At 38.2% G+C, this 57,671-nt stretch carries 58 protein-coding genes and 1 pseudogene (1 of these 59 running past the window's edge); 45 read left to right on the top strand and 14 right to left on the bottom strand.

Annotated features, from left to right (window positions below):
• The 4 genes from EUBDOL_RS03275 to EUBDOL_RS03265 form a co-directional block, all read left to right on the top strand.
• Positions 1 to 1,931: the 3' portion of an ABC transporter ATP-binding protein/permease gene (locus tag EUBDOL_RS03275; protein ID WP_004798465.1), read on the top strand. 1,291 nt of this gene lie to the left of the window's left edge; the window shows 1,931 of its 3,222 coding nt (coding positions 1,292-3,222); its start codon lies beyond the left edge, outside the window; its stop codon occupies positions 1,929 to 1,931.
• Positions 1,932 to 2,209: 278 nt separating this feature from the next.
• Positions 2,210 to 2,377 (top strand): type III toxin-antitoxin system ToxN/AbiQ family toxin, encoded by a 168-nt coding sequence (locus EUBDOL_RS11915; RefSeq protein ID WP_177254214.1) that lies wholly within the window; start codon positions 2,210 to 2,212, stop codon positions 2,375 to 2,377.
• A 214-nt stretch (positions 2,378 to 2,591) separates the two neighbouring features.
• Positions 2,592 to 3,800: an aminoacyltransferase gene (locus tag EUBDOL_RS03270; RefSeq protein WP_040463007.1), complete on the top strand. Its 1,209-nt coding sequence runs from the start codon at positions 2,592 to 2,594 to the stop codon at positions 3,798 to 3,800.
• 49 nt (positions 3,801 to 3,849) lie between these two features.
• Complete coding sequence (locus tag EUBDOL_RS03265; RefSeq protein ID WP_004798461.1) at positions 3,850 to 5,268, top strand: DEAD/DEAH box helicase; 1,419 nt, start codon at positions 3,850 to 3,852, stop codon at positions 5,266 to 5,268.
• Positions 5,269 to 5,305: 37 nt separating this feature from the next.
• Here EUBDOL_RS03265 and EUBDOL_RS03260 read toward each other — a convergent pair whose 3' ends face one another.
• Positions 5,306 to 5,671 (bottom strand): DUF6483 family protein, encoded by a 366-nt coding sequence (locus EUBDOL_RS03260; protein ID WP_004798459.1) that lies wholly within the window; start codon positions 5,669 to 5,671, stop codon positions 5,306 to 5,308.
• The gene (locus EUBDOL_RS03255) at positions 5,668 to 6,648 is read right to left on the bottom strand and encodes a Gfo/Idh/MocA family protein (protein ID WP_004798458.1); all 981 of its coding nucleotides are present in this window, start codon (positions 6,646 to 6,648) and stop codon (positions 5,668 to 5,670) included. The genes EUBDOL_RS03260 and EUBDOL_RS03255 overlap by 4 nt, the downstream gene beginning before the upstream one ends.
• Before the next feature lie 115 nt (positions 6,649 to 6,763).
• Here EUBDOL_RS03255 and EUBDOL_RS03250 point away from each other — a divergent pair, with 115 nt between their 5' ends.
• From EUBDOL_RS03250 to EUBDOL_RS03165, 18 genes are all read left to right on the top strand, one after another.
• Complete coding sequence (locus EUBDOL_RS03250; RefSeq protein ID WP_040463006.1) at positions 6,764 to 7,171, top strand: (deoxy)nucleoside triphosphate pyrophosphohydrolase; 408 nt, start codon at positions 6,764 to 6,766, stop codon at positions 7,169 to 7,171.
• A 24-nt stretch (positions 7,172 to 7,195) separates the two neighbouring features.
• Positions 7,196 to 8,440, top strand: a complete 1,245-nt coding sequence (locus tag EUBDOL_RS03245; RefSeq protein ID WP_004798451.1) for an HD domain-containing protein — start codon at positions 7,196 to 7,198, stop codon at positions 8,438 to 8,440.
• Complete coding sequence (locus EUBDOL_RS03240) at positions 8,437 to 8,751, top strand: PTS lactose/cellobiose transporter subunit IIA (protein ID WP_004798449.1); 315 nt, start codon at positions 8,437 to 8,439, stop codon at positions 8,749 to 8,751. Before EUBDOL_RS03245 ends, EUBDOL_RS03240 begins: the two co-directional genes overlap by 4 nt.
• A 63-nt stretch (positions 8,752 to 8,814) precedes the next feature.
• On the top strand, positions 8,815 to 9,279 hold the full coding sequence (locus tag EUBDOL_RS03235; protein ID WP_004798448.1) for a hypothetical protein: 465 nt from the start codon (positions 8,815 to 8,817) through the stop codon (positions 9,277 to 9,279).
• A gap of 32 nt (positions 9,280 to 9,311) precedes the next feature.
• Positions 9,312 to 9,875 (top strand): DUF6560 family protein, encoded by a 564-nt coding sequence (locus EUBDOL_RS03230; protein ID WP_004798446.1) that lies wholly within the window; start codon positions 9,312 to 9,314, stop codon positions 9,873 to 9,875.
• A gap of 4 nt (positions 9,876 to 9,879) precedes the next feature.
• Positions 9,880 to 10,101: a hypothetical protein gene (locus EUBDOL_RS03225; RefSeq protein WP_004798444.1), complete on the top strand. Its 222-nt coding sequence runs from the start codon at positions 9,880 to 9,882 to the stop codon at positions 10,099 to 10,101.
• A 36-nt stretch (positions 10,102 to 10,137) separates the two neighbouring features.
• Positions 10,138 to 11,079 carry a hypothetical protein gene (locus tag EUBDOL_RS03220; protein ID WP_040463003.1) on the top strand — a complete coding sequence of 314 codons (942 nt, stop codon included), beginning with the start codon at positions 10,138 to 10,140 and terminating at the stop codon, positions 11,077 to 11,079.
• A gap of 346 nt (positions 11,080 to 11,425) precedes the next feature.
• Positions 11,426 to 11,890 carry a PTS sugar transporter subunit IIA gene (locus EUBDOL_RS03215; RefSeq protein ID WP_004798440.1) on the top strand — a complete coding sequence of 155 codons (465 nt, stop codon included), beginning with the start codon at positions 11,426 to 11,428 and terminating at the stop codon, positions 11,888 to 11,890.
• Complete coding sequence (locus tag EUBDOL_RS03210; RefSeq protein WP_004798439.1) at positions 11,890 to 12,174, top strand: PTS sugar transporter subunit IIB; 285 nt, start codon at positions 11,890 to 11,892, stop codon at positions 12,172 to 12,174. Before EUBDOL_RS03215 ends, EUBDOL_RS03210 begins: the two co-directional genes overlap by 1 nt.
• 13 nt (positions 12,175 to 12,187) lie before the next feature.
• Positions 12,188 to 12,472, top strand: coding sequence for a PTS sugar transporter subunit IIB (locus EUBDOL_RS03205; RefSeq protein WP_004798437.1), 285 nt, complete (start codon positions 12,188 to 12,190; stop codon positions 12,470 to 12,472).
• A 32-nt stretch (positions 12,473 to 12,504) separates the two neighbouring features.
• Positions 12,505 to 13,881, top strand: a complete 1,377-nt coding sequence (locus EUBDOL_RS03200) for a PTS galactitol transporter subunit IIC (RefSeq protein WP_004798435.1) — start codon at positions 12,505 to 12,507, stop codon at positions 13,879 to 13,881.
• Positions 13,878 to 14,519, top strand: a complete 642-nt coding sequence (gene dhaL / locus EUBDOL_RS03195) for a dihydroxyacetone kinase subunit DhaL (protein ID WP_004798433.1) — start codon at positions 13,878 to 13,880, stop codon at positions 14,517 to 14,519. Before EUBDOL_RS03200 ends, dhaL begins: the two co-directional genes overlap by 4 nt.
• A gap of 18 nt (positions 14,520 to 14,537) precedes the next feature.
• Positions 14,538 to 15,536 (top strand): dihydroxyacetone kinase subunit DhaK, encoded by a 999-nt coding sequence (locus EUBDOL_RS03190; protein ID WP_004798431.1) that lies wholly within the window; start codon positions 14,538 to 14,540, stop codon positions 15,534 to 15,536.
• 17 nt (positions 15,537 to 15,553) lie between these two features.
• The gene (locus EUBDOL_RS03185; protein WP_004798428.1) at positions 15,554 to 17,623 is read left to right on the top strand and encodes a BglG family transcription antiterminator; all 2,070 of its coding nucleotides are present in this window, start codon (positions 15,554 to 15,556) and stop codon (positions 17,621 to 17,623) included.
• Positions 17,624 to 17,625: 2 nt separating this feature from the next.
• Complete coding sequence (locus EUBDOL_RS03180) at positions 17,626 to 18,297, top strand: class II aldolase/adducin family protein (RefSeq protein ID WP_004798425.1); 672 nt, start codon at positions 17,626 to 17,628, stop codon at positions 18,295 to 18,297.
• Positions 18,298 to 18,307: 10 nt separating this feature from the next.
• Positions 18,308 to 18,940, top strand: coding sequence for a histidine phosphatase family protein (locus EUBDOL_RS03175; RefSeq protein WP_004798423.1), 633 nt, complete (start codon positions 18,308 to 18,310; stop codon positions 18,938 to 18,940).
• Complete coding sequence (locus EUBDOL_RS03170; RefSeq protein ID WP_004798421.1) at positions 18,921 to 19,931, top strand: dihydroxyacetone kinase subunit DhaK; 1,011 nt, start codon at positions 18,921 to 18,923, stop codon at positions 19,929 to 19,931. The genes EUBDOL_RS03175 and EUBDOL_RS03170 overlap by 20 nt, the downstream gene beginning before the upstream one ends.
• An 11-nt stretch (positions 19,932 to 19,942) precedes the next feature.
• Positions 19,943 to 20,563 (top strand): dihydroxyacetone kinase family protein, encoded by a 621-nt coding sequence (locus EUBDOL_RS03165; RefSeq protein WP_004798419.1) that lies wholly within the window; start codon positions 19,943 to 19,945, stop codon positions 20,561 to 20,563.
• A 140-nt stretch (positions 20,564 to 20,703) separates the two neighbouring features.
• Here EUBDOL_RS03165 and EUBDOL_RS03160 read toward each other — a convergent pair whose 3' ends face one another.
• Positions 20,704 to 21,357, bottom strand: a complete 654-nt coding sequence (locus EUBDOL_RS03160) for a transaldolase family protein (RefSeq protein WP_040462998.1) — start codon at positions 21,355 to 21,357, stop codon at positions 20,704 to 20,706.
• A gap of 219 nt (positions 21,358 to 21,576) precedes the next feature.
• Here EUBDOL_RS03160 and EUBDOL_RS03155 point away from each other — a divergent pair, with 219 nt between their 5' ends.
• The 3 genes from EUBDOL_RS03155 (at position 21,577) to EUBDOL_RS03145 (ending at position 24,637) form a co-directional block, all read left to right on the top strand.
• Entirely contained in the window at positions 21,577 to 22,698 is a 1,122-nt protein-coding gene (locus EUBDOL_RS03155) for an iron-containing alcohol dehydrogenase (RefSeq protein WP_004798417.1), read from the top strand.
• Positions 22,691 to 23,503, top strand: coding sequence for an HAD family hydrolase (locus EUBDOL_RS03150; protein WP_004798415.1), 813 nt, complete (start codon positions 22,691 to 22,693; stop codon positions 23,501 to 23,503). Before EUBDOL_RS03155 ends, EUBDOL_RS03150 begins: the two co-directional genes overlap by 8 nt.
• 144 nt (positions 23,504 to 23,647) lie before the next feature.
• A complete protein-coding gene (locus EUBDOL_RS03145; RefSeq protein ID WP_004798413.1) occupies positions 23,648 to 24,637 on the top strand; it encodes an Rpn family recombination-promoting nuclease/putative transposase in 990 nt (329 codons plus the stop codon).
• Between the two features lie 187 nt (positions 24,638 to 24,824).
• On the opposite strand, the gene EUBDOL_RS03140 is transcribed toward EUBDOL_RS03145, so the two are convergent.
• Positions 24,825 to 25,457, bottom strand: coding sequence for a YitT family protein (locus EUBDOL_RS03140; protein ID WP_022420888.1), 633 nt, complete (start codon positions 25,455 to 25,457; stop codon positions 24,825 to 24,827).
• A gap of 48 nt (positions 25,458 to 25,505) precedes the next feature.
• Positions 25,506 to 26,222 (bottom strand): ribulose-phosphate 3-epimerase, encoded by a 717-nt coding sequence (locus tag EUBDOL_RS03135; protein ID WP_004798406.1) that lies wholly within the window; start codon positions 26,220 to 26,222, stop codon positions 25,506 to 25,508.
• A 225-nt stretch (positions 26,223 to 26,447) separates the two neighbouring features.
• On the opposite strand from EUBDOL_RS03135, the gene EUBDOL_RS03130 reads away from it, so the two are divergent.
• The gene (locus tag EUBDOL_RS03130) at positions 26,448 to 26,924 is read left to right on the top strand and encodes a PTS sugar transporter subunit IIA (RefSeq protein WP_004798405.1); all 477 of its coding nucleotides are present in this window, start codon (positions 26,448 to 26,450) and stop codon (positions 26,922 to 26,924) included.
• A 64-nt stretch (positions 26,925 to 26,988) separates the two neighbouring features.
• On the opposite strand, the gene EUBDOL_RS03125 is transcribed toward EUBDOL_RS03130, so the two are convergent.
• Positions 26,989 to 28,536 (bottom strand): BglG family transcription antiterminator, encoded by a 1,548-nt coding sequence (locus EUBDOL_RS03125; protein ID WP_004798403.1) that lies wholly within the window; start codon positions 28,534 to 28,536, stop codon positions 26,989 to 26,991.
• 73 nt (positions 28,537 to 28,609) lie between these two features.
• Between EUBDOL_RS03125 and EUBDOL_RS03120 the strand changes: the two genes are divergently transcribed.
• From EUBDOL_RS03120 to EUBDOL_RS03110, 3 genes are all read left to right on the top strand, one after another.
• Complete coding sequence (locus EUBDOL_RS03120) at positions 28,610 to 29,998, top strand: Sapep family Mn(2+)-dependent dipeptidase (RefSeq protein WP_004798402.1); 1,389 nt, start codon at positions 28,610 to 28,612, stop codon at positions 29,996 to 29,998.
• A 151-nt stretch (positions 29,999 to 30,149) separates the two neighbouring features.
• The gene (locus EUBDOL_RS03115) at positions 30,150 to 31,757 is read left to right on the top strand and encodes a PTS transporter subunit EIIC (RefSeq protein ID WP_004798400.1); all 1,608 of its coding nucleotides are present in this window, start codon (positions 30,150 to 30,152) and stop codon (positions 31,755 to 31,757) included.
• A gap of 62 nt (positions 31,758 to 31,819) precedes the next feature.
• The gene (locus tag EUBDOL_RS03110; protein WP_004798398.1) at positions 31,820 to 32,338 is read left to right on the top strand and encodes a hypothetical protein; all 519 of its coding nucleotides are present in this window, start codon (positions 31,820 to 31,822) and stop codon (positions 32,336 to 32,338) included.
• Between the two features lie 363 nt (positions 32,339 to 32,701).
• On the opposite strand, the gene EUBDOL_RS03105 is transcribed toward EUBDOL_RS03110, so the two are convergent.
• The 4 genes from EUBDOL_RS03105 to EUBDOL_RS03095 form a co-directional block, all read right to left on the bottom strand.
• Complete coding sequence (locus EUBDOL_RS03105) at positions 32,702 to 33,679, bottom strand: reverse transcriptase domain-containing protein (protein ID WP_268869315.1); 978 nt, start codon at positions 33,677 to 33,679, stop codon at positions 32,702 to 32,704.
• Between the two features lie 15 nt (positions 33,680 to 33,694).
• Positions 33,695 to 33,961, bottom strand: a complete 267-nt coding sequence (locus EUBDOL_RS11705) for a hypothetical protein (protein WP_235713687.1) — start codon at positions 33,959 to 33,961, stop codon at positions 33,695 to 33,697.
• An 83-nt stretch (positions 33,962 to 34,044) separates the two neighbouring features.
• Positions 34,045 to 34,473, bottom strand: coding sequence for a hypothetical protein (locus EUBDOL_RS11355; protein ID WP_004798392.1), 429 nt, complete (start codon positions 34,471 to 34,473; stop codon positions 34,045 to 34,047).
• Positions 34,474 to 34,546: 73 nt separating this feature from the next.
• Positions 34,547 to 35,035, bottom strand: a complete 489-nt coding sequence (locus EUBDOL_RS03095) for a PTS sugar transporter subunit IIA (protein WP_004798388.1) — start codon at positions 35,033 to 35,035, stop codon at positions 34,547 to 34,549.
• A gap of 211 nt (positions 35,036 to 35,246) precedes the next feature.
• On the opposite strand from EUBDOL_RS03095, the gene purD reads away from it, so the two are divergent.
• Both purD and EUBDOL_RS03085 read left to right on the top strand, forming a co-directional pair.
• Positions 35,247 to 36,479 (top strand): phosphoribosylamine--glycine ligase, encoded by a 1,233-nt coding sequence (purD, locus tag EUBDOL_RS03090; RefSeq protein ID WP_004798386.1) that lies wholly within the window; start codon positions 35,247 to 35,249, stop codon positions 36,477 to 36,479.
• Between the two features lie 9 nt (positions 36,480 to 36,488).
• On the top strand, positions 36,489 to 38,159 hold the full coding sequence (locus EUBDOL_RS03085; protein ID WP_004798383.1) for a formate--tetrahydrofolate ligase: 1,671 nt from the start codon (positions 36,489 to 36,491) through the stop codon (positions 38,157 to 38,159).
• Positions 38,160 to 38,246: 87 nt separating this feature from the next.
• Here the strand turns inward: EUBDOL_RS03085 and EUBDOL_RS03080 are convergent, their stop codons facing one another.
• Complete coding sequence (locus EUBDOL_RS03080) at positions 38,247 to 39,731, bottom strand: DUF1846 domain-containing protein (RefSeq protein WP_004798381.1); 1,485 nt, start codon at positions 39,729 to 39,731, stop codon at positions 38,247 to 38,249.
• A gap of 277 nt (positions 39,732 to 40,008) precedes the next feature.
• Between EUBDOL_RS03080 and EUBDOL_RS03075 the strand changes: the two genes are divergently transcribed.
• A complete protein-coding gene (locus EUBDOL_RS03075) occupies positions 40,009 to 41,271 on the top strand; it encodes a UDP-N-acetylglucosamine 1-carboxyvinyltransferase (protein WP_004798377.1) in 1,263 nt (420 codons plus the stop codon).
• A gap of 541 nt (positions 41,272 to 41,812) precedes the next feature.
• Here the strand turns inward: EUBDOL_RS03075 and EUBDOL_RS03070 are convergent.
• Together EUBDOL_RS03070 and EUBDOL_RS03065 are read right to left on the bottom strand one after the other, a co-directional pair.
• On the bottom strand, positions 41,813 to 42,940 hold the full coding sequence (locus tag EUBDOL_RS03070) for an NlpC/P60 family protein (RefSeq protein WP_040462993.1): 1,128 nt from the start codon (positions 42,938 to 42,940) through the stop codon (positions 41,813 to 41,815).
• Positions 42,941 to 43,175: 235 nt separating this feature from the next.
• Positions 43,176 to 45,038 carry a transglycosylase domain-containing protein gene (locus EUBDOL_RS03065; protein WP_040462991.1) on the bottom strand — a complete coding sequence of 621 codons (1,863 nt, stop codon included), beginning with the start codon at positions 45,036 to 45,038 and terminating at the stop codon, positions 43,176 to 43,178.
• A 642-nt stretch (positions 45,039 to 45,680) separates the two neighbouring features.
• Here EUBDOL_RS03065 and EUBDOL_RS03060 point away from each other — a divergent pair.
• The 13 genes from EUBDOL_RS03060 (at position 45,681) to EUBDOL_RS03000 (ending at position 57,195) form a co-directional block, all read left to right on the top strand.
• Entirely contained in the window at positions 45,681 to 46,073 is a 393-nt protein-coding gene (locus tag EUBDOL_RS03060; RefSeq protein WP_040462989.1) for a DUF1934 family protein, read from the top strand.
• On the top strand, positions 46,070 to 47,713 hold the full coding sequence (argS, locus tag EUBDOL_RS03055) for an arginine--tRNA ligase (RefSeq protein WP_004798364.1): 1,644 nt from the start codon (positions 46,070 to 46,072) through the stop codon (positions 47,711 to 47,713). Before EUBDOL_RS03060 ends, argS begins: the two co-directional genes overlap by 4 nt.
• Before the next feature lie 13 nt (positions 47,714 to 47,726).
• Positions 47,727 to 48,059 carry a DNA-directed RNA polymerase subunit delta gene (gene rpoE, locus EUBDOL_RS03050; protein ID WP_004798362.1) on the top strand — a complete coding sequence of 111 codons (333 nt, stop codon included), beginning with the start codon at positions 47,727 to 47,729 and terminating at the stop codon, positions 48,057 to 48,059.
• A gap of 132 nt (positions 48,060 to 48,191) precedes the next feature.
• Complete coding sequence (fba, locus tag EUBDOL_RS03045) at positions 48,192 to 49,058, top strand: class II fructose-1,6-bisphosphate aldolase (RefSeq protein ID WP_004798360.1); 867 nt, start codon at positions 48,192 to 48,194, stop codon at positions 49,056 to 49,058.
• Positions 49,059 to 49,294: 236 nt separating this feature from the next.
• A complete protein-coding gene (locus EUBDOL_RS03040) occupies positions 49,295 to 49,957 on the top strand; it encodes a site-2 protease family protein (protein ID WP_004798358.1) in 663 nt (220 codons plus the stop codon).
• 269 nt (positions 49,958 to 50,226) lie between these two features.
• Positions 50,227 to 51,399 (top strand): ABC transporter substrate-binding protein, encoded by a 1,173-nt coding sequence (locus EUBDOL_RS03035; protein WP_040462987.1) that lies wholly within the window; start codon positions 50,227 to 50,229, stop codon positions 51,397 to 51,399.
• Between the two features lie 84 nt (positions 51,400 to 51,483).
• Positions 51,484 to 52,362, top strand: a complete 879-nt coding sequence (locus EUBDOL_RS03030) for a branched-chain amino acid ABC transporter permease (protein ID WP_040462985.1) — start codon at positions 51,484 to 51,486, stop codon at positions 52,360 to 52,362.
• A gap of 3 nt (positions 52,363 to 52,365) precedes the next feature.
• Positions 52,366 to 53,325: a branched-chain amino acid ABC transporter permease gene (locus tag EUBDOL_RS03025; RefSeq protein WP_004798352.1), complete on the top strand. Its 960-nt coding sequence runs from the start codon at positions 52,366 to 52,368 to the stop codon at positions 53,323 to 53,325.
• 1 nt (position 53,326) lies between these two features.
• Positions 53,327 to 54,103, top strand: a complete 777-nt coding sequence (locus EUBDOL_RS03020) for an ABC transporter ATP-binding protein (protein ID WP_004798351.1) — start codon at positions 53,327 to 53,329, stop codon at positions 54,101 to 54,103.
• A 1-nt stretch (position 54,104) separates the two neighbouring features.
• Positions 54,105 to 54,809 (top strand): ABC transporter ATP-binding protein, encoded by a 705-nt coding sequence (locus tag EUBDOL_RS03015; protein ID WP_004798349.1) that lies wholly within the window; start codon positions 54,105 to 54,107, stop codon positions 54,807 to 54,809.
• A gap of 4 nt (positions 54,810 to 54,813) precedes the next feature.
• Entirely contained in the window at positions 54,814 to 55,461 is a 648-nt protein-coding gene (locus tag EUBDOL_RS03010) for a CBS and ACT domain-containing protein (protein WP_004798348.1), read from the top strand.
• 101 nt (positions 55,462 to 55,562) lie between these two features.
• Positions 55,563 to 55,982: a peptide deformylase gene (locus EUBDOL_RS03005; protein ID WP_004798346.1), complete on the top strand. Its 420-nt coding sequence runs from the start codon at positions 55,563 to 55,565 to the stop codon at positions 55,980 to 55,982.
• A gap of 52 nt (positions 55,983 to 56,034) precedes the next feature.
• On the top strand, positions 56,035 to 57,195 hold the full coding sequence (locus EUBDOL_RS03000; protein WP_004798344.1) for an iron-containing alcohol dehydrogenase: 1,161 nt from the start codon (positions 56,035 to 56,037) through the stop codon (positions 57,193 to 57,195).
• A gap of 140 nt (positions 57,196 to 57,335) precedes the next feature.
• Here the strand turns inward: EUBDOL_RS03000 and EUBDOL_RS02995 are convergent.
• Positions 57,336 to 57,671, bottom strand: a pseudogene (locus EUBDOL_RS02995) (hypothetical protein); the annotation flags it as partial.

The raw sequence follows: 57,671 nt of genomic DNA, 5'->3' as shown, positions 1-57,671 counted from the left end.
TGTATAAGAATCAATATGATGTAAAGGCAGGACATTGGCCAACAAATGCTAACGAGTGTGTGCTTGTTTTAAGTGGGCGAGGAAGTGTTACGGATTTTCTGTTATACACCTTAGGACTTCGTGATGCCAAAGAGCTGGATCAAATGGTGGAGCAGTTTGCTCGCAATGAGGAGGTCATCGTGCCCAAAGCCGATGATGCCTACGATTATGAGGATATTCTAGGAATTACCTTCAAACGTGTAAATGCTGCCGATTATTATGCTTATGATGCAACCTATCATGTATGGAAGGATAAAACCAAGGATCGTGCGTATATGCAAGAGCTTGTACAGAAGGGTGAGGATTTGAAGCTTGTTGGAATCGTTCAACCAAAGGAAGATGCAACCGCAACGATGCTGATGTCAGGTATTTATTATACCGATGCTTTGGTAAAGGACGTAATCAAAGACGCAAGCAGCAGTGCTATCGTTAAGGCACAGCAAAAACAGCCAAATATCAATGTATTTACCGGAAAAGCCTTTGATGCGAAAGGTGATACTGCGAGCCTAGATATGAAATCCTTATTTACGATTGATGAAGCGAAAATGAGAGAGGCTATACAATTCGATACATCGAAGCTCAAGCCTGATATGCAAAATCTTAATGGAATCATGGCAGGAATCGAGCTTCCGCCAATGGATCTAAATGCGATTTTAACACAGCTGGATATATCTATACAGCCACAGCAGCTACAAGCCCTTGTGGAAAAACTGATGAAGGGGTTTGAGGAATATATAAAAACCAATCCATTCGCTGATTACCAAACGCATTTACAAGAGTATTTGAAAAGTCCACAGGTAGCCGGAGTACTTCATCAAACGATACAAGAAGCAATTAAGGAAAATAAAGAAATAAGCATCAGCAAGGAACAGATGGAGAAAAGCTTACGAACGGTTTTAGCAGGATATGATGCTTATGCAAAAGAGCATAATTTAGCAGATATGCAGGATATAGGAAAATACTTCATGGAATATTTGAAAAGTGAGGAAGCACAGGTAATCCTTCACTCATTCTTACAGGAAACAATACAGTCCAATGATCTGCAAGCGCAGCTGCAACAAATCATGCAAACGTATATGCAAGATGTCGAAAGTGTCATGGCACAGGCGATACAGAGTAAATTACAGTCAAGCTTAATGGACTTACAGACTTCCATGAGTGATGCATTTTCCTTTGATGCCAATGCCTTTGCACAAGCTATTACGATGAATATGAATGAGCAGGAGCTTGGCGAACTGATGATTTCCTTGATGTCCAAGGAACGCTATACTTATGAGAATAACTTAAAGCAGCTTGGCTATGCGGATTTCGACAGTCCATCACAAATCAACATATATCCCAAAGATTTTGAAAGTAAAGAGGAAATTTTAAATATCTTAAACAACTATAATGAACGTATGGAGCAGCAGGGTGCTGAAGATAAGGTAATCACATATACGGATATGGTCGGTACGCTGATGTCCTCAGTCAGTGATATCATCAATGTCATTAGCTATGTTCTTATTGCCTTTGTAGCTATTTCACTCATTGTTTCTTCTATCATGATTGGAGTTATTACGTATATCAGCGTGCTGGAGCGAAAGAAAGAAATCGGAATCTTACGTGCCATCGGTGCTAGTAAGCGTAATATTTCCGAGGTCTTTAATGCGGAAACCTTTATTATCGGATTGTTGGCGGGAATCATCGGAATCGTAATTACATTGCTGTTGTTGCTTCCGGCAAATCAAATTATTCATTCGATTGCGGGAAATAATCAAATCAATGCGTCTTTACCACCACTTGCGGCAGTCATTCTGATTGTATTAAGCACCTTATTGACCTTGTTGGGTGGTATCATTCCATCACGTAAGGCAGCTAAAGAGGATCCGGTAACAGCACTTAGAACAGAATAGCTATAAGAAAATAAGTATTCGAGTAGATTGTTACGGCTATATCCTTTGACAGTCAAAAGTTCATGTGTTTGAGAGATACGTATCGACTATCTTTGTTTTTGCATAAAGGAAAGTGCAGCATTTGGAAACATTAAATACCTATACAAATGGAAAAATGCTATAATATAGGTGTATTAAAAAGCGGTGATCCCTACCAGTTAAAGAAATGGGAGCGAAAAAAGATTGGGCTAACTACGATGTAGTAGCCCATATTTTATAATTGGAGAATATATAAAACATTGTTACAAAATCAATTACGATGGTTAAATCGTGATGGCGAGAAGCTTAGAGATATTACTTACAACCTATACATAAACAGAAGCAATAATACTTTGCCTTTTCGAGTTCAAAAAAGATGTTGTGATTTTCGATTCTTAGAAGAAAAATGCAATGAATATAAAAAATGACTTTATCAATCTTTTCAAGCGTCAGAGTATGATGGAATAAGTATGAAGTTTGCTTTTTGATAGTATCCATGAACAAAGACAGCTAGGAAAATGCGTATCCGTATTTTTGACTGTGTTTGTTTTTTCGTAAAGGAAAATGATGGCGAAATCATGGGGATATGATATAATCATAAGGAATTCAATGGGTAAAATAATGATATACGGAGGTAGTGCGATGTATCAGTTTAACATAAATATTCCTAAGCAGGAGCATGATGCTTTTGTATCACAGCATGCGTTAAGCAATCTTTTGCAATCTGCGGCGTGGGCAAGTGTTAAGGATAATTGGAAGCATGAAATTGTTGGTGTCTATGATGATGAGAAGTTGGTCGCCTCTGCTTCAATTCTTATTAAATCATTGCCTTTGGGCTTTACGATGATGTATATTCCAAGAGGACCGATTATGGATTATCAAGATAAAGATTTGGTGATATATTTTTTTCAAGCTTTGCGTAAATGGGCGAAGAAAAAAAGATGTTTATTTGTAAAGGTCGATCCGGGTATTGTCTATAAGCAGTTTTTCTTAGATGATGAACAGCGACAAGCTTTAACAAGTGCTAAAACGGCAATAGCGAATTTACAGGCAGCCGGTTGTATTCATAGTGGTTTTTCAACGACAATGGACGCTACTGTGCAGCCGCGCTTTCATGCATCGGTAAAAAAGTGTGAAGATTATATAGAACAGCTTCCTAAGAGAGCGAAGCGCAATATTCATACCGCCAAAAAAAAGAAGCTTCAAATAGAAACCTGTGGTGTTGAAAAAGTAGCGGAATTCGCTCATCTCATGAAGCTGACAGAGGAACGTAAACAAATCAATCTGCGGGATAAAGAATATTTCCGAAAACTGATGGAGATTTATGGTGAACATGCCCTTCTTCAAATGGCGTATATTGATTTAGAACAGGAATACAACGAGGTAATAAAGCGTTATACTGCCTGCTTACATGAATTGGAGATTTGTCCGGAAAATGCCAAGAAGAAACGCTTTACTTTAGAGGAACAGCAGGTTTCTTTAGAGCGTCAAAAAAAGATGTTGAAGGAAGAATTGGACCTACATGGAAAGAAGGTATATATCTGTGGAACATTAAGTGTAATGTTTGGAAATACCGCAGAGGTTTTGTATGCAGGTATGGACGATGCCTTTAAGCGCTACATGGCACCTTATCTTACTTGGTATCATACGATTCAAGCATGTTTCGATAGAGGCTTTGAATGGTGCAACATGGGAGGTATTGAAGGAAGCTTAGATGGTGGTTTAACAAAATTCAAAAGCAACTTCCACCCAACCATTTTAGAATATGTCGGAGAGTTTGACTTTCCGGTAAATAAGCTGTTGTTTAAAGCTAGTCAAATAGCCTTTAAGCTACGTAAAAAAATGCATTGATACTCCTTATCGAAGGAGTATTTTCATAACAGAAGGGAGCAGGTAAAGCATGGAATTTAAGGATTTCGGATTAGAACAGGGGATCATGGAAGCATTGGATATTTTAGGTTATCATAAGCCGTTTGCAGTGCAGGAGGCAGTTATTCCACATTTGCTTGCCAAGCAAGATGTTATCGTACAAGCCAAGACCGGAAGTGGAAAAACCGCAAGTTTTGCGATTCCGATCTTACAGCAGCTTATTTGGAATGAAAAGCTGCCACAATCCTTGATTCTGGCTCCGACACGTGAGCTGGCGATGCAGATACAAACGGAATTTGATCAAATCGGGGCTAAAAAACGCATCAAAAGCCTGGCAATTTACGGTAAGTTTCCTTTTCGTTTTCAAAAGCAGGACTTACAACAGCGAACCCATGTTATATGTGCCACTCCCGGAAGAATCTTAGACCATTTACGTGAGCATACCTTCGATGCCTCAAGCATTCGTTATGTAGTCATTGATGAAGCCGATATTATGTTGGATATGGGCTTTCTCGATGAGGTAGAGGCAGTGCTTGATTATTTGCCGAAAAAGCGAACAACTGCCTTATTCTCCGCTACGATGCCAAAGGAAATCATACAGCTGGCAAATCGCTTTTTGCACGATCCACTAAGCATTGCGATGGAAGCTAAGCAAGATGTGCATCAAAATATCGAGCATTATGTATATAAGCTTAATCAACAGGATAAAGAAACGGCATTGTTACATCTGTTAGGTAAGGAAACAGTTGAAAGTGCGATACTTTTCGTACGTACACAAGAAAGAGTCGAAAACATTTATCAAGTATTAAAGGCGCATCATATCCGTGTAACTAAGCTGCATGGGGGCTTGTTGCAGGAGGAGCGTTTGGCAAATTTAAAAGCTTTTCGAAGTGGGGAAAAGCGTATTTTAGTTGCTAGTGATGTTGCGGCACGTGGTATTGATATTGCCGATATCAGTCATGTTATTAACGTTGATTTTCCCGATAAAAAGGAAACCTATATCCATCGTTTAGGACGAACGGCACGTAAGGATACAAGTGGGAAAGCAATCTCTTTTGTAACTGCAAGAGATCAAGAGAAGCTTATGCAATTAGAGGATTATTTAGGATATTCATTGTCCATGCGTGATGCCTCTACAGAACTTTTAACACAAGATTATGATCTAAGCTATTTATCGCAGTCAAGTGAAAGAAAGGAAGATAAGGGGGCTGCTTTGCGTAAAGATGTATTGCGCATCTATATCGGTGCGGGAAAAGCCAAGAAGCTTCGTGCCGGTGATATTGCCGGCGCACTGTGTCAGCTTGAAGGCATTTGTTTTGATGATGTTGGTGTTATTCAGGTGCAGGAGCATCATTCGTATGTCGATATTTTGCATGGCAAGGGAGAAGTGGCTTTAAAATCCTTGAAGCGTATCAAAGGGAAGGAAGTACGTGTGGAGATTGCAAAGTAATAGCCTATAAAAAAGCAACCATGGTGGATTGCTTTTTTTATAATCGTATTCCATATTGTTCACTGATAAAGGATAAATCATTATACAATTCATTGCGAGAATAGCCTGCTTTGGCTAATTCATTTTCCTCATGGGCATTGATAGCATCAAAGCAATAGAGCGCAATCGTAAGATATTCCATACTTCCCTGTTGAAAAGCGTCTTTTAATTCTGCCACTGCTTCCCTATATTGTTGCTCCTCCAGCTTTTTCTTTAGCTGTCTTAAAAGCTTGCGATATTCCTCATCTTGAAGATCTTGTTCCTCGATTTCTTCACTTTCCTTGCGGTGTAAAAAGACATTGCCAAGCAGCTTGGTCATATCTTTGATTTCACGCATCAAAAAATCATTTTCAAAAATACTCATTGCTGATCCACCTCGAAGAAAATACCGGCATCTTTGCGTAGCTTTTCGTAGCATTCCATAACCAAACGGCTGTGAGCTAGCTGCTTTTGACAGCGTTCATGATCTTGTGCTTCGAAGATCTTTTTAAATTCTTTTACTTCATGATATAAGGAAATCGGATTGCTAGGTTGGGTAAGCTCTTGTTCTTCACCCTTGACAACAAGCTTTAAGCTAGAACAGCGACTCGTTTGTGATTCCATCAGTAAATATCCCTTTTCTCCTTGCAGCTGAGAAATATTCTTGCTAGTTGAATCCTTAGCGCAGGAACAGGTGGCAATAAAACCATCATATTCCAAAATAGCAACTCCGCTGGTATCAATACCACAGGCATGCATATTCGGATAATAGCGCATTGCTTTCGGTTTACCGAATAGACCGATTACATAATGCAGATTATAAATGCCGATATCTGCTAAGGCACCGCCGGAAAAAGCCGGATTAAAAACATTGGTAATCTTGCCTTCTAATAAGGCGTCATAGCGGCTGGAGTATTGAGAAAAGTTGCATTGTACTAAGTGCAAAGGACCAAGCTTTGCTAGGTTTTCTTTGATTAGCGCATAGTTTGGCATATACAGCGTAACGATTGCTTCAAAGAGAAATAAATGATGGTTTGTGGCATAAGAAAGCAAATCGTCAAATTCTGCCAGCGTAGAGGTAAACGGCTTTTCACAAATTACATGTTTACCATAACGTAAGGCTTTTTTTGCTTGTGAATAGTGTAGGCTGTTTGGAGAGGCAATATAAATAAAATCAATATCCTCTCTGGCAAGCATGGCATCTAAATCGGTATAAATGCTTTCAACTTGATACTTTTCAGCTAATGCTTTCGCATGATCCTTTACTCTGGAATACATGGCAAGGCAGGAAATATCGTTTTGTTTGCAGGCTTCTAAAAAGTTTTCCACAATTCCGCCGGTGCCGATGGTTGCGACATTCATAAATACACACCCCTTCTTTGTTTACTTGCTTTTATTATAGCATGTTATATTCTCATTTACATAGTGAATGTGCATGCGTTATAATGGGATTACAGAAAGCACAAGGGTGGATATTATGGAAGTAGTTTGCGGTATCATCGAAGAAAATCAAACCTATTTGATTGCGAAAAGGGGAAAAGGTGTTCATGAAAATATATGGGAATTTCCCGGTGGCAAGATCGAGCACAATGAAACAAGAGAGGAAGCCGTTGTGCGGGAAATCAAAGAAGAATTGCATTTAGATGTCGAAGTGCTGGAGCATGTCTTATCTGTTGTCGATCATCGAGAAGCGATGGATATTCACGTACATGCCTATCGCTGTCGAAAAATCGGCGGAAGCTTAGAGCTGCATGCTCATCATGAGGTACGTTATGTATCCTATCAAGAATTGTACGATTATACTTTTGAGCCAAGCGATTATGCGATCCTTGATGCCTTAGGAAAGCATAAGGCTTCGCTTGCGACGAATAAAGACTTTTCATAATCGAATATCGGAGGTGGTGGCAGTATGTTTAAAAAAACCGATGAAACAAAGGTTATGCGTGATCCGATCCATGGCTATATCCACGTTGATAAGCAAATTGTTTGGGATTGTATCAATGCCAAGGAAATGCAGCGTTTGCGTCGTATTCATCAGCTAGGCGGTGATTTTCAGGTGTATCATACTGCCGAGCATTCACGCTTCTCACATTCGCTTGGAGTATATGAAATCGTTCGCCGTATGGTATATGAGATTGATAGCTTACGAACAGCACTAAGTGAATATGAAAAAGTGTGTGTCATGCTTGCAGGGCTTTTGCATGATATCGGACATGGACCGTTTTCTCATGCATTTGAGGATATCAGCGTCTTTCCACATGAGGAATATACGGTCAAGATACTTATGGGAGATAGTGAGATTCATCATTTACTAGCAAGCTGTAAGGCTACACTGCCAAACGATGTAGCGAATATCATTGCACATAAACATGAACGCTCTTGTTTGAATCAAATCATTAGCGGGCAGCTTGATGCCGATCGCATGGATTATTTATTACGTGATGCGTATTTTACCGGTACCAGTTATGGTAAGTTTGATTTGGAACGATGCTTGCGAACGATTCGTTTACAGGACGATACGATCGTTGTTAAACAAAGTGGGATTCACAGCATCGAGGATTATATCATGGCACGCTATCACATGTATTGGCAAGTGTATCTTCACCCGGTCGCTAGAAGCTATGAAGCCATGCTGTCGATTTTGTTTAAACGCTTAAAAGACGTGTATCGCACAAATCCAAAAAGTTTGGATAGGGTAGGTATGTTTCATGCGTTTTTAAACGGACAGCCGACCATTGAGGATTTGTTTGTGATGGACGAGGCGGCATGTTTATATGGCTTTACGCTTTTGCAGGATTGTGAAGATGAAATTTTACGAGATTTGAGCTATCGCTTATTAAATCGTTATTTATTTGAATATGTAGAATATCATAGTGAAAAAGATATTGAACGCATACAGGCCAAGGTTAGGGCAATGGGATTTGATCCTATGTATTATGTATATCATGACAGCGTATCTCAGCTACCCTATTCTCCTTATAAAGAAAGTGAAAAGGGTGTCAATATATGGGTGGTTGATGAAGCAGGAGAAATTATTGAATTATCACAGGTAAGTGAGATTGTTGCGGCAATGACACGTGCCGATCTTAAGCAAGATGAAAAAATTTATTATCCCAATGATCAAGTGGCAAGAGCAGGGAGGAAAAAACAATGAAAGAGATGGATATCTTGGAAATTATCACCAAAGCAGGAGAAGCGAAAAACGGTTATTTACAAGCAATTCAAGAAGCAAAGGCAGGGAATTATGAGGCTTGTAATGAATATGTACGCAATGGGAACGAAGCGTATGCAAAGGCACATCGTATCCACATGGAAATGGTTCAGCAGGAAGCCGGTGGGAATAGGGTGGAGCTGAGCATCTTGTTTACCCATGCCCAAGATCAGCTGATGAATGCGGAAATCTTAAAGACCTTATGTGATGAATTTATTGATCTGTATCGCAGATTAGAAGAAATGCAGGCATAGGATTGCGTGTATCCATCGTATAAAATGATGTTGATTGATAAGGCTTAGAAGGGAAAATTGGAGATGGAAGAGGTTATTGTAAAGCTGTATGCTGAGGTTTTATTAGCTGTTTTGTTTACAATCGGCTATCTTGTTTTACTGGTTCAAAAAAGACAATGGATACATTTGGGGAAGGTTGCGCCAAGCAAACGTCAATCGCTTAGAAAAATCGAAAAAAGAGTTGATTGTGTAGTGAAAGTTGTCGGTGGTATATGTGTAATCGTCATGGTTGTATGGCGAGTGATTCCGGGAATCTTGGATTTTCCTAACGCTATGGCAGGAAACTATGAATATACAACCGGTGAGGTTGTTGTTTGGGATTATAGCAGAGAAACCAGAAAACAAGCAAGAAGCATTGAAGTGCTTGATTCACATACCAATGAAAAAGTACATGTGATCGTATATAGTACAGGAGTTCACAAAGAAGAGCATCTGAAGATTACCTATTTGAAAAACAGCCGCTTCGGTATCATAGAGGAACGATGGTAAAACTTACTATATGAGCTGTTAAGGAGGATATCATGGAATTTCTTACGTTTTTGATGTATTTTAAATTTTTTATTGTTGCATTTCTTGTTTGTATCGTTTTGGATCTCTTAACGGCACGCTCATCAAAGAAGAAGTCATCATCATTGGATAGTTTTGTGGTACGTGCTCCGATTGATTTTGCGATCCTCGGTGGTATTGCCATGGCATTTTTCTTAGGTGTCTTTTCGATTTGTGAGGATATTGGGGAAATCGAAACCTATTCCCCGCTCTTTACTTGGATCGTAGGCGGTATGTTTGCTTTGTGTTTGCTGCTGATGGCAGCACCGATACAAGGGGTGTGGGATATCATGGTAGAAAATGATGATATAACGGTTATCAAAGGCTTTCTATATCGGCGACATTGGAAATTTTCAACGATATGCTATGCCAAAGCAGGACGTGGAGGATTGAAGGTGTATGTTCAAGGCAGAAAGAGAAGGGCCTTTTTCGTAGATACCATGCTGCCGGCAAGTCAAAACTTCATTAAGCGAATGGAGAAAGAGGGAAAGCCGATTGTTTATCAGCATAAAGATCAAGCTGAGCAAATAAAGGAATAGATGTATGGATATAAATGGAGGAATACAAATGTATCTGGCAATGCTTTTGATAGGTGGTTTTATGTTTCTTTCCTTTCCGTTTCTTGTTTTTGAAAAAATCAAAAAAATGAAACAAGAAAATACAAAGGAGGCAAAGAAAAAATTAAATGTATTTCTGATTTGTACAATGCCTGTTCCGATTATTGCGATTGTGCTTATCTTGATCGGATTGAAGGCATTGATGTAGAAAGCGTTTCATCTGGTATATATGGTGAGGTATGCTATGGATAATAAGAAGCTTATTCAGCTTTATTTGGAAAATGTAGAGAAAATGTTCGGATATGCCAATATGGAGGCATATATGGACAGACGATTGCAAATATGGAAAAAATATTGTCAGAAGAAAACAAAGAAAGAGAGCATAGAAATTTTTTTAACGCTATTAGGTGGAAACTATGGGAAAAAGACAATCTATTTGGGAGTGTACTTGGCATTAGAAGAAAATGATATGCGATATTTGCATAATGCGTTAAGCTCCGCAGTTGTATGGGGACAGCTTACCATACTGAGCGGTGGTGTTGATCACTCGCTTTATGCTTGGAATATTTTGCCTTATCTCTTTTGTGCCAATCGTTTCCATGATATTAAAAGCATATTTCCTAAAGCAAACGGACTTAGTAAAAATGGTTTAAAGTCAGCTTGCTGTATTACAAATTTAGTGATGTATTTGTATTATCAAGAGCCGGCATGGAAACAATATATTACAGAGGAAGGAAAAAGCTTTTTACAAGCAAAGCGTACAGCGGAAGAAAAAATGGTTGTGCAAGGCTTGCTTGCCCTAGTTGAAAAAAATTGGGAATCGTTTTCTTTGGCATTGAATCATCTTTGTAAAGCTCATCGAAGGGTAAAGGGCTTTGGTGAAAATGCGTTTACAAGGGCAATTTCTTTTTTTGCATTTGGACTGTATAGCTTTGCAAGATATTTGTATAAAGAGGAAATAAGCAATGTTATGCTTCCTAAAAATGAGTTTTTGTTTGAGGATTTTAGAAGCTATCAGGAAAGCAATGATTATCGAATAGGACAGCCGTTTTGTGTTTTTAAGGAGCCATTGCTGCTGTTGAATGATTTTGAAAGGATTGATTTGCCGATTATGCATCTAAGTGAGGATAAAAAAAGAACATTGGATATTAAAGGCTATCAACGAGAAGTGATAGAAAGAATTTAAGCATTGCGAAATTCTGAGTAAGACTTTTACGGTTTTGCAAGCTAAAGAACAGTGAAATAAAAAGATTAGGTAGGATCTTCATGAAGGGTTTGTATTCACGAGGACTAGCTAATCTTTTTTTTATTCGAATCCAAGCTTATTTTATAGATTTCAAAATAATGAAACGGTGTAGTAGTTGTTCTTTATTTTGTTATATTTTGCACATCATTGTGATGTCCAAAATGATTGGCAAATTTAGTACCAAACAAAGATTGAGAAAACATTTTTAGTAAAGTAAAATTAGGTTTGTAAGAAGAATATCAAGCGCTTATATTATTTTTCTTTTAGATAGTTAGGAGGTGCAAATATGGACGCTTCGTTAATTTGCGATGAACTTTGTGAATTAGATTTAGATGTTCAAAGTACAGATGAGTTTTTTGAGAAAATGAGTGTTAAAGCTCAAACATTAGGATATGTAACGGCAAACTTTCTGCAGGCAATAAAAGAAAGGGAATTTAACTATCCAACAGCATTACCGGTAGAGCCCTATCCAGTTGCAATACCTCATTCAGATCCAGTAAATATTATTAAGCAATTTATCGCTCCTGTGCGTTTGAAGCATGAAATAGATTGGTGCGAAATGGCAAATAACGACAATATCTTGAAAGTTAGAGTAGTATTCCTATTAGGTTTTAAACGTGAAGAGGGACATGTAGAACTATTACAATTACTAATTGAGAATTTCCAAGATAAGGAGATCATGGATCAACTTCTTGCAGCTGAAACAAAAGAAAAATTTCTTGATATTGTAAAACATTTGAAAGGGTTTTGATGAAACGTATTATTGTTGCATGTGGTAATGGAGTTGCGACAAGTCAGGCAGTTGCATTCCGTATCAATCGAATGCTTGAAAAGAATCATTTATACGATGTAAAGGTAGAGGCAGTAAATATTCGAGAACTACATCGTGAACTAAAGGGAGCAGTTGCATATGTTGAAGTTATGAAAACTGATGAAAAATGCGATATTCCTAAAATTGATGGATTAGTATTTCTTTACGGAAATGCTAATCAAAAAGAAGAAGAATTTCAAAGATTATTGGATATTTTAAAATAAGGAGTGAATCAATATGAAAAAAGTTATTGTTGCATGTGGTAGTGGAGTTGCGACATCTCAAACGGTAGCATCAAAAGTAAATCGACTATTGAAAGAAAAGGGTGTTGATGCAGTAGTAGAAGCTGTAGATCTAAAATCTGTTGATCGTCATTTAGTAGATGCTTGTGCGTATATTACAATTACCAAGGTATCTAAAGAATATGATGTTCCTGTAATTAACGGAATAGCATTCTTAACTGGTATGAATCAAAATAAAGAGCTAGAACGTTTGATTGAAGCAATTAATCAAGCAAAATAATTATTTATATGAAAGAAAGAAGGTAGAAATATATGGAATTATTATCAACTGTTGTACAGTCGTTATTGGATTTAGGGGCAGCGATTTTCGTACCAATAATTATTATTCTTGCAGGATTAATTGTTAAAATGAAGTTAAAAGATGCAATTTCTGCCGGTTTAACACTTGGGGTTGCTTTTACCGGTATGACAATGCTGATAAATTTCATGACCGGCGCAATTACTCCGGCAGCAGAGGCAATGTTGAAAAATGTAGGTATTTCATTACCGATTATTGATGGTGGTTGGACAACGATGTCAACGATTTCGTGGTCTTGGCCATACGCTTTTTTGATGTTTCCATTGATGATTTTAATTAATATTGTTATGTTAGTTTTAAAGAAAACAAACACATTTAATGCTGATTTATGGAATGTTTGGGGGAAAATCTTTACTGCAGTAGGTGTAGTTGCAATTACAGGAAGTGTCCCTTTAGCATTTTTAGTTGCCGCAATTCAAATTATATTTGAATTAAAAACAGCCGATGTTCATCAAAAGCGTATAGAGGAATTATCTGGAATCCCAGGAGTAACATGTACGCATAAAATGGTTTTATTTGGAGCTTTAATGTATCCTGTAGATGTTTTATTAAGAAAAATTCCTGTTTTCAATAAAAAATTTGATGCAGCGGCATTGAAAGACAAAGTAGGTATTTTCGCTGAAAATCATGTGCTAGGCTTTATTTTAGGTATTGTATTTGGGTTAATGGCCGGTTATGATGTTTCCAAAACATTGACATTAGCGATTCAATGTGCGACAGCATTGACATTATTCCCAGTTATTACGAAATATTTTATGCAAGCATTATCACCAATTAGTGAAGCAGTTAGTGATTATATGAACAAACGCTTTGAAGGAAGAACATTGCTTGTAGGTTTAGATTGGCCTTTCTTAGGTGGATCTAATGAGATTTGGTTAGCTGTTATTTGGGCAGTTCCTGTAACATTACTTTGCGCATTGTTCCTACCTGGTAATGAGATCTTGCCATTTGCCGGTATCATCAACCTTGCATTAGCTGTTCCTGCATACTTGGTAACAAAGGGTAATTTGCCAAGAATGTTAATTTTATGTACGCTAGGTGTTCCTGCTTTCTTATGGGTAGGTACGGCATTTGCTCCATTCATTACTGATTTAGCTAATGCGACGGGTGCTGTTGCATTACAAGCAGGAGAAATGATTTCTAATTCATCTATTGATGCTCCGGTATTTACTTATGCTATCTCACAAGTTTTCGATATTATCAATGGAAATTGGATTCCTTTGGTAGTCTTAGTTGTATGGGGAGTATGCTACGTATTCTATTATAGAGAATTGAAAAAAGAGAATCAGCAAGCAGAAGCTGAAACAGTACAGAATAATTTAGGTGAATGATTGTGGAATTTACAAATAAAGATGGAAAGCAAATAGTAGTAGCTATTATTGAAGCAATTCAAAAAAACAAAGATTATCTAAGTGAAGTAGACGGTGCTATTGGTGATGGAGATCATGGGATTAACATGAATAAGGGAGTTACACTTGCTTTAGAGGAAATTAATAACACTGAAAATTTATATGCAAGCTTAGGTGTGTTAGCTAAAGTATTGATGAATAAAATCGGAGGTTCCATGGGTCCTTTATATGGCTCAATTTTTATGGGAATGCAGATGGCATGCAAAGATAAAGAAATAATTGATGGTAGTGTCATTGGAAGTATGTTAACTCAAGCTTATGAAAATATTAAAATGATTTCTAATGCAAAACCTAATGATAAAACCTTAGTTGATGTATTAGATCCAAGTGTTGCTGCTTATCAAAATGTATATGCGCAATCAAAAGATGTTAAGAAAGCGTTACTTGCGTGTAAAAAAGCAGCACATGGAGGAATGCTCGCTACAATACCAATGCAAGCAAAATTAGGAAGAGCATCTCGATTAGGGGAAAAATCTATTGGGCATCAAGATGCAGGAGCTACTTCCTGTGCCATTATGATTGAAACATTGTGCGAAACAGCTATATCATTAATGGCATAAAAGAAAGGATTGACTTTTATGCAAAGATTTATGAATCAAGGGGATATGATTGTTGATGATATGTTAAAGGGTTATGCAAAAGCGCATAAAGATCAAATTCATATCAGTTCAGAGAATAATCATGTGGTTGTAAAGAATACTTTAAAAAAAGGAAAAGTAGGAATTGTCAGTGGTGGCGGAAGTGGGCATGAGCCATGCTTTCTAGGCTATGTTGGCGAAAATATGCTAGATGCAGTTGCGGTTGGAGAAGTCTTTTCTTCTCCGCCTGCAACTACTTTTCATCAAGCATTTTTAGAAGCGGATAGCGGTGCGGGAGTAGCTTGCTTGTTTGGAAATTATGCAGGCGATAATATGAATGTGAAAATGGCTATCCAAATGGCAGCTATGGACGGAATAGAAGTAAAATATGTTACGGCAAATGATGATTTGGCAAGTGCTCCGAAAACAGAAAAAGAAAAACGACATGGTATTGCCGGAAGTTTATTTATGTGGAAAATTGCTTGCGCAAAGGCAAATCTAGGCGCTAGCTTAGATGAAGTTATTGATATTGCGCAAAGAACGGTTGACCAAACACGTAGTATATGTGTTGGTTTAACTTCTTGTTCCATTCCGGCAGTTGGTCATGCAAATTTTGAAATTAAAGAAGGCACGATGGAGTACGGTATCGGTCATCATGGAGAGCCGGGCATGACTGTTAAAGAATTGAAACCGGCAAATGAAATTGGCAAGGAATTATCAGAATATATTTTAAATGATTTAGAATTAGTAGATGGAGAAGAAATTGCGGTTATCGTTTCAGGATTAGGCGGTACGCCATTGATGGAATTGTATGTGCTGTATGATGCCATCGAGGATTATTTCGCATCTCGTAATATCAAAGTTTATAAGTCTTATGTTGGTGATTATGTAACTTCATTAGAGATGCGAGGAGCTGCGTTAACGGTATTAAGATTAAATGATGAATTTAAACAACTGTTAGAAGTTCCGGTAGATTGTGTTGGTGTTAAACAAAAATAATAGGAGGAGAGCAAAGTATGTCGCTGGATAAAAGAGGGTTTCAAATATTAATGATGCTGGTTAATCATCCTGCGATTAGCGGCGCTCAATTGGAAAAAGAATTAAATCTATCAAGGAAACAGATCAGTTATTCATTGCAGAAAATCAATTACTATTTAAATGAGAATGGATTTGAAGAAATTAAACGCTTAAAAACAGGAAAATTTGTTATTAGTAAAGATATCATCGCAAATTATAAAGTAAGTGAAAATACATATAATGAAAAAGAATATGTATTTGAAGAAAATGAGCGTTTAAAATTTATCATTATGATATTGTTAGCTCATAAAGAGGAATTAAGCATTCAACATTTTACGAATATTTTGAAAATCAGCAAAAATACAGTTATCAATGATATGAAGAAATTGCAAATGAATATTTTGGATTCATACGATTTAAAGCTGTTATATGATCGCAGTAAAGGGTATTATATTGTAGGAAAAGAATATGAGAAGCGCAATTTAATTATTTATTTGGTCCGTTCGATTTTAAAATCGTTAAATGGCAAATCAATGTTAGTTTCAGTATTAGAAATTAATGAAGATGTTTTGAACGGATTTAAATCCGATGTGGAAAAAGTAGAGTCGCTTTTAAAAGTACAATATACAGATGAAAGAATCCGTGAAATTCCATATATTTTGTATTTTCTATATTTACGAATAAAGGCTGGAAAACATTTAGATGTTTTACCGGAGGATTATCAGCATATTGTAGGAACAAAAGAATATGGAATTATTTTGAAGGTTTTTGAAAAATATCGTATAGAAAATGCAATGGATAAAATATTCATTGTTACACAATTTCAAATATCTAGTATAAATTATGCAGATGGTTATGATACTAGCTTCGAATTAGAGCTGTTTGAAGCAGCATCTAAAGTATTATATAATTTTGAAAACTTAGTATGTATTACATTTAAAGATAGAAAATCATTGCTAGATGCGTTAATTCAACATTTAAGACCAGCGATGTATCGTATTCGTTATCATTACCACATAGAGGGCAAAATACTTAATATGATTTTACCACAGCATAGCTATTTGTTTGAACTTACCAGACATGCAATGCAACCATTTGAAGAAATGATAAAAAGTCCTTTTCCGGAAGAAGAATTAGCATATATTACTATTTTATTCGGAGGTTGGATGACAAAAGAAGGAACTCTTGAAATGGTTGAAAAAAAACGCAGAGCTATTGTTGTTTGTACGAATGGTGTTTCAATTTCTAATTTTTTATTTTTAAAATTACAAAAAGCTTTCCCTGAGCTTGAATTTATTTGTACGCTTTCATCACGACAATTTTATGAATTTGAACAAGAATTTGATGCGGTATTTACAACCGTTTTGTTAGACACAGATAAATCACAGTTTTTAGTAAAACCGATTATGAATGAAAACGATGTGGTTACATTAAGAAAAAAAGTATTTAATGAATTATTAAATCGATCGGCGTATGAAGTTAATTCATCAAGCATTATACAGGTGATTGAAAAATATGTGGATATCAAGGATTATCAAGGGTTGAAAAATTCTTTAAAGAACTATTTAGGAGAAGAAAATTATTCTCAAAATGTCGTATCAAATGAAAAGGTAAGCAATGATGTAGGACTAGTGGATTTGCTTACCGAGGATATGATTCGTGTTGAAAACACTATAGAGGATTGGAGAGTAGCCATTCAATTAGCTGCCAAACCGCTTCTTATGCAAGGGGCAATCGAGGAGTCGTATATAGAACAGATGATTCGGACAATAGAGTCAGATAAGCCTATTTGGACAATTGCAGATGGTTTAATCCTTGCACATGCGGGTATTGATGAAGGTGTGAATCATCTAGGTATGTCTTTATTAAAGCTAGATGAAGCGGTGATTATGAATGAATATATGGAAGCAAGCATTATTGTAGTTATTGCAACACCTAATAAAGATGTTCATTTAAAAGCGTTATACGCTTTGATTGAAATAACAGAAGATGATGAAATATTGGCACAATTGAAAAATGCAGCTACTAAAGAAGAATTATTAAGCATAATTTCGAAAGAGAGGATATAGAAATGTTAGAAAGTTTAAAAAAAGATGTTTGTGAAATCGCAAAAAGAGCACAGAAAGATGGGTTGTGTAAACACAAATCAGGGAATTTTTCGGCAAGAGATAAAGAAACAGGATATGTCGTAATTACTCCGACAAGCGTAGATCGAGAGGTTTTAACTCCAAGAGATATGATTGTTATGGATATGGAAGCAAATGTAATCGAAAATCTATCCGGATTAAAACCAACTAGTGAATCACTGATGCATCTTATGATTTATAAAACAAGACCTGATGCAAATGCTATTGCCCACACGCATTCAATGTATGGGACAACATTTGCATTACTAAATAAACCGATTCCCGCTATTGTATATGAGGTTGCAAACTTAGGTTTAACAAAAGCGCGTGTGCCAGTTGCTCCTTATGGTCGGCCGGGAACTATGGATTTAGCTAATAGTGTTATTGAAGCATGCAAAGAAGCAGAAAGCTTTTTGATGGAAAGTCATGGTGTTGTAGCGTTTGATTCAAAAGATATTTATGAAGCCTTCTTAAAAGCCGCTTATATCGAAGAGCTTGCTCAACTTTACTATAATGCATTAACAGTTAGTAATGGAGTAGAACCTAAGGCTTTTAAACAAGAGGAACTACAAAAATGGGAGTATCCGAAAGAAATAAAATTTCCAAATAGCAAATAAGGAATGATTTATGCTAAAGCTATATTTTATCAGACACGGAGAAACACTTTCGAATACTTGGCATACATTGCAGGGGTGGTCAGATACACCATTGACTGCAAATGGAATTATGCAAGGTAAAGCTTTAGGTAAAGGCTTAGCAGATATTCCGTTTCTAAAAGCTTATACTTCTACAAGTGAAAGAGCCTACGATACAGCCTGCTATGCGTTAGGAAAAAGAAATTTAAAACCTATTATGTGTCGTGGGTTAAAAGAAATGAACTTTGGAACTTTAGAGACAAAACCAAACTCATTTCCTGGCTGTGAAACATATATTGAACGTGTAACATATGATTGGTCATCGGTTGGTGGAGAAACAATAGATGATTTAACTAATCGAATGGCACATACATTACATGAGATTATAACACTGAATAAAGATCAACATGGTAATATTATGTGCGTATCGCACGGATTATCTATATTAGCAGCTATTCGAGTAGTAAATGAATCATTGTATGAAACACTACTTCGAGATGAAACACGTTTTGGAAATTGTTGTGTTACGCTTATTTCCTTTGAAAATGGAAAATTTAAAGTAGAAGATGTTAATAATATGACATATGTAGAAAAGGGGTTAAATAATGAAAAAAATTATAAATGATCCAGAAAACTATTTGTGTGAAATGTTAGAAGGAATTTATGTAGCTCATAAAAATCAAATTACTTATATAAATAATGATAAGCAATGCTTGGTTACAAAAAATAAAAAAGAAGGAAAAGTAGGAATTGCGACTGGTGGAGGAAGTGGACATCTTCCGTTATTTCTTGGTTATGTTGGAGATGGAATGTTAGATGGTTGTTGTGTAGGAGATGTATTTCAGTCTCCGAGTGCTGAACAAATGCATGCTATTACAAAAGAAATTGACTCAGGTGCAGGTGTACTGTATATTTATGGGAATTATAACGGTGATATCTTTAATTTTGATATGGCAGCAGAAATGGCAGATTTTGAAGATGATATCCGAGTAGAAACAGTATTGGGAGCCGATGATGTGGCTAGTCCGGGTCCAAAAACACCAGAGGAAAAATCTACTCGTCGAGGTGTGGCTGGAATATTCTTTGTATATAAATGTGCAGGGGCAGCCGCTGATAAAATGATGGATTTAGATAACGTTAAACGTATTGCCGAAAAGGCAAGTTGGAATACACGTACATTAGGGGTTGCTTTGACGAGCTGTGTTGTTCCACGTGTCGGACATGCAGGATTTGAAATCGGTGATGATGAAATGGAAATCGGTATGGGGATCCATGGCGAAACAGGAATCCGTCGTGGCAAAATTGAACCTGCCGATCAAATTACTTCAGAAATGATGGAGCGTATTTTAGAGGATCTTCCTTTTGAAACTGGAGATGAAGTTGCGGTATTGGTAAATGGATTAGGAGCTACACCACTAGATGAGCAATATATTGTTACAAGAAAGATTAATGCTATTTTAGAAGAAAAAGGAATTTGCGGATATCGTTATTATGTTGGTGAATATGCAACATCACTCGAAATGGCAGGCTTATCAATTTCGTTATTGAAGTTAGATGATGAACTAAAGGAATTGTTAGATTATCCTGCAAATACACCGTTTTTTAAACAGTATTAGGAGGCTATATAATGGATTGCAATTATTTAAAAAGACTATTAGCTTGTATTGCAGAGGTAATGCAAGAAAATCGTGAGAATTTAATTCAATTAGATAGCATAGTTGGAGATGGGGATTTAGGACTGACAATGAGCGATGGCTTTAAAGCAGCAAGTGAATCAATCCAAAATACTGATGAAACTGATATAGGAAAATTGCTGTATATGGCAGGAAAGGCAATGTCTGTTGCAGTTCCTTCAACTATGGGAACGTTGATGGCTTCGGGTTTGATGCAAGCAGGAAAGGTATTAAAAGGAAAGACAGATCTATCATTGATAGAATTATGTAGTTTATTTAAGGCTTATGAAGATGGTGTAATGCATCGTGGAAAAGCAAAGGTTGGAGAGAAAACATTTTTAGATGGCATTGATCCCGCAATCCTATCTTTAGAGAAGAGTGTTGAAGCAAATGAGGATATTCAAGCTGCAGCACAAAAAGCGTATGATGCATCAAAAGCAGGATATGAAAATACTTCAACAATGATAGCAATACATGGGCGTGCGGCAACGCGAGGAGAAGCAAGTCGCTCTTTAAAAGATCCGGGAGCTTGTGTAGCGATGCTAATGATGGAGGCATTTGTTAAATCCTTGTAGATAGAGGATAGGGAAAACAAAACTTTTTAAGTATGATGAATTAATTAAAAAACAAATAAAAAGATTAGGTATGTTCTTCATGAAAGGCTTGTATTCATGAAAGCTATCTAATCTTTTTATATTTGATAATAAGTTTGTAATTATATTAACTGATCTTCCTTTAGTTTTTCCCAATCCTCTTTAAATTTCTCTGCTCCACTTGTTGTTAAGGAATGCTCCAAGGATTTCATATAAAGTGCATAAGGCACAGCAGCATAATCGACTCCCATAGTAGCTAGTTCTTCCAACTGATGCAGGTTTTTGATCGATGCTGCTACTACTTTTGTAGAATACTTCTTTTGATCAATCATACGTTGAACATTCTTAATAAAGGATAATCCGTCAGCACCAATTTCATCATTGCGTCCGATAAACGGAAAGATATAATCTGCACCGGCTTGTAATGCGGCACAAACTTGGGGCAAGGTAAATAACAAGGTCATAGCACAGCGATATCCTTGCTTATGCAGTAGGCTGCAAACCTTTAAACCCTGCTTGGAAAAGTTGATTTTAATTACGATATCGCTATGAATAGCATGGATTTTTTTTGCTTGTTCCAGCATTTCCTCAACGCTGCCTCCCATGACCTCAGCGCTTAAAAAGGATAAATTCTGTTTGGCATAATGTTCTATAAAGGGATAGAAAGCCTCTTGATTTGTATAATACATCGTAGGGTTGGCAGTTACTCCATCAATTCCCATTTGTAGAACCTCATCAATTTGTTCTCTGTTTGCTGTATCAATGATATAACGCATACATATAACCTCCATTTGTTTATTTTCATTATAGGATAGTTACTTGCTTCTGCATAGAGTGTAGACGTAAATTTTATTACCACATCATTACGTGATATTTTCGAATATTGTCGATTTATTACCATAATGATAATGGCTTGTTTATTACGTAGCTGCCCTAGTCAAGAAATGGGTAAATAAACTATACTTATAATAGATATTATACAAGGAGGAATATATATGTTTAATTATTATCAGCCAACGAAAATCCATTTTGGAGAACATCGATTAGAAGAATTAGGGGATATATGTAAGAAATATGGAGAGCGTGTTTTTTTGGTAACTACTGCCGATGCACCGTTACAGCCATTGTATGAGCGAGTGAAGAGCCTATTAGCAGCTGTCGATATGCAAGTTATTCATTTTGATAAGGTAGAACCTAATCCAAGCGCTGAAATGATTGAAGAAGGCTTTGCGATGCTAAAGGAACACCCTTGTGATGTAGTGTTAGCTGTCGGTGGAGGCAGCTCTATCGATACGGCAAAGGCTTTGGCTTTTACAAATGGACAGGACAAAATCGTTTGGGAGGAAATTTTTGCTTATGATTCACCATTCGTTGATTATGGACCATATAGTGATACGGTACTTCCGATTATTACGGTACCGACAACATCTGGTACCGGTTCACAGCTAACACAAGCATCTGTAATCACGAAGGGAACAGAAAAAATTACGTTCTATCATAGCAGCTTGTTCTCAAAGGAATGTATCTTAGACAGCGAATTAACATTAACTTTGCCAAAGCGTATCACAGCAGCAACCGGATTTGATGCTTTTACGCATGCATTTGAAAGCTATATCAATCCAAGGGCATCATTTTACAGTGAAATGGATTCCTTGCAGGCGATGAAGCTGATTATTAAGTATCTTCCTATGGTATTAGAAGAGCCTAATAATATCGAATATCGCAAAATGATGACTTTAGCGGATACTTTGGCAGGACGTGCCCTTGCCAATTCTGGAGCGAGTGCTCCACACCCATTATCTGAGGATATCGGTGGTATCGTACACATGGCACATGGAGAAGCATTAGCTATCGTATTCCCTCCATTTATCAAACATGCCTATGCGGATAATAAAGAAAAAATGGAAACAGTAGCCTCTTTGTTCCATGAAGGCAGTAAGGATCTATACACAGAGATAGTAGCCTTCTTAAAAACGATTGGCTTATATAAAACATTAAAAGAATGTGGAGTAACGCAAGAACAATTTGATGCGATCATTGCTTGGCCGGTACTTGATCATTTGCCATTTGGAAGCAGAGAATTCTTGGAAACGATTTTGAAAGAAGCTTATGAATAAATATCAAGCGGTTTGTTTAGATTTAGATGGTACTCTATTTGGTAAGGATTCCACGATTTCACAAAAGAATAAAGAGGTTTTAAAAGCTTGCTTAGATAAAGGGATACAAGTATATTTTGTAAGTGGAAGACCATATTTTTTCACAAAGTATCAAGCCTCTTTAGTTGATGAGCGGGTACAAGTTATTTCCAGTAATGGAGGTTGTTATGATAAAGGGGATACGATTGTAAAAAAGTGTATCCCACAGAAATGCCTTGCGGAAATCATTGATTGCTTGAAGGAAACGAAAAGTCCGGCTTTCTTTAAAAGTAAGGATACAATTTATGCCCATGAAGCTTATGATGCACGCTTTATGTATGACGAATGGGTGAAGCTGCCACAGTTTCCATATACCAAATCCTATCCGAATTTATCTTGGGAAGAATTAAAAGATAAATCGAAAGATATTGTAAAAATCCTTATTTATGATACGGATAAGGTACTTTTAAGAAAACTACGCCAACGTATAGAGGGGATTGATGGTATCACTGTAGCTAGCTATAATGATATCAGCTTTGATGTAAATGCAGCTGATGTGAATAAAGGAAATGCGATAAAAGATGTTATGGAGTATCGTAAAATTCCTTTGGCGAATGTGATTGCGATCGGTGATGGAGAGAATGATATGGCGATGTTTGAGGTGGCAGGACATACGATTGCGATGTGCAATGCGAAAGAAAATATTCAAATGCTATGTGATGAGGTTTCGGCTTTATCAAATGAAGATGATGGAGTAGGTGAGGTATTGCAGCGATATTTTTTGTAGCAATGAAGAAAGTACAGTAAGTGAAATAGATGATGGTAGCAAAGTCTGCATATCATCTATTTTTTTACCATTTTTCACTGCTTTTTCTTTTTTCCTTCGTATGAGATATATGTAGGTATATTTCAGTGAAAGGAGAGGATCGATATGCTTACCAATACAACATGCAGTAATGAAGTGAATTACTGCAATGACTTTTTCTTTAAATATGCTCTTGGAAGTGAAGATGAGGATTCCACGTATATCCGTAACACCATCATTGAACGTGTTACCGGTATTCACCCAAAAGAAAGCATCGTTTTGAATCCAAATCTTGATCCAACACTGCTTGCGCAAAAGCAAAGCATCTTGGATATTCATGTCAAGGACGAGCAAGGTCATGAATATGACTTTGAAATGCAAACTACCTTCTTACAGGCATCGGAATGGAAACGATTTGAATACTATGGGGCAAACATGCTTAGCAAGCAGCTCGTAGAGGGAGAGAACTATCGTCAGCTGCAACCGATTTATCAGATCATCTTTGTAAATGCATGTCCGCAAAATGAGAAACGATTGATCAATCGCTATATTATGCGAGATCCATATGGAGAGGCAGAAAGCAAAGAGCCATTATTACGTAGAATCTATATTCAACTGCCGATGATTGATGAAATAGCGAAAGAAAAGGGAATGGAAGCAATGAATGATTTTGAACAGGTGTGCTACTTGTTTAAAAACAATGCGAATCATGCTATACTAAAGACAAAGGAAAGGTTGGTGAGGAAGCTAATGGAAAAGCATGAGAAATTCAAAGATGATGAAGGATTGTGGTCGCTGGCAATGTCAAGGCAGATGGCAGAGTGGAGAGAGAAGAATAACCTGTTGGATAGTTATGATGAAGGCAAGAAAAAAGGTCTAGAGGAAGGTACAAAACTAGGGTTAGAACAGGGCACAAAGCTTGGTTTAGAAAAAGGTACTCAAATCGGAACTACGCTAGGAACCGTAAACCTATTAGCTACACTAATCAAGCAGAAATTCGCTATTGATGCAAAAGAGTGGTTATCCACTTTAAGCCTATCCCAGCTATATGAGCTATCCAATCAGCTTCTTACCTGCAATACTTGGGAAGAACTTAAGCAAGCTATCAAGGACTAATAAGCATACAGAGGTGTTAAGCTCCTCTGTTTTTATTATCCGGTAATAGAATCGATTACTCTATCATATACAGCAATAATAAAAGATACATTATTGTATATGAAAGAGTATATAAAAACAGGCATCAACCTTTTGATAGATACCTGTAAATATTTTTTATAAAATCGATTTTCATTTTTATGATTGTCTAGTGTTGATTACGAGGAGCGGCGATTTTCTTTGTGGTAAAGAAGTTGATGGTCTGTATGATTACCATAAGTGAAAGAAAGCTAAATACCGCAATCAGTGCATTTTGATTGATGATTCCTGAAGCTATAACTACGGAACCATCAAGTACGAATAAAATATGGGGAACCTTTAATACTTTAATGAAATGCTGAATCAATAAAGCAATTAAATCTGTTCCACCGGTAGCACATTCACGATTAAGGGCGATCCCGATGGCGGCTCCTACAAGCAGTCCACCAACCAATGCCGCAATGGCAAGCTCAAGGATCGGATGGATATTTTTTAGCCCTTCGGTAATAGGAATGGAAGGGATCAAACGCATGCATAGCGGAGTAATAAAGGTTATGTAAAGTGTTTTGATACCAAAGCTTTTTCCGATGAAGATAACCCCAAGTACGAGCAGGGGCAAGGAAATGCATAAGGTCATAATATCAACACTAATACCCGTAATGGTAGAAAAAATAATACATAAACCGGTAATTCCGCCGGGAGCCAATCCGGTAAATGAGAAGATTAAATTTACTGCCATGGCGGTTAGTATTGCCGAAATCGTAATCCATAAAAAATCATAGATAAGACTTTTGTTTTTCATGTATCCTCCTTCTTTAAAAAATCCTCCAAAGGAGAGGATTTTTTATAATTATTCTAAATTAAATTTTTTTGCAGCAGCATCAATTGCGGCACGGCATTTTTGAACACCGGCGGTATAACCGTCAGGATCCTTGAAGATAGCGGAAGATAGCACAACAACATCAGGATTGCATTCCAAAAGCGGCTCCATGTTATCTGCGCGTAAACCACCGTCGATTGCCAACTCACATTTCGGATTTTTTTCGTCAATCATTTTACGAGCACGTTTTACTAAATCAATAGCACTTTTTCTCCAACCCCAGTTATCTTTTCCATCTGTTTCATCAACACCATGGGTAACGATGTGCAAACGATCAATGTCATAAATAGATTCTTCAACAAAGCAAAGCGGTGTGTAGCAACCAAGCGTTAAGCCAACCTTCATTTTTCGTTCACGACACCAATTAATGATATAAGCAAGCTGTGCACCGATGAAGTGCTCCGCAGGGATAATCAGCATATCTGCACCGGCCTGATGAATTTGTTCAATGAACATTTCGTCCATACTTACAGTATAAATGTGGCATTCGATTGGTTTATCGGTTTCCGGACGAATCCCGGCAATGATTTGATGTCCACCCATCAGCTTCATATTTTGAAGATCGTGCATATCTGCAGCATCGGAATGTATGTAATCTACTCCAGCTTCGCTTGCTTCCTTGACAACGTCTGCAATTCTTCCATAATTTACGTGTGCTAAACCAGCAGCAATTTTAATATGTTTCATTTGTATGTCCTCCGTTTCTCTTTACATTACCATTTTATGTTTTTCGCTTAAAGAAAGCAATACTTACTAAAATATAAAAATGGCGCATCATTGTGGCAGTTTATCAACATTCAAAGTTATCTTTTACCACAATAAAAGGGAAAGTGTGAACATCATTCAATACTTGATAATTCTGTGTAATCATCGTATCCTAAATATAACGAGAAGCATAAGGAGGAAATAGATATGTTTTTCAAGAAAAAAGAAAAAGAAATGAAAAAGCTGCTTGCACCGGTAAGTGGGAAATTGATAGCGATTGAAAAGGTAAGTGACCCTGTTTTCGCACAAAAGATGATGGGTGATGGATTTGCAATCGAACCGACAAGTGAACAGTTTTATGCCTTGGCAGATGGAAAAATCAGTGCAGTATTTCCAAGTAACCATGCGTATGGGATAACACTTGATGACGGCATGGAAATTTTGGTACATATCGGATTAGAAACAGTAAATGAAAATGGTAAAGGCTTTACTTGTCATGTGCAGTTAAATGATGTGGTAAAAGCAGGAGATATGATCATGGAAATCGATAGTGCCTATTTAAAAGAAAAATACGATTTAACAACCATGGTCATCTTTACCAATGCCAATGCCTATGAAGAATTTAAGGTTGAATATGACAGTGAGGTTGTCGGTGGTAAGGATACTGCGGCATCTTATCGTTAAATAGAAAGCAGTGCGAACAGGCTCTGCTTCTTTTCATAAGAAAAGCTTTGGCATTTTGCCAAAGCTAACGAGCTTGCTTTTGTTGAACGGCTTTTAACAGCGGATCGTTTTTCTTTTGGAAATAGCTTGTGATGATTGTTTTTAAATGGGCAATGTCGCAATCATACAATAAAGGATTGATAACGATAAAAGGAATATCGTTGTCTAGATTTAGTTCCATGGTGGAGAGAATGAGGTCAATTTCGTGGAATGGAAAGTCATGGACAGTAAGATAGCTTTGTACTGCTACGATGTCAAGTTCCGGAAACTGCGTCATTAGCTTGCGTTTCAAAAGCTTGGTTGCGCTGCTGCTGTCATGGCAGATAAGTACGGTACGAAGCGGCTTCTTTGCACGTTCCAATGCCATGGCAAGATGCAAGGCGAAATAACCGATTTCTTCATCACTGATAGGTGCTTGATAGCGTTCAGTAAGAATATGTGCAGATGCTTTTGCGATGGAAAAGGTATTTTTATATAAGGTTTTAATTTCATACATCAAGGGATTTTCGATACTGATGCCGTGGCGAAAGCGGGTAATGGCAGGACACAGATGCGCATATAAGGCACTTTTCAGTTCTGTATCCTCATGAAAAGAATAGTTAAGGTGCTTTTCCCATTCCGCAATTAAAAGGTCGCTTAACTCTCTTGCTTCCTCTTGCTCGTCCTTTGCGGTATCGCTGCTGCTTTGTAAGGAAATAAGGAATACTTGTAAATAGCGAATTTCCGTTTCGCTAAAGGAAATATGATAGTATTCCTCTAAGGCTTGGATAAGCTTTTTGGTTTCTTCATAAAACGGCTTGCTTTTTAATTCCTCTATAAAGGGATCGGATAGTGAAACATAGTGTCCTTCCCGTACACGAATAAAGCAGATAAACAGGTGCAGCAATACTTGGAAAAGGGAAGGGCATAGAAGCGTATGTAAATATGAATTTTCCGAGTGTTTTAAAACTTGTAAAAACTCTTTGATTTCATCGTCAATGTAGTCAAGTGCCGGAAATACGAAATCACCGGTACAGGGAAAGTCGGGATCTTTGATCATGGCGGTAAATTTCTGATATCCGTTATCATGATTCATCAATTCCAACAGCATTGCACGATAGTTACGTTCTTTTCCCTCCACGCTTAAGCCGTTATTATTTTTGCGATGCAGCGTGATTTTGTAGGTCTCTAACATCGGTGCAAGTGCTAATAAATCCTTGTGAATGGTGGCACGACTGACATAAAGCTCGTTTGCCAACTCATAAATGCGACAGTTTTGCGGACATAAAATAAGACGCATTCCGATATAGATCTTACGAAATTGCGGAGAGTAGTCAATGCTTTGGGCATTTTTTTGCTGCATGAGGTGCATGACATGTACCTTTGCATCTTGCTTACCGAGGATAGTTACACCGACACCGGTTTTTTTCACAAGTGTTAAATCGTTTTCCTTTAACCATTCCTCTACTTGCTTAAGATCGTTGCGAATGGTTTTATTGGATACCTGCAAACGCTTTGAAATAGCATTGATTGTGATATAATCATCATGTTCTAAAAGAATTTTGATAACATCAAGAAAACGATTATTTACCATAAACAAACCCCTCTCTTATCTCCATAAATGTAAACTGTTATATAAGGAAAGTCAAGAATTAGGAGGAAATAATATGAATGAGCTTGAAAAAAGAATAAAATTTTACCAAGAAGAGCTATTGATGGATCTGCAAAGGCTTGTGCAGATTGCATCGGTACGCGATGTAACTAGTGTGAAAGAAGATGCGCCTTTCGGAGATGGCATTCGTTGTGCGATGGATGCTTTTTTGGATATTGCTAAGCGTTGTGGCTTTACAGTGCATGATGTTGATGGCTATGCGGTGTATGCCAATATTGAGGATCGAGATGATTATATTGGAGTATTGGCACATTTAGATGTGGTTGAGGCAGGTGATCTCAAGCTTTGGGACAGTGATCCTTTTACCTTGGTGCAGAAAGGCGATATGCTTTATGGGCGAGGGGTAAATGATGATAAGGGGCCTTTGCTTGCGGCGTTGTATGCGGCTCGTTTACTGAAAGAGGAAGGAATTTCCTTGAAGCATGATATTCGTATTATTGCCGGAGGTGCAGAGGAAACAACATGGGAGTGTATGGAACATTATTTTGCTAAACACAAGCAACCTATCATGGGATTTTCACCAGATGGGAATTTTCCGATTGTAAATGGGGAAAAAGGAATTTTACAATATGAGCTGATATTTTCTGCACAAAAGGATAAGGAAGAAAATGTGATTACACATATTCATTGTGAAAAACCGATGAATTATGTGTGTGATCATATTGAATTGCATATCCAATATCCACAGGAGGATTTAATGGAGTATGCTAAGCAGGCGGATACTGTTCGCTATGAAGAAGAACTTGCGGTGCTGATTTATCGTGGAAAGACTTCTTTATCCCGTAATCCACAGCGAGGAGAAAATGCTTTGTGGAAGCTGTGTGAGGATTTATGTGATTATCCTTTTGCACAGCATGGTTTTTGTGAGCTTCTGCAATATTTCAAAGCTTATTTATTAGACGATTTTTATGGTGCAAAAAGTGGCTTATATCATGAAGATGAGGAAATGGGAAAAACTTCGATTTGTCCTATGTCTTTTGCTATGGAGGGAGATATATTTCATTTATATATAGATTATCGCTATATTCATGGTGTTGATATCGTAAAAGCGAAAGAACATATTATGGATATTGTCAAGCCGTATCAAGCGGATTTTGCAGTGTTGAAGGAAAAGCGTATGCTGTATGTTCCACAAGCATCACCGCTTATTCAAGCTTTGAAAGCGGCCTATGAACAGGTTATGCATGAGGAGGCAGGAGCCTTTACGAAGGGTGGCGCTTCTTATGCTCGTACACTTGACTGTGGGGTAGCGTTTGGCGCAACTTTTGAGGGTGAGGATCCCAAACCGCACATGCCCAATGAACAAATGCCGCTGTCCTCGCTTTTGAAGGCTTGTGAAATCTATTATTATGCTTTGAAAAAGTTGGCGTGTGATGGCAAATAAGGAATAACGCTCCAAATGAGGTAAGCCTTTTCATTTCTATTGTAAATGTTTAAAAATTACCACAATGTTAAGGGATAAGTGCTAGTTATCCCTTCCTAGCTATTCAAAACTATGTATGGTATTCTAATGATAGAAAAAAGGAGGAAATGTTATGAAAAACATTCAGGCAAAATTGCAAACTTTTGCCGGTGCAATGATGGTTCCCATCATTTTATTGGTTCTTGTTGGTTTCTTCGTAGGTATTGGTAGTGCATTTACGAACTATATCCTTGAAGAAGGTACGCTATTTTACAATTTACTAACGATGATTACCAATTTGGGATTCTATTTCATGAACACATTGCAGCTTTGGTTTGCAGTAGCTATCTCATTTACATTGGCTAAGAAAGAAAAAGGTTGGGCAGCATTTGCCGGCTTGGTTTTATTCCTTACATATATGAGAGGAATTGAAGCTTGGGCAGGCTTTGAAGGCTGGACTGCGGAAACAACAAGTATTGAGGCATTAGTTGCAAATGGTTATTCACAGAATGAGGCCTTGAACTTCAATGCTATTTGGTCTTCTGCATTTGGTATGTTTGGATACAATATGGGGATTTTCTCCGGTTTGATTTCCGGGCTATTAACAGCATGGATTCACAACAAGCTTGTTGATATTCAACTACCAGCAATGTTTGCTTTCTTTGCAGGTACAAAGTTTGTAGTTATGATTTGTGCGATTGTTTCTATTCCATTAGCGATTGCTACTTACTATATTTGGCCTTATATCGCAAGTGGATTACAAGGAATTACCGGTTTCATTACTTCTAGTGGATTGTTTGGTACTTTCCTATTCGGTACACTTGATAAGGCGTTGCTTCCATTTGGTATACATCACTTGATTGCGTTCCCAATCGAATACTCAAGTGTTGGTGGAACGATGGAAATTGATGGTGTTGTTTATGAGGGCGTAAAAAACATTATCAACGGACAGGCAGCAAGTGCTGATGCTACCGGATATATTACACGTAACTTTACGAATGGACGTTTATTGTTCCAGTTAGCAGGACTTCCAGGTGCTGCATTTGCGATGTATAAGTGTGCTCGTAAAGAAAATAGAAAGAAAATTGCAGCGTTATTAGTGCCGGCAGTATTTACCTTAGCGATGGTTGGTATTTCTGAACCGATTGAATATACCTTCTTATTCGTAGCTCCTGCATTGTATTGGTTAGTATATGCTCCACTTTGCGGCTTGTGCTATGTATTAGCAGAGGTATTTGAAATTTCTATCAATGGTACGGCATTGTTCTTCATGATTCCTAACCTATTCCAGCCTCATAAGGTACATGCGATTCATGCATTATGGCTGCTTCCATTAACCTTTGTTGTTTACTACTTTGCTTTCAAATTCTGTATTGAGAAATGGGATTTGCCGACTCCAGGTAGAGGGGAAGCAGAAGTGAAGCTGATGAGCAAGAAGGAATACAATGCCATCAAGGACGGACAGGCTGATGGTGCAAGTACAGGTAGTGAAGAAGATTCATTAGAAGTACGTATTATTGAAGCCCTAGGTGGTGCTGATAATATCGAAACAGTAACTTGTTGCGCTAGTAGATTGCGCGTAACCGTAAAAGATGATACACTTATTGCATCCGATGATGACTTTAAAAATTATTTAGAGGCTATGGGAGTAGTTCGTGCAAAGAATGCAGTTCAGGTAATTTACGGTGTTCGTGTACAAGGTATTACAACGAAAGTAAAAGACATTTTGCACCTTGACTAAGCTTAACATAAAAGAACAGAGCAGGTGTAGAATCCTGCTTTGTTCTTAGAAATGAGGGTCTTATGAAAAAACGTGATGTGATGAAACAAAAAAGAAAACTGAAAAAATACGGTGAATTTAAAATGGCAAAGTTTGCACAATATATGTGCATTGCCATGGTTCTGCTTTTCTTAGTTTATTTCGGATTGTTAGCTACGCAAACAAAGGGTGGCGTGAACGAGTTACTCTCAACGAATTTATTCATTACCACAGGATTTATTGTTTGTGTTGTGAATTTATATGTGTTTTATGCCTTAAAGCGTTTGATTAACAATCTTGAAAATTTTGAATATGTAGAAGCAACACGTATAGAAATGCTGATCATTGCGATTGCGCAGCTGCTTTTATTTAATTATGCTTCGGCAGCGCTGTTGATTTACTGCTTGATAAAATATTTCAAGTGGCAAGGCTTTAGCATAAAGGAAGCATTTAGGGAAATTAAAAAAACAAAGCAGTTAAGCAATGTACTGATTACCGTTAGCTTGTTAGTTTTTATGGGAATACTGGCTTTTGTTATCGGCATCGCAGCCGTTCGTTCGTAAGCCTTGCTTAGTGAGTGTAAAAAGGGATAGATGGGATTAAATAGAATTGGGTAATTAGGGATATCAATACTATTTAATGTTATAAAATAAGCCTCAAATCGTTAGATTTGAGGTTTTTTATAAGAAATACAGAAGTAAGATGTTTCATGTATTTCTTCCTTTAGCAGTTAATAAGGGGAAACAATCAGAAGCTAAAAAAGCATAGTATAGGGCATATTTGACACTTATTACTGTTATAGTATCCGCTGATTATAAATAATCGAGTAGGAGGTAATTGATTATTTCAATTACCGACCTCTCACACCACCGTACGTGCCGTTCGGCATACGGCGGTTCAAATTTATTCTAAATATGTTTCAACTGTTATTGGTCTAGTAGCGTTACTAGACCTCTTTTCTTTAATACTTCCTTCGATATTGCGACTTTTAAGAATGTTGAAGCACATCTCGCGTAACTCTTTCGTGTATTTGACCATGTCTTACACTTCCATTCTTCTAAACCTAATTTCTTCAGTGCTTTATATCTCGTATATGGTTTCTTCCATTGTTTCCATATACATATCCGCAGTCGAAATCTTATATTTCTATCAATTTCCTTTGCTTTTATTTTGAAATATCCTATGCGATAGTAATTTACCCATCCTACTATTAGTTGTTTCAATTTTATTAGTCGATAGTTCATATCTACTGACCAGCTTCGGCTTGTCAGTTTCTTTATCTTCTCTTTCAACTTTTGAATGGATATTTCATGTGGCTTTGCTTTCCACAACTGTGAATATCTATCATAGTAAAATCCAAATCCCAGATACTTGATTTCATTCGGTTTTGACACCTTGCTCTTTGTCATATTGACTTTAAGCCCTAGTTTCTTTTCGATGTACTTTGATACATTTGCCATAACCCTATCTGCTGCTTTTGACGAGCCTACTAGTATAATACAGTCATCCGCATACCTTGTGAAATGGAGTCCTCTTGCTTCTAGTTCCTTGTCTAATTCATTTAGGATAACGTTACTTAATAGTGGAGATAAATTTCCTCCTTGTGGTGTTCCTATGACTGACTCTTTATATTCATTGTCTATCATAATTCCACTCACTAGATATTTTCGTATCAGTGATACGATTTCTCCATCTTTCACATTCCTCATTACTATTGTAATTAGTTTATCGTGGCTCACATTATCAAAGAATTTCTCTAGGTCTATATCAACTACCCAATGATACCCTTCATTCATATATTCCAATGCTTTGACGATTGCCATTTCACAACATCTGTTTGGTCGAAATCCAAAGCTATGTTCACTAAATAATGGCTCATAGATTGGTGTTAGTATTTGTACGATTGCTTGTTGAATAAATCAATCTACTACGGTTGGCACTCCTAAGTTTCTTACTCCGCCATTGTCTTTTGGTATCTCTACTCTTTTTACCGGTTTTGGCTTATACTTTCTTGTTCGTATCTGTTCTTTGATTTCTTCGCCATGCTCTTTTAGGTAATCCTTGAGTTCCGTATATTTCATACCATCTACTCCTTCGGCTCCTTTGTTTCGCACGACTTGCAGATATGCTTTGTTTAGATTTTCATCACTTAACATATCTTCTAATAAACTTCTATCAGTTGTCATATTCGTTACCTCCATTTCTTCGCTAATTGTATACTGACTTCTACCTTTCATCCGTTTCTGTTTACTTAGTAGTACTAGTTTATTTACTGTCCTCGTGATCTCGCATACAATTTCAACTTCGATTTCAATAACTGATAAATTTGTTCGGTCCTTCGCTCCATTTCCATTACAGAAACTTCTTCACTACTACGACTTCGGCTGAGTGCCTGCCCTTGGTACTTCTTACAGTTCGTTGTTACTAGGTTTCCCTCTGTAAGACCTCCCAAGATAAGATCATACCTCTTTCCCTCCATATATCTGCCACATTTACATATCATAGTCTTATCCGCAACTCTTTTGGATTTTGTGTTGTTTTGCACACTTGTCCCCATGATATGCCTGATGTGATTCGTATTCCTCAGACCGGAGTTTTGCCTCCATCTTCCTTCAGATTCCACCTCACGATGGACACCCTTGACTTTGGCTAGTGGTTGGCGGTTGCGATGAACACCCCCACAGTGGACTTTCACCACCTAGATGTATGCCATGCTTGGCGTACAAAAAAACCGTTTGATAAGGCTTTTATAAGCTTTATCAACGGTTTGACTATGCTTCATCAATCATAAAGATAACACTTTCGTTGGCTTGGACTTCTCCATGGTCAAGCTCGATGGAAACATCATATTTTTCATTTTTAGGGCTTACCGTAATAACATAAGGGCAAAGTCCTTTTTCTTTTATATAAGCAAGGTCAAAGGAAAGTAAGGGCGTACCGGCATAAACATAATCGTTTACTCTGGTTAGAATTTCAAAGCCTTCACCATGCAGCTCTCCGGTATTGATACCGACATGAATTAAGATGTTGCTTCCATTCTCACAGCACATGCCAATGACATGCTCCTGTTCGCTGATATGCGTAATTTCTCCCTCACATGGAGCAAACACTGTTTCATTGATAGGATCGATTGCAATCCCTTCTCCCATCAGACCTTGCGCAATGACCTGATCACGAACGTCCTCAAGGGGAACAGCATCTCCATCAACGGGAGCTAGTATTTCTACTACGTTTCCTTTCTTCTTTTTACTAAAAAACATAGCTATCCTCCTATATATGCTACCCCATAGTACGATACATTTGCGCCTTTGTCAAATATCCTTAAAAAAATCCCTTGCATACCGATGGATTTTCGAGTGAAAAAAGCATAACTCTTGGCTTATTCTACATTGTAAATATGCGGTAAATAAAGTAAAATAAGAGTGTAATTTTAACTTTAAACGTATATATATACGGAAAGGACGTGGGCAAATGAAAGTATTGGTCATTGGGAAAGGTGGCAGAGAGCATGCGCTTGTGCATGCTGTTTCAAGAAGTGGACGTGTAAGAAAGATTTATGCAGCACCGGGGAATCCGGGTATGGCGCAGCTGGCAGAGTGTGTTAATATCTCCGATAGTGATGTTGATGGCTTGCTAGCCTTTGCGAAAGAAAAACATATTGATTTAACGATTGTCGGACCGGAGCATACCTTGTCGCTAGGGGTTGTTGATGCTTTCCAAAAGGAAGGGTTAAAGATCTTCGGTCCTACTAAGGACGCAGCACAGGTAGAAACAAGTAAAGATTTTTCAAAGAAAATCATGGATAAGTACGGTATTCCTACCGCACGCTATCATACCTTTGATACGATGAAGGACGCAATACGTTATGTGGAAAAGCAAGGTGTTCCAATTGTTATCAAGGAAGATGGCTTGAAGGCAGGTAAAGGGGTTACGGTTGCACATGAAATGGACGAGGCGATAGAAGCTATCGAAACAGCATTCTCAATCCCCGGCAATAAGGTCGTAATCGAGGAATGCTTAACAGGCTTTGAATTTTCACTGATTTGCTTTGTAAGCGGAGATATGGTCATTCCATGTGAAATCGCACAGGATCATAAATGTGTAGGAGATGGCGATACCGGTCCGAATACCGGAGGTATGGGTGTGTATTCTCCGGTTCATACGATTACCAAGGAAATCATTGACGAGGCTATGAACAATGTCATGCTTCCTATGGCAAGTGCTATGGTAAAGGAAGGACATAGTTTTACCGGTTTCTTATATGGTGGATTGATGCTAACGGAACATGGTGTAAAAACAATAGAATTTAACGCACGCTTCGGAGATCCGGAAGCTGAGGTTATTCTTCCACGCTTAAAAACCGATATATGCGATATTATCGAAAATATTATGAACCATTCAAAAACCGAAATGGAATGGGATCCGAATACAACGCTTGGTGTGGTTATGGCAAGTGAGGGGTATCCTGCAACTTCTACCAAGGGAGCTTTGATTGAAGGCTTAGAGGACGTTGATTCCATGGTTTATCACATGGGAACAGCGGAAAAAGATGGAAAGCTTTATACCGATGGTGGACGTGTATTGACGATTACCGCAAGTGCTCCGACCTTGAAAGAAGCTTATGCAAAGGCGTATGAGGACGTTCGTAAGGTTCGCTGTGATAAATTGTTCTATCGCAACGATATCGGAAAAAAGGATATGTAGGAGGTTGCTATGTTTAAGACAGATTTAGAAATCGCACAGGAATGTAAATTAGAGCATATTCGTGATGTTGCCGCTAAAATCGGCATTGGTGAAGAAGATTTAGAATACTATGGAAATTATAAGGCTAAGGTTTCCTTGGACTTGTTACGTCGCAATGAAAATAAGGAAGATGGAAAGCTGATCTTGGTAACTGCCATCAATCCAACTAAGGCAGGAGAGGGAAAATCCACAACGACTGTCGGGTTAGGTGATGCCTTAAATAAAATCGGAAAGAAAACGATGATTGCTTTACGTGAGCCAAGCCTTGGTCCGGTTTTCGGATTAAAGGGTGGTGCAGCCGGTGGAGGCTATGCACAGGTTGTACCAATGGAGGATATCAACCTGCATTTTACCGGTGATATGCATGCGATCACGACTGCCAATAATCTTGTGAGTGCCTGCTTGGACAATCATATTCATCAGGGGAATGAATTGGATATTGATATTGAACATGTAGCATGGAAGCGTTGCTTGGATATGAACGATCGTACGTTGCGCTCCATTGAAATCGGACAAGGACCGAAGGCAAACGGGGTAGAGCGTCATGATGGCTTTAATATCACCGTTGCCAGTGAGGTAATGGCGGTACTTTGCCTGTCCACTTCCTTGATGGATCTAAAACGCCGATTGGGCGAAATGCTTGTCGCTTACAATTCCAAATCCGAACCGATCTATGTGAAGGATTTGAAAATCGAGGGTGCTTTGGCAATGGTGCTGAAAGATGCGATCAAGCCGAATATGGTACAAACACTTGAACATAATCCGGTATTGATTCATGGCGGTCCTTTTGCGAATATTGCCCATGGCTGCAACTCTATTCTTGCGACCAAGACCTGCTTGAAGCTAGCGGATTATACGGTTACCGAAGCCGGTTTCGGTGCAGATCTGGGAGCGGAAAAGTTCTTGGATATCAAATGCCGATTTGGAGGACTAAAGCCAAATGCAGTGGTTATTGTCGCAACGATTCGTGCCTTGAAACAGCATGGCGGAGTTGCTTATGAGGATCTAAAGGAAGAAAATGTTGACGCTATGTTAGAGGGTTGTGCGAATTTGGCAAAGCATATTGATACGGTGAAGCATTTTGGATTGCCATATATCATTGCCATCAATGAATTTGCAACAGATACGCCAAGTGAGGTAGAAGCACTGCAAAATTGGTGTAAGGAGCATGGGCATGCAATGTCCTTATCTCAGGTATGGGCAAAAGGTGGAGATGGTGCTATTGATCTAGCAAACCAATTGGTAGAGCTTTGTGATCAGCCAAATAGCTATGCACCGCTATATGATGTAAATGACAGCATTGAGCATAAAATCGAAACGATTGCTAAAGTAGTGTATGGTGCTGACGGTGTGGATTTTACGGAAGAAGCACAGCAACAGATTGCTTTATATAATACACTTGGTTGGGATAAGATGCCGATTTGTATGGCAAAAACACAGATGTCCCTAAGTGATAATGACAAAGCTTATGGTGCACCAACCAATTTCCGTATTACCGTTCGTGAGTTAAGACCATCTTTGGGTGCAGGTTTTATCGTAGCCCTTACCGGAAAGGTATTAACGATGCCGGGCTTACCGAAAGCTCCTGCGGCACTTAATATGGATATCAATGAGGAAGGACATATTGTCGGATTATTCTAAAGATTGCAGAGGATTTATCTTCGGATAGATCTTCTTTTTTTATTTGCTCATATAAAAAGCTCCCCTAAGGGAGCAAGTAGCTGAGAGCTAATTATGATACAATTTTTTGGTTTGATATTTATCCTCACAAGTCAGGTGAACATGCAGCTTGCGAAAAGTATTGGCATCGACACTGGATAAAATAACAGTGCTATGTGCCTCACAGTTTGCTAATTGATCTAGCATTTGATAAGCGTGGTGGCTTACCGGATTGGTCGTTGCGGAAATCGCTAAGGCAATCAAGACTTCATCGGTATGTAAACGCGGATTGTGATTTCCCAAGGCATTTACCTTTAGCTTTTGAATCGGCTCTATAATATTGGGAGAAATCAGCGGAATATCATCATTGATATGTGCCAATTCCTTTAGGGCATTTAGTAGGGCAGCGGAGCTTGCGCCTAATAAAGAAGTCGTTTTACCGGTAACGATATGTCCATCTGGCAACTCGATTGCGACTGCCGGAGCGCCGGTTTCCTGTGCCTTGGCAATAGCAGGAGCTACAACTCGTCTTTGCTCTAACTGAATATCGGCCTGCGACATGATGATCTGAATTTTATGAATAGTATCCTCGCCGGTATAGCCTTTTACATAATCGACCTTCGCTTTGTAGTAGCGACGTAAGATTTCATCAACGCTTGCTTGCTTGGCACATTCATCATCACAAATGCAATAGCCAACCATATTCACTCCCATATCGGTAGGAGATTTATAAGGACTTTTTCCTAAGATACGCTCAAACATAGCGTTTAAAACCGGAAATATCTCTACATCACGATTGTAATTAACGGTTGTTTCCCCATAAGCCTCCAAATGAAACGGATCGATCATATTGATGTCATTTAAATCGGCAGTTGCGGCTTCATAAGCCAAATTCACCGGGTGCTTCAAAGGAAGGTTCCAAATCGGGAAGGTTTCGAATTTTGCATAACCGGCTTTTACACCACGTTTATGTTCGTGGTAAAGCTGGGACAGGCAGGTTGCCATTTTCCCGGAACCGGGTCCCGGAGCAGTGATGACTACCAACGGGCGTGTGGTTTCGATATATTCGTTTTTTCCAAGTCCTTCATCAGAAACGATCAATGGGATATTGTTTGGATATCCCGGAATAATATAATGTACAAATACACGGATTCCCAAATGCTCCAGCATTGCTTTGAAGCTGTCCGCAGCACATTGGTTGGCATATTGTGTAATGACAACACTGCCGACATACATGCCGCAATCACGGAAGGCATCAATAAGACGCAAAACCTCCACATCATAAGTGATTCCCATATCACTGCGGATTTTATTTTTTTCAATATCGCTGGCACATACAGCGATTACGATTTCTGCCTTATCCTTCAATTCCATCAGCATTTTCAGCTTGCTGTCAGGCCGAAAGCCTGGAAGTACGCGAGATGCGTGATGGTCGTCAAACAGCTTGCCACCGAATTCCAGATATAGCTTATTGTCGAAGCTGCTGATGCGCTCTAAGATATGCTCGGATTGCAGCTTTAAATACTTGGCATTGTCGAAAGCGACGTTTTTCATGTTAACCCTCCATCTATCTCTTTTAAACCTGTTCTATTATATCAAAATTATGGTCTGATTTCTAATGATAATGTAAGAAATCTTAAAAGAAATATCTGCAAAATTTTGGAATTGACGAAGCGGAAAGAAAAAAGCGAAATTTATAGCTATGTGAGGGAAAATGCTTTATAATATACATGCAAATGTCTTGCATGTTTTACTGTGCTTTTTTTTGTTGGAAAATAGCACAGTGTTATGATAAATTTAATACAATAATGGTGATGAGAGGAGAATCGTAATGGAAGACGTCATTAAAATAGAAGGGAAACATAAATTAAAGGGAACGGTGCGTATCGGCGGTTCTAAGAATGCAACGGTTGCGTTGATTCCGGCAGCAATTTTAGCGAATGGACCGGTAACGATTTGTGATGTCCCTGATATTTCCGATGTAAAGTCTTTATCTGTTTTGTTGGATTTTTTAGGTGTGGCTGTCGATATTCGATCTTCTGATACGATTGTGATTGATCCACAGGATATGGTGAATCGTCCATTAACGCATGATGCTGTCAATAAGCTTCGGGCTTCTTATTATTTTATGGGAGCTTTGTTAGGAAAGTATGGACATGTGGAAATTCTTATGCCGGGAGGCTGTTATTTGGGACCACGTCCGATTGATTTGCATTTAAAGGGTTTTGAAGCCCTTGGAGCAGAGGTAAAGTATGAGCATGGCTCTTATGTTTTAGATGCGAAGGAATTGGTAGGAACGGAGATTTTCTTGGATATTGCCAGTGTCGGTGCAACGATCAACATCATGATGGCTGCGGTTTATGCCAAGGGCAGAACAACGATTGAAAATGCGGCAAAGGAACCGGAAATTATTGATGTAGCAACCCTGTTGAATAAAATGGGTGCCAATATTCGTGGAGCAGGAACCAATGTGATCATTATTGACGGTGTGGAAAAGCTGAGCGGTTGTTTCCATGAAATTATACCGGATCGTATTGAGGCGGCTACCTATATTGTGATGGCAGCTGCGGCTGCTGAAGATGTGGTTGTTGAAAATATTATTCCTCATCATTTAGAGGCTTTATTATCAAAGCTAAAGGAAATCGGTGTGGAAATGGAAGTCGATGTAGATAGTGTTCGCGTAAAAGGGATAAGTAAGCTAATCGGTACGGATATTAAAACCTTGCCTTATCCGGGTTTTGCGACAGATATTCAACAGCCTTTAACGGCACTTTTAACACAGGCACAGGGTCATTCTATGGTAACGGAAACCATTTATATCGAACGTTTTAAGCATTGCTACGAGCTGAATAAAATGGGGGCGAATATCAATGTCATGCAGGCTTCTTCCTTTATTGAAGGGCCAACACCGTTATCGGGAACAGAGGTTTGCGCAACCGATTTGCGTTGTGGAGCTTGCTTGGTAATTGCCGGTTTGCTTGCAGATGGGGTAACAACCATTCATGATATTTATCATATTGAACGTGGGTATGAGCATATTATCGAAAAGCTACAAGCTATCGGTGCTAATATTTGGAAAGAAACAGTTGCCTAATGGCATATACGTATCGGTTTTAAGCTGATACGTTTTTTTTATATGTAGATCTTATTGTCTTAGTGTTATTGATAAATAATTGCTGGAAGTATGAAAGATTAACTATTTGTATACTATGTGGATATAAAATATGCCTGTGATTATGTTCTTTGTTCTTAAACAAGATAAGGAATTTGGATAAGGTAGGAGGACACTTTGTTAAAATTGTGTTTATTTTTGATTTAAGAGGTGAAAATGAATTTGTTGTGAATGAGCGCTAAAATTTGTAAATATCGCTTATACGGAATAAAAACAGTGATTTACAAAGGATATTTTGAATAGTGAAAGAAAAAGAGTCCAAAAAGTGATATTCACTCTTTGACTCTTATGATTTTTCGGCTATCTTGAGTATATGTTGTACATATCTTTTAGAGGATAGTTTTAGTGAACTCTATCTAAAGGCTATATAAGAATATTACTTATTGTTAGGAAATTGCGTTATACCTTATAAAGAAGATGGAAAGATATATAAAAAAAGAGAACAGATGCGTTCTCTTTTGGTTTATCTTAGACGAATGAATACTGGTCCTGAACCTACGTAAGCAGATGCGATGACAGTTTGATTTCCCTGCCAACCACCATGTACAGCTTGACCATTACCGATATAAACAGCGATATGTGCTAAACCGGTACCACCATTTGCATAGTAAATCAAATCACCTGGCTGAGGATCAGAGGTTACTGTACCTAATGAGAAATAAGATGCAGGCCAACCGTGATGGTAAATTCCTTGTGCTGCTAGAGCGTTTGATACAAGACTTGTGCAATCTTGAAAACGACCTAGCTGTGCTAATGCTGCAGCTGCAACACCGCCTTTTGCGTTCGGAATACTTCCGCTTGTAGCTGTATCGAACCCATTGCTTGTTTCTTCTTTTTCTTCAATCTTGCTAGCTACACCGTCAGAATCGAAAGAATATCCTGCGTATTCTGTATCAGTAGCTGCAAAGCCTTCCTTGTTGAAATAATATTTCTTGCCATCAATTTCTTTCCAACCGTGAATACGATATCCGTAATCATCATAATATGCTTTTTCTTCTCCGACACGTACCCAACCTTTAGATAATGTGCCATCTGTATTGAAGTTATATTTCTTACCGTGAAGTACAATTTCACCGGAAGCAAGCTCTCCGTTATGGAAATAAACAGATTTTCCGTTTACATCTTTCCAACCGTTTTGTAGAGTACCTGCATCACCGAAGTTGTATGTCTTGCCATCAATTACCTGAATACCGGTTAACTTAACACCAAATTCATTGTAATAAGCTGTTTTATCTTCAGACCACCCAAGTGGAAGTACACCATTCTTATCAAAGAAATAACGCTTTCCGCCGATGATCGTTGTTCCGCTAACTTTTTTACCTTCTGCATTGAAGTAATATGTCTTACCGTCAATTACCTTAAATTCACTTGTTACTGGGTGTCCAAGTGCATCAACATAGTAAGTTCCGTCAGATTCGAAAATCCAAGCGTTTACTTTTGCCAACCCGTCTACCTTGTAGATACGATCAGCACCTTTCCCATGCCACCCCGCAGCATCTTGTGCCGCAAATACTGTTGTTATACCAGAAGCTGCAGTTGCCAAACAGACAAACAGCGCTACTTTTTTTGTGTTTTTTTCAATAAAATTCATCAAATCACCTCGACTCAACGTTCTCATTGTAACAAAGCCCCCGATTTTATGCAACCCTTAAAAATTCAAAACTTTCATTTTCGTAAGTTTTCAAGTCGTTGTCGATTTGCCGCAGAGCTTTTAATTTAGGGGGTTAAACGCACTTTTGGTAAGGAACGAAAAAATTTTTAATTTTTTTGATTTTTTGATGGTTTTAGGATAGCCTTGCACTTTTCAGTGTATGTAGTGAGGATTGCTAAGAGGGTAAAAACCAATATACAGATCCGTTTGAAATTTCTGCTCCGGAAATCGGGTTGATTCGTTTTTCGATGATTCGATTGCTTGGCTCATACCAAACACCCTTTCGCTTCTCATATAGCAGGTTGAAGGTGTTTTGATAGATGCGTTTACTGAGTGAGTAGTATTGTTTATCAAGAGTGCGGTTATCATCGAAACCGCTCCATACACCTACCGTATATTCGGGATTGTAGCCGATGACCAAGGAATCCCAATCGCTTGTACCGGATTTTACTGCTGTTGTTACCTTTGGCTGATAGCCATACATGCTTGGCCAGTTATAGGATTTGTTCGCAAGGTCATAGGTAGCTGTCAGCATTTGATTTAAGACTAGGGTTTCATCACGATCTAATAATCGCTTAGGTGTGATCTTGCGCTCATATTGAATTCCATCGGGACTGCTGATCTTGGAAATCAAGGCAGGCTTGATATACAAGCCTTCACCGGCAAAGGTGTTATAGATACGACTTAACTCCAATAGGGACATATTTACGGTTCCCAATGCTTGGGAAGGAGATGGCTGGGATTGGGTAATGCCAAAATCGAGCAGTGCTTCATGGAGGGTTTGCATACCTAAAAACAAATGCATCTTTTCCGCATAGATGTTATCACTTAAAGCTAAGGCATTGATCATGGTGATTTCATCGTTGGCATAGAGGTTGTCATAATTGGTAGGTGCATATTCTTCCCCATCTTCGCCATGAAAGGTGGTTGGTTGTGATAAAAATGTAGAGGTAGGGGTAAAGCCGTTTTGTAGAGCACAGTAATATAAAAGTGGCTTGATGGTGCTTGCGACTTGTCGTGAGGAATACATAGCACGATTATATTGTGAAAGGGTGTAATCTTTTCCACCTGCCATTGCCAATACATTGCCACTAAAGGGCTGCGTGATAATTGCGGCTACCTCGATTTCATCTTCATAAGTAGTATAGGCCTTAATGGATTGATCCAATGCTTGTTGAATGGAAGGATCATAGTATGTATAAACATGAACCTCCTTTTGAAAGTCAATGTCCATTTGGTTTAATGTTTGTAAGACCGCATCGACGTAGTATTGTTCCATGCCGGCAAGCTTGGTGTCAGTTTTGGTGGATAGTCGGATATTCTCGCTTAAGGCGAACTTTTTTTGTTGCGGGGTAATTACATGATTATGCTCCAATACATCAAGAATCAGCGTTTGGCGTTCTTTCGCAAGCTTGGGGTTTAAGAAGGGAGAGTAAAGACTTGGACCGTTTGGGATACCGATGAGCATAGCACTTTGTGCAATGGTAAGTTGATCGAGAGAGGTGTTAAAGAAATAATCGGCAGCTGCTTGTATTCCATAAATGCCATGACCGAAGTAGGCAGTATTTAGATAGCCTTCGAGGATTTCCTGTTTGCTATATTGCATTTCCAAACGCATCGCATATAACAGCTCATGCATCTTGCGAACAAGTGTTTGCTCGTTTGTCAAAAATAAGTTTTTAGCATATTGCTGCGTAATGGTGGAGCCGCCTTCGACGATATGGCCATGTGCTATGTTTTGGGCAAGTGCCTTGGTGATACGGATCGGATCAATTCCGGCATGTGTGTAGAAACGCTTATCCTCAACACTAACAACAGCATCTTGTAAAAATTGCGGAATATCCTCGAGTGGTGTCCAACTCATATTTTTTTTAAAATTGGATTCATATAAGACTTCACCGTTGATATCGTATAGGGTAATGTTTTTACGTTGCTCATCAAGGGATAAATGATGGAAAAGCGCATAGCCATATAGGAGACAGTAAAGGGAAAGAAAGATAAAAATGACAGTTAATAAAACACGCTTCCACAGCTTCATAGACACACCTTCTTTTTCCTTAGTGTGAACCATTCCATTCTTTTTAAACAATTATCAGATGGAATTATGATGCGAATGGAAAAAAAGAGTCTAAATAAAAGCAAAAGATATTATTATAAAAGTAGAATATTATAAAAATATAGATAGTGTAGTAAGCGTATTTTTGATGATTTTCCATCTTTTAAAAAATAGGATAATAGGAAAGTAAAAAATGTATGCTATATATATTATAAGGAAGAGTAGTGTGGAAGGAGATAGAATACAAGAGATGGAAGCTTGCTATATATAATATAAGGAAGAGTTTTTGTTATGAGTGGAGAGAAAGCAGACTTATTTTTGTGAAAGAAGAAGAAAGAGATCAAATGAAATAGAACTGGAAGCATGGTTTTTTGTTATATCAAAACGCTTGAAAATAACGTAGATTTGCGTTTATATTCTACTTTTATAATATTGATAATGCATATTTTTATTATAAAAGTGAAATATAATAGATGCTAAAATGTATGGAATTTGTTAAGGAAACGGGTGCTAATTGGTATGTTCTTGAAAATATCATAAAATCTTTAAAAAAATATAATCAAAAAGGCTTGAACGCTGTGATAATTCTGTTATAATGCTCATGGTAAATATGTGGTGATGCAAATGAAGGCCTATATGCAGGCGGTACAGCATTCTTTAACAACCAAAGAAAAAACCGTGCTGTATCAAGGAATGATTGAAAGAAAACAGAGTGATACAGGTCAAAGCTTTACATATAACGAAAAGGGAACCAACGCTTGTGTGGAGGTGTTGGCGAATGAGACAGATCTTTTTATTAAGCGCAGCAGTGATGTGGAAAGTACACATTGCTTTCGCCCCTTAGAAGAAACTAAGGGAAAGGTTATGTCAGAATTTGGCTTGTTGGAATTTGAATTGTATACGCATAAATATATACAGAGCGAAAATATTATATTTATTGAATATGATGTGATGCAAAATCATGAAATCATCGATTGCATACGGATCGTTTGGGAACTGAAGGAGGATTTTTCATGAATCAAATAGAAAGCGGATTGAAGCAGGCGCTTGCGGCAGCAGCGAAAAAAGCGTTTGATGTAGAGTTAGTTGCAGAAGATATCGTTATTGAAATTCCAAGAGATTTAAGTCATGGCGATTATTCTACGAATATGGCAATGCAGCTAACCAGAATATTAAAGAATAACCCACGTGTTATTGCACAGGGAATTATTGAACATTTAGATCACGATGCAGCAAATATTGAAAGCTGTGAAATTGCCGGCCCGGGATTTATCAACTTTGTCATTCGTAAGACCTCAATGGCTGAAATCATTGCACGTGTATTAGAAGCAGGTGATCACTATGGGGAAAACGAAACCGGTAAAGGACAAAAGGTGAATGTGGAATATGTTTCTGCCAATCCAACCGGAGATTTGCATTTAGGACATGCGCGCGGTGCGGCATGGGGAGATAGCATTACAAGACTTATGAAGGCCAGTGGGTATGATGTATGCCGCGAGTATTATGTGAATGATGCAGGAAATCAGATCATTAACTTGGGCTTGTCTTTACAGGCACGTTATCGGGAATATTTGGGTATGGACTTTACCCTTCCTGAAGATGGCTATCATGGAGAAGATGTGAAGAAGATTGCCATTGCGTTAGCGAAGGAATATGGAGAGGCTTATGCAGAAGAAAACGATGCCAATCTGAAATTTTTTAAGGAAAAGGGAATTGAATTTGAATTAAATAAAATTAAACGGGATTTGGATTATTTCCGTGTACATTTCGATGTATGGAGCAGTGAGCAGGCGATACGTGATGCCGGTAAGGTGGAAACTGCACTAGCACAGCTGCATGAAAAGGGCTTAACCTATGAGGAAGATGGCGCTTTATGGTTTGCGACAACAAAATTCGGTGATGATAAGGATCGTGTATTAAGAAAAAAAGATGGCTCTTATACATATCTAGTTCCGGATATTGCATATCATAAGGATAAGTTGGATCGTGGCTTTGATTTGTTGGTGGATTTGCTTGGGGCAGATCATCATGGATATATTCCACGTTTAAAGGCCAGCATTGAAGCATTGGGCAACGATCCGGATAAGCTGCAAGTGGATATTATCCAAATGGTGCGCTTAGTTGAAAACGGAGAAGAAGTAAAAATGAGCAAGCGTTTGGGCAATGCCGTTACGATTCGTGAGCTTTGCGATGAGGTAGGCGTTGATGCTGTTCGTTATTTCTTTGTTCAGCGTGCGGTAGATACACATTTTGACTTTGATTTAGGACTTGCAAGAAAACAGAGCAATGATAATCCGGTGTATTATGCACAATATGCCCATGCGAGAATTTGTTCTATTTTAAGACAAGCTCCGCAATTAGCACCGGCGCAGTCTTATGAGTTATTAACGCATGAAAAAGAAATCGCATTGATGAAGTATATCAATGAATTTAGCGGAGTTGTCAGCGATGCTGCGAAGTATCGTGCACCGCATCGTGTATGCAACTATGTACAGAAGTTAGCACAACACTTCCACAGCTTTTACAATGCCTGCAAGGTTATTGATATGAACAATGAAGCACTGAGTGCACAGCGTATTGCACTGCTTAAGGCAACGAAAATTACGTTGAAGAATGCATTGGCATTTATCGGTGTGGAAGCAACGGAAAAAATGTAGGAGGCAAGGATTGATGAAAAAAGCTATGATAGATGTTGCTTTTGATCAGCTAAACAGCAAGAAAAAAGCATTGGTATTTCTTAAACTATGGGAAGAGGTAAGTCAGGAAATGGGCTTTACCAAAGCACAGGAGGAGGATAATATCGCTCAGTTTTACAGCGATCTTTCCTTAGATGACCGCTTTGTAAACATTGGTGAAAATAAATGGGATTTACGTGAGCGTCATACCTTCAGTGAGGTTGTTGTTGATACCGATGATCTGATGATTGATGAAAATGATGATGAAGGCGATGACTTCGATGAAAGTGATGAAGCTGAGAAGAAGGATAAGGACGAAGAATATTAAGGATATGGAGAGTGTCTGTTAAAAGATGCTCTTTTTTTAAAATAGCAGATAGAAAAAGCAAAATAACCTTTTCAAAAAAGTAAAAATGAAGTAGAATAATAATGTATATGAATATAAGGAGGACTTATTTATATGGCATTAGTATCAGCAAAAGAAATGATTGAAAAAGCTCATGCAGGTCATTATGCAGTCGGAGCATTCAACATCAACAACATGGAATGGACAAAAGCTATTTTACTTGCTGCCGAAGAAGCAAAATCACCGGTTATGTTAGGTGTTTCCGAAGGTGCAGGAAAATACATGTGTGGATTTAAAAACGTTGTAGCTATGGTAAAGGAAATCCATGATTACCTAGGAATTACAGTTCCGGTAGCATTACACCTTGACCATGGTTCATATGAGGGTGCAAAGGCTTGCATCGAAGCAGGATTTACTTCTGTAATGTTCGATGGTTCTCACTATGCATTTGAAGAAAACCTAGAAAAATCAAAAGAAATGATCGAATTGGCTCACTCAAAAGGAATTTCTATTGAATGTGAAGTTGGTGGCATCGGCGGTGAAGAAGACGGTGTTACTTCTATGGGTGAATTGGCAGATCCTGCAGAATGTGCTACAATCGCCAACCTAGGTGTTGATTTCTTAGCAGCAGGTATTGGTAATATCCATGGTAAATATCCTGCAGATTGGGCAGGCTTGAACTTTGATCGTCTTGGAGAAATTCAGGAAAGTACAAACGGTAAGCCACTTGTATTGCACGGTGGTTCAGGTATTCCTGCTGAGCAGGTTGCTAAAGCAATCTCTTTGGGTGTTTCTAAGATCAATGTAAATACGGAACTTCAGTTGGAATTTGCAGCAGCTACTCGTAAATATATCGAAGCTGGTAAAGATTTAGAAGGTAAAGGATACGATCCTCGTAAACTGCTTAAACCAGGTGCAGATGCAATTCAGGCTAAAGTTGTTGCAATGATGGAACAATTCGGTTCTGCTGGTAAAGCTTAATTAAATACAATCAAGGAATAAAAGGTACGGTACAGCCGTACTTTTTATTATCAAAGCTTGTAGTATATATATATATATTGTTCAAATTGATGATTTCAAAACGATAGGGCTATATGCACAAATTGCTTGCATGATTTCTATATAACAAGCAAGAGCCCGGCATTGAATGATTTATAAGTTTTCCTTATGTATGAAATATGATATACTGATACTATTAGTATTGAGGAGGAATCGTGATGTTTCATTTTAATCTTCAACAGTTTCTTTCGGATTTAATTTATATTTTACCGGCTGTTGTTATATCCTTATCTGTGCATGAGGCAGCCCATGCTTTTGTTTCTTATAAAATGGGAGATATTACCCAAAACTCTGCGGGAAGAATGACTTTAAACCCACTTAAACATTTAGATCCTTTCGGTACGATTTGCTTATTGTTTTTCGGCTTCGGGTGGGCAAAACCGGTGCAGGTAAATCCTTATTTTTATCGCAATAAAAAAGAAGGCATGATGTGGACTGCGCTTGCCGGACCGTTTGCAAATTTTATTTTGGCTTTTTTATCTATCATGGGATATTGTCTGATACTGCGATTTTATCCACAAGGGGTGCTTTCTTCAACCATCATAAACTATATTTTTCAAATGCTTGTTATATTGGCACAGATGAATATCGGTTTAGCGGTTTTTAATCTTATTCCAATTCCGCCATTAGATGGTTCAAAGATTTTAGCGGGTATTTTAAGTGAAGAAAATTACTTTAAGCTAATGCGTTATGAAAACTATTTTATGTATTTGGTATTCTTCTTACTGGCATTAGGTGTTCTTGATGGACCGCTGATTCATGCAAGAGGAATTATTATGGAAGCTTTTACAAGCTTTTGGACAATGCTTTTGGGGTTGTAACAAATTTTATAATTCTTGCAAAACGGGGAAGCCTTCTTATTCTGTATGATTGCTATGCAGGATAAGGAGACTTTCCTTTTCTTTTTCTCCGACATAAAAAAGTGCTTAGATATCTTATAAAAGATGGTTCCTAAAGCATGAAATATATTTACAGAAAAATTATGTAATAAAAATGGAAAATATGTGAAAACTTTGTGAAAAGTTATTGAAAATAGAAAATGATTTGATTATAATGGATATATCATTTGAAAGTGGAAGGAGAGAATGGTATGGGAAGCTTTAAAAAATTGGTAGCAATGACAGCGGTGTCATGTATGGCGCTTACTACACTAGCCGGTTGTGGTGATGGTGGCTCCGGTGGAGGAGATGAAAATACAATTCGTATTGGTATGAACTTTGAATTGACGGGAAATGTTGCGAACTATGGAACAACAGAGTATAACGGTGCGAAATTAGCAATTAAGCAGGCGAATGAAAACAGTGAGCATAAATTCAAATATGAAATTGTTGAGGGTGATAATAAATCAGCTGCTGAGGAGGCAACGGCATTGGCAACCAAGCTGGCAACAAGTGATGGGGTTGATGGTATGGTAGGTCCGGCAACATCAGGAAATTCCTTAGCAACCTATCAGGTCGCAAATGACAGCAAGGTTTTGGTGGTATCTCCGTCAGCAACAGCGAATGGAGCAACGATGAACAATGGAAAGGTTTATGATTACGTCTATCGTGTTTGCTTTGAAGATAACACACAGGGAGCAGCGATGGGAGTATTCGCCTATGACAATTTAGGTAAACGTAAAGCGGCAATGCTTTCCGATTCAAGCAATGATTATGCAAAAGGAATGGCAAAATCATTTAAGAAGAAGTTTAAGGAAAAAGGCGGAGAGATCGTTACGGAATTAAATTATGCGGAAAAGGACACGGATTTCAATGTTCAATTAACAAAGATTAAGGATATGGATTTCGATGTTCTTTATATTCCCGGATATTACAATGAAGTAGGTTTGATCATTAAACAGGCTCGAAGCCTTGGCATTGATGTTCCGATCATCGGTGGGGATGGCTTTGATTCCAGTGATCTTGTGAAACTTGCAGGTGCTGAAAATCTGAATGATGTTTATTTTACTACTGCTTATACAACGGTCAATGCAAGTGATGAACTAACAGCTTTCATTGAGGCATATAAGGAAGAGTACGGTGAAGAACCTAGTATGTTCTCAGCACTTGCTTACGATGCAACCAATGTTATGATCGAGGCTTATGAAAAGGCAGGCAAGAAGGATATGGACGCTGCTAAAGAAGCACTTGATTCCATGAAATTTAATGGTGTTACAGGCTCCTTTACCTTTGATAAAACACATACACCAACCAAAGATGTATTGGTTGTAAAATTGGTTAATGGCGTACAAAGCGATGCTGTTAAGGTAGATCCAAATAAATAAAATGAGGGCTAGCAAAATAGGAGGAAACGGCTTCCTCCTATTTTCCATAATTAGAAGATATATCAAACGATGGGGAGTGAAGGTATGACACAATTTTTTCAACAGCTAATCAATGGATTGTCGATTGGCAGCATTTATGCATTGATCGCACTTGGATATACCATGGTATATGGAATCATCAAGCTGATTAACTTTGCACATGGGGATATTTATATGCTGGGAGCGTATGTCGGCTTTCTGGCAATTTCACAATTTCATTTGAATTTCTTTCTTGCACTGCTTGTGGCAATGGCATTTTGTGCGGTTCTCGGTGTGGTTATCGAGCGCATTGCCTATAAGCCGCTGCGTAATGCTACGCGAATTGCGGCATTGATTACCGCAATCGGTGTGAGCTATTTCTTGGAGTATTCTACACAGAAAATTATGGGGCCGGGAGTAAAGACCTATCCGACCACCTTAAGCAATGAAGCTTTTACAATCTTCGGCTTGCATATTCAGCTCCAACAAATTTATATTTTTGCGATTACTATCGTATTGATGTTGATTTTAACTTTTGTTGTTAAAAAAACAAAGGTGGGACGTTCCATGCGTGCGGTTTCCGTTGATGCCGATGCCGCAAAACTAATGGGAATCAATGTTGATGCAACGATTTCCTATACATTTGCGATTGGCTCAGCGCTTGCCGGTGCAGGTGGCGTATTGGTCGGTATGTACTATAATACGATCAATCCTTTGATGGGAATGGTTCCCGGTATCAAAGCGTTTGTGGCAGCGGTATTCGGCGGTATCGGAATTTTACCGGGAGCAATGTTTGGTGGTTTCTTTATCGGAATTGTAGAGTCGCTTGTTACGGCGTATGGAAGCTCTCTATACAAAGATGCGGTTGTATATGCAATTTTGATTTTGATTTTGATTATTAAGCCTGCCGGCTTACTTGGTAAGAATGTGAAAGAGAAGGTGTAGCGTATGAAGAATATGTTTAGTAAAACAAATCTATGTTGGCTGCTAACCATTATCGGCATTTTTGTAATCATGAGCATTGCGATGCAGACAGGCATCATTAACGCATATTATCAGACAACCATTTATACAATCGGAATTAACATTATATTGGCTGTATCCCTAAATTTGATTATCGGTGTAACCGGACAGTTCTCTTTGGGACATGCCGGCTTTATGTGTATCGGTGCCTATGCGGCAGCTATTGTTACGAAAAGCAATCCAACCTTAATGGGGCTTGCTTTAGGTGCAATCATCGGAGCGGCAATCAGTGCGGTGGTTGCCTTGATCGTAGCCATTCCGACTCTACGCTTAAAGGGAGATTATTTGGCAATTGCAACCTTAGGCTTTTCCGAAATTGTACGTATCGTAGTATTAAATATGACAATTACCAACGGAGCTGCCGGTTTATTTGGAATTCCGAAGCTGACAAGCTGGCCGGTTTTGTTTGGTTGTATCGTGCTTTCCATGATCGTTATTTTAAACTTCGGCTTGAGTGCACCGGGGCGTGCTTGTATCTCGATTCGTGAAGATGAGATTGCAAGTGAAGCTATGGGAATCAATACTACGAAATATAAAACGATTGCTTTTGTGATTGGCGCAATGATTGCGGCATTGGCAGGTGCCCTGTATGCTTGTAACTTCTATGTTGTAAAACCGGATTTATTCACATGGACCAAATCCGTAGATATTTTGATCCTTGTTGTATTCGGGGGTATGGGAAGCTTTACCGGATCGGTATTAGCAGCTATTGTGATTGGCTTTATCAATATGTTCTTACAGCAGTTTGCGGATATTCGTATGATTATTTACGGTGCGGCTTTGGTGTTGATTATGGTATTTCGTCCAAAGGGCATTTTCGGTACCAAGGAATTTACCTTCTCTGCAATCTTGAAAAGGTTTCAGCGAAAAAAGGAGGCGAAGTAGTATGAGCTTGTTGAAGGTTAGCGGTTTAACAAAAAACTTCGGCGGGTTATGCGCCGTTTCCAATGTAAATATGGAAATCAATGAAAAAGAATTGATTGGTTTGATCGGTCCTAACGGAGCAGGAAAAACGACCCTATTTAATTTATTGACCGGTGTTTATGAGCCAAGTGAGGGAAGCATTCAGTTAAATGTAGATGGAGCGATGAAAGAGATCGGTGGTTTAAAGCCATATATTATTACACGTTTGGGGCTAGCCAGAACATTTCAGAATATTCGTCTATTTAAGGAGTTAAGTGTTCTTGACAATGTGAAGATTGCTATGCATAAAAACATTCATTATGGAAGCTTACAGGCAATTTTCAGAACACCTGCCTTTTATCGTGAGGAAGCATTAGTAAAGGAGCGTGCTAAGGATTTATTAAAGGTTGTCAATCTTTATGAAAAACGTAATGAGAAAGCAAAAAATCTGCCTTATGGAGAACAACGTCGCTTAGAGATTGCCAGAGCCTTAGCAACAGAACCGAAGATTTTGTTTTTAGATGAACCGGCAGCCGGAATGAATCCACAGGAAACTGCCGATTTAACAAAGCTGATTCATCAAATTAAGGAGCAATACAATCTTACGATCGTGTTAATTGAACATGATATGTCATTGGTTATGACAATATGTGAACGCATTTATGTATTGGATTACGGAAAATGTATCGCAAATGGAATTCCGGAAGTGATTAAGCAGGATAAGCGCGTTATTAAGGCGTATTTAGGGGAGGATATTTAAGATGTTAGAGGTTAAGGATTTAAATGTCCATTATGGTGTTATCCATGCCTTAAAGGACGTATCTATGGAAGTAAAGGAAGGCGAGATTGTCAGTTTGATCGGCGCAAACGGTGCAGGAAAAACGACTCTTTTACACAGTATCAGCGGACTTTTGAAGAAAACAAGTGGGGATATTATTTTTCTTGGACATTCTTTGAATAAAACAAGTGCTAAAAATATCGTAAAGGAAGGAATTACACAGGTTCCCGAAGGCAGACATATCTTTCCGGGAATGAGCGTATATGAAAATTTGATCATCGGTGCCTATTTACGCAAAGATAAAGAAGGCATTAAAGAGGATTTAAATAATATTTATCAACGATTTCCGATTTTAAAGCAACGCAGCAATCAAGATGCTTCCACGCTTTCCGGTGGAGAACAACAGATGCTTGCGATGGGCAGAGCCTTGATGGCAAGACCGAAGATTTTATTGCTAGATGAGCCAAGCATGGGGTTAGCGCCGATTTTGGTTAAAGAGATCTTTCAAATCATCAAGGATATCAATGCCGAAGGAACGACTGTATTATTGGTGGAACAAAATGCAAAGATGGCATTGTCGATTGCCGATCGTGGCTATGTAATGGAAACAGGAAAAATCGTAATGAGTGGTACAGGTGCCGAGCTGATTGAAAGTTCAGACATTCAGAAGGCATATTTGGGAGGATAAGAGCATGTATGTAAAAAATCGAATGACAAAAAATCCGGTCTGTATTGATGTCAATAGCAAAATCAGTGAGGTTGTTGATATCATGAATGACAGAGAGCTGCATCGTATTCCGGTTGTTAGCGGTAAAAAGCTGGTAGGCTTAGTAACGGAGAGCATGATCAGTAAGCAAGGAGCAACCAAAGCAACTAGCTTAAGCATTTATGAATTAAATTACTTGCTTTCAAAGACAAGTGTCGATGCCATCATGATTCGTGATGTGATTACGATTCATGAGGACCGTTTTCTTGAAGATGCAGCGCTTGTTATGTTTAAACATGACATTGGTTGCTTGCCGGTCGTAAACGATGCCAATGAGGTTGTCGGAATCCTGACTAGCAATGATGTTTTAAGCGCCTTTTTGGATATCTTAGGGTATCGTGAAAGTGGTAGTCGTGTATGTGTTGAGGTAAAAGATGAACTAGGAACGATTGGAGATGTTTCCGATATTTTTAAACGCAATAATTGTAATATTACACATTTAGGTGTTTATTCCCAGCACAATGGCTATTCCGATTTGATCATTCGTATCAATACTTTTCAAACCGATGCCTTAGAAAAGGATCTGAATGCAAGCGGATATCGTGTATTGTCGATTACCAAAAATCCAAATTAAGCAAAGCCGGCGGGAAGAGCCGGTTTTTTGATGAAGAAATACATGACGATAGAAGCATTCGATGCTATACTGTTGATAGAAAACGGAAAGGAAAATGAAAGATGATAAAAGATATAATGCGAGATGAATTGTTTTTGCAAATGAAAAGCTTACCGGCGACTAAGGAAGATAAAGGAATCGCTGATGATTTGCTGGATACCTTAAAGGCCAACGCGATGCAATGTGTTGGTATGGCAGCCAATATGATTGGTGTGCAGAAATGTATCATTGCTTTTTTGAATAAGGAAAGCGGACAATATGAGGTGATGTTGAATCCCGTAATTATAAAAACGAGTGGTATTGCTTATCGAGTGATGGAGGGTTGCTTATCACTTGCAGGGGAGCGGGAAGCAAAGCGTTATCCACAGATTAAGGTGCAATATTATGATACCGATATGAAACTGAAAATTAAAAGCTATAAGGGTTTTACAGCACAAATTATTCAGCATGAAATTGATCACTGCAATGGAATTCTTATTTAATATTTCTTGCTTGGTAGTATAATAAAGATAATTAAAGAAGGAGGATAAGAGAATGGAAAATTTTGTTTATTCCGTACCGACAACGGTTTATTTTGGGAAAGGACAGGTTCGTCATATCGCGAATATTGTTTCTGCCTATGGGAAAAGCGTACTGCTTGTATATGGTGGAGGAAGTATTAAACGCAATGGTATTTACGATGCAGTAACCGATATCTTTCAAGCAAATGGAATTAGCTATCATGAATTATCCGGAGTAGAGCCCAATCCACGTATTACAACTGTTCGCAAAGGGGTAGAGCTTTGTCGTAAGGAGGGTATTGAAGTAGTGCTTCCGATTGGCGGAGGTTCTACAATTGATTGTGCGAAGGTTATTGCCGCAGCGGTAAGCTATGAGGGTGATGCTTGGGATATTGTGTTAGATCCAAGTAAGATTGTAAGTGTATTGCCGATTGTATCCATTCTGACATTAGCGGCAACCGGTTCGGAAATGGATACCTTTGCGGTTATTAGTAATTTAGAAACAAATGATAAAATCGGTACTTCGCATGAGGATATGCGACCAAAGGCAAGTATTCTTGATCCAAGCTATACTTTCAGTGTTTCAGCCTATCAAACAGCAGCAGGAACTGCCGATATCATGTCGCATATTTTAGAATGTTATTTTTCCAATGTGGAAGGCTTTATGCAAGATCGCATGGCAGAGGGACTTTTAAAGACCTGTATTGAATTTGGGGTAAAGGCGATTGAAAATCCTGAAGATTACGAAGCTCGTGCAAATTTGATGTGGGCAAGCAGTTGGGCAATCAATAACTTTATTAAATTAGGAAAGGTCGTACAATGGAGCGTACACCCGATGGAGCATCAGCTGAGTGCTTATTATGATATTACGCATGGAGTTGGTTTGGCAATATTGACACCGCATTGGATGGAGTATGTATTGAATGATCAAACAGTAGAAAAATTCAAGGCGTATGGAGTGAATGTATGGGGTATTGCTGCAAATCAAGATGCTTATGCTATTGCGAAAGAGGCTATTCAAAAAACAAAGGCATATTTTGAGGCAATGAAGCTTCCTATGACACTGCGTGAGGTTGGAATTTGTGATGAAACACATTTTGATGTCATGGCAGAAAAAGCAAGTGCTTCCTTATCAAAGGCCTATGTGGCATTAAGTAAGGAAGATGTGAAAGAAATTTATCGTAGAGCGTTATAGTATGAAAATAGCTTTTCGGCTTTTTTGATAGTAGAAAAAGTGCTTATGGATAAGGTTAATGCGATGAAAGAGGTCTTGAATAGTTATAAAAAAGGTGAATTTGCATTGTGATTCACCTTTTTGAGAATATAAGAATATGGTTAATGCATGTGCTGCTGTAGTTCTTCCCAAGTATCGCAGGTAAGAAGCTGATTGGAAAGCTCGTATAGCTGAGATAGGCTTAAGGTGGATAACCATTCCTTTGCATCAATAGCGAATTTCTGTTTGATTTGCATGGCCAATAAATTCAAAGTGCCAAGTTCTAACCCCTTCTGTTTGCCTTCATCATAGCTATCCAACAGATTGTTCTTCTCTCTCCACTCTGCCATCTGCCTTGACATTGCCAGCGACCACAATCCTTCATCATCTTTGAATTTCTCATGCTTTTCCATTAGCTTCCTCACCAACCTTTCCTTTGTCTTTAGTATAGCATGATT

It is taken from the genome of Amedibacillus dolichus DSM 3991, assembly GCF_000154285.1.
Taxonomy (GTDB): domain Bacteria; phylum Bacillota_I; class Bacilli_A; order Erysipelotrichales; family Erysipelotrichaceae; genus Amedibacillus; species Amedibacillus dolichus.
Note: the sequence above shows the minus strand (reverse complement) of the source record. Positions and strands in the feature narration are given on the sequence as shown.

Coding starts and splice junctions, on each gene's coding strand:
- EUBDOL_RS03000 (WP_004798344.1), top strand. CDS start 56,035: ATGGAAAATTTTGTTTATTCCGTACCGACAACGGTTTATTTTGGGAAA.
- argS (WP_004798364.1), top strand. CDS start 46,070: ATGAATCAAATAGAAAGCGGATTGAAGCAGGCGCTTGCGGCAGCAGCG.
- EUBDOL_RS03270 (WP_040463007.1), top strand. CDS start 2,592: ATGTATCAGTTTAACATAAATATTCCTAAGCAGGAGCATGATGCTTTT.
- EUBDOL_RS03110 (WP_004798398.1), top strand. CDS start 31,820: ATGAAAAAACGTGATGTGATGAAACAAAAAAGAAAACTGAAAAAATAC.
- EUBDOL_RS03200 (WP_004798435.1), top strand. CDS start 12,505: ATGGAATTATTATCAACTGTTGTACAGTCGTTATTGGATTTAGGGGCA.
- EUBDOL_RS03180 (WP_004798425.1), top strand. CDS start 17,626: ATGTTAGAAAGTTTAAAAAAAGATGTTTGTGAAATCGCAAAAAGAGCA.
- EUBDOL_RS03080 (WP_004798381.1), bottom strand. CDS start 39,731: ATGAAAAACGTCGCTTTCGACAATGCCAAGTATTTAAAGCTGCAATCC.
- EUBDOL_RS03160 (WP_040462998.1), bottom strand. CDS start 21,357: ATGCGTTATATCATTGATACAGCAAACAGAGAACAAATTGATGAGGTT.
- EUBDOL_RS03230 (WP_004798446.1), top strand. CDS start 9,312: ATGGAATTTCTTACGTTTTTGATGTATTTTAAATTTTTTATTGTTGCA.
- EUBDOL_RS03210 (WP_004798439.1), top strand. CDS start 11,890: ATGAAACGTATTATTGTTGCATGTGGTAATGGAGTTGCGACAAGTCAG.
- EUBDOL_RS03225 (WP_004798444.1), top strand. CDS start 9,880: ATGGATATAAATGGAGGAATACAAATGTATCTGGCAATGCTTTTGATA.
- EUBDOL_RS03155 (WP_004798417.1), top strand. CDS start 21,577: ATGTTTAATTATTATCAGCCAACGAAAATCCATTTTGGAGAACATCGA.
- EUBDOL_RS03165 (WP_004798419.1), top strand. CDS start 19,943: ATGGATTGCAATTATTTAAAAAGACTATTAGCTTGTATTGCAGAGGTA.
- EUBDOL_RS03255 (WP_004798458.1), bottom strand. CDS start 6,648: ATGAATGTCGCAACCATCGGCACCGGCGGAATTGTGGAAAACTTTTTA.
- rpoE (WP_004798362.1), top strand. CDS start 47,727: ATGAAAAAAGCTATGATAGATGTTGCTTTTGATCAGCTAAACAGCAAG.
- EUBDOL_RS11705 (WP_235713687.1), bottom strand. CDS start 33,961: ATGACAACTGATAGAAGTTTATTAGAAGATATGTTAAGTGATGAAAAT.
- EUBDOL_RS03205 (WP_004798437.1), top strand. CDS start 12,188: ATGAAAAAAGTTATTGTTGCATGTGGTAGTGGAGTTGCGACATCTCAA.
- EUBDOL_RS03250 (WP_040463006.1), top strand. CDS start 6,764: ATGGAAGTAGTTTGCGGTATCATCGAAGAAAATCAAACCTATTTGATT.
- EUBDOL_RS03145 (WP_004798413.1), top strand. CDS start 23,648: ATGCTTACCAATACAACATGCAGTAATGAAGTGAATTACTGCAATGAC.
- EUBDOL_RS03095 (WP_004798388.1), bottom strand. CDS start 35,035: ATGTTTTTTAGTAAAAAGAAGAAAGGAAACGTAGTAGAAATACTAGCT.
- EUBDOL_RS03120 (WP_004798402.1), top strand. CDS start 28,610: ATGAATGAGCTTGAAAAAAGAATAAAATTTTACCAAGAAGAGCTATTG.
- EUBDOL_RS03215 (WP_004798440.1), top strand. CDS start 11,426: ATGGACGCTTCGTTAATTTGCGATGAACTTTGTGAATTAGATTTAGAT.
- EUBDOL_RS03070 (WP_040462993.1), bottom strand. CDS start 42,940: ATGAATTTTATTGAAAAAAACACAAAAAAAGTAGCGCTGTTTGTCTGT.
- fba (WP_004798360.1), top strand. CDS start 48,192: ATGGCATTAGTATCAGCAAAAGAAATGATTGAAAAAGCTCATGCAGGT.
- EUBDOL_RS03060 (WP_040462989.1), top strand. CDS start 45,681: ATGAAGGCCTATATGCAGGCGGTACAGCATTCTTTAACAACCAAAGAA.
- EUBDOL_RS03140 (WP_022420888.1), bottom strand. CDS start 25,457: ATGAAAAACAAAAGTCTTATCTATGATTTTTTATGGATTACGATTTCG.
- EUBDOL_RS03175 (WP_004798423.1), top strand. CDS start 18,308: ATGCTAAAGCTATATTTTATCAGACACGGAGAAACACTTTCGAATACT.
- EUBDOL_RS03135 (WP_004798406.1), bottom strand. CDS start 26,222: ATGAAACATATTAAAATTGCTGCTGGTTTAGCACACGTAAATTATGGA.
- EUBDOL_RS03130 (WP_004798405.1), top strand. CDS start 26,448: ATGTTTTTCAAGAAAAAAGAAAAAGAAATGAAAAAGCTGCTTGCACCG.
- EUBDOL_RS03170 (WP_004798421.1), top strand. CDS start 18,921: ATGAAAAAAATTATAAATGATCCAGAAAACTATTTGTGTGAAATGTTA.
- EUBDOL_RS03115 (WP_004798400.1), top strand. CDS start 30,150: ATGAAAAACATTCAGGCAAAATTGCAAACTTTTGCCGGTGCAATGATG.
- purD (WP_004798386.1), top strand. CDS start 35,247: ATGAAAGTATTGGTCATTGGGAAAGGTGGCAGAGAGCATGCGCTTGTG.
- EUBDOL_RS03085 (WP_004798383.1), top strand. CDS start 36,489: ATGTTTAAGACAGATTTAGAAATCGCACAGGAATGTAAATTAGAGCAT.
- EUBDOL_RS03040 (WP_004798358.1), top strand. CDS start 49,295: ATGTTTCATTTTAATCTTCAACAGTTTCTTTCGGATTTAATTTATATT.
- EUBDOL_RS03265 (WP_004798461.1), top strand. CDS start 3,850: ATGGAATTTAAGGATTTCGGATTAGAACAGGGGATCATGGAAGCATTG.
- EUBDOL_RS03190 (WP_004798431.1), top strand. CDS start 14,538: ATGCAAAGATTTATGAATCAAGGGGATATGATTGTTGATGATATGTTA.
- EUBDOL_RS03065 (WP_040462991.1), bottom strand. CDS start 45,038: ATGAAGCTGTGGAAGCGTGTTTTATTAACTGTCATTTTTATCTTTCTT.
- EUBDOL_RS03015 (WP_004798349.1), top strand. CDS start 54,105: ATGTTAGAGGTTAAGGATTTAAATGTCCATTATGGTGTTATCCATGCC.
- EUBDOL_RS03150 (WP_004798415.1), top strand. CDS start 22,691: ATGAATAAATATCAAGCGGTTTGTTTAGATTTAGATGGTACTCTATTT.
- EUBDOL_RS03025 (WP_004798352.1), top strand. CDS start 52,366: ATGAAGAATATGTTTAGTAAAACAAATCTATGTTGGCTGCTAACCATT.
- EUBDOL_RS03220 (WP_040463003.1), top strand. CDS start 10,138: ATGGATAATAAGAAGCTTATTCAGCTTTATTTGGAAAATGTAGAGAAA.
- dhaL (WP_004798433.1), top strand. CDS start 13,878: ATGATTGTGGAATTTACAAATAAAGATGGAAAGCAAATAGTAGTAGCT.
- EUBDOL_RS03125 (WP_004798403.1), bottom strand. CDS start 28,536: ATGGTAAATAATCGTTTTCTTGATGTTATCAAAATTCTTTTAGAACAT.
- EUBDOL_RS03035 (WP_040462987.1), top strand. CDS start 50,227: ATGGGAAGCTTTAAAAAATTGGTAGCAATGACAGCGGTGTCATGTATG.
- EUBDOL_RS03260 (WP_004798459.1), bottom strand. CDS start 5,671: ATGAGTATTTTTGAAAATGATTTTTTGATGCGTGAAATCAAAGATATG.
- EUBDOL_RS03020 (WP_004798351.1), top strand. CDS start 53,327: ATGAGCTTGTTGAAGGTTAGCGGTTTAACAAAAAACTTCGGCGGGTTA.
- EUBDOL_RS03245 (WP_004798451.1), top strand. CDS start 7,196: ATGTTTAAAAAAACCGATGAAACAAAGGTTATGCGTGATCCGATCCAT.
- EUBDOL_RS03185 (WP_004798428.1), top strand. CDS start 15,554: ATGTCGCTGGATAAAAGAGGGTTTCAAATATTAATGATGCTGGTTAAT.
- EUBDOL_RS03030 (WP_040462985.1), top strand. CDS start 51,484: ATGACACAATTTTTTCAACAGCTAATCAATGGATTGTCGATTGGCAGC.
- EUBDOL_RS03005 (WP_004798346.1), top strand. CDS start 55,563: ATGATAAAAGATATAATGCGAGATGAATTGTTTTTGCAAATGAAAAGC.
- EUBDOL_RS03235 (WP_004798448.1), top strand. CDS start 8,815: ATGGAAGAGGTTATTGTAAAGCTGTATGCTGAGGTTTTATTAGCTGTT.
- EUBDOL_RS03240 (WP_004798449.1), top strand. CDS start 8,437: ATGAAAGAGATGGATATCTTGGAAATTATCACCAAAGCAGGAGAAGCG.
- EUBDOL_RS03075 (WP_004798377.1), top strand. CDS start 40,009: ATGGAAGACGTCATTAAAATAGAAGGGAAACATAAATTAAAGGGAACG.
- EUBDOL_RS03010 (WP_004798348.1), top strand. CDS start 54,814: ATGTATGTAAAAAATCGAATGACAAAAAATCCGGTCTGTATTGATGTC.